Origin of the sequence: Vibrio iocasae (assembly GCF_042245395.1) — a bacterium.
GTDB classification, from domain to species: Bacteria; Pseudomonadota; Gammaproteobacteria; order Enterobacterales; family Vibrionaceae; genus Vibrio; species Vibrio iocasae.
Window position 1 is genome coordinate 3,283,235 of record NZ_CP145311.1, and the last position, 57,318, is coordinate 3,340,552.

Genomic DNA, 57,318 nt, shown 5'->3' on the forward strand with positions numbered 1-57,318 from the left:
ACCCGGCAATCAATGCCATTGCCTGCGCTATCGCTGGCGTAAGTTATGGGCAATATGGTTATCAGGACCAGCTTTTCAGAGAGCTACACCCTGAAACCTGCTCTGAGCCGTGGTTGTACCTTCATGCCAACAGGCACGATACCCCGCGCTTATTACCCACATTTGCCCGTGGTTTCGTGTTGTTCACTCAGTTAGGTGGAGCCGTGGTTATCCCTAAAGGCAGATTACTCACTGATCCTGCCGGTAATGAGTTCGAGACAGTCAAAGAGCAATACAGCGATTCCCCAGTTGAGGTAGTCGCCTTAGCTTCAGGTATCAGCAGTAACCTACCTGCTGGAGCAACATTAACGCTAAGTGAAGGCTTAAGCGGTGTAGACCCAAGCAATGTGCAATGCCAGGGCATTGATGGTGGAGCAGATATTGAAGAGCTTGAGCACTGGCGTGCAAGAGTCATTGTTGCCTTTGAGAAAAATGATCTCATTGGTAAGGCTGATGACTATGAAGTATGGGCCGTGTCTGCACACTCAGATGTGGATTTCGCCTGGGCGCTAGATAACACCCCGGAGCGCGGAATGGTAGAGGTCTATATTGGTGCCCGTGAAAACAATCCAACTCTTGGTGCTGAAGTTGTCTCTTTGGTTCAGGAAACGTTTGAAAATAACCGATTAGCCGGTTGTCACCCTAAAGCTCTGTTGCCCGAGCAGGCAGTACTGAGCATTGAGATTCAGGGTATAGAAGATCAGGCCGTTCGTGACGATGTGGTTACTGCCTTAGAAAATATGGTTAAAGCCAAAATGGGCAAGATAGACGATGAAACCGAGAAGCCTGAATCCATCACACCGACTGAAATCGTATTGGCTATCTCGGCAGTCACTAATAACTTCATCGTGAAAAGCCCAACGGTAGAGATAACCATTAACAGCAATCAAATTCATGTATTAGGAGAGGTAACGTGGACACCTCCGACTTAATCCCTGATTACACGCAAAGAGATTTTGAAGATGCAACCAGAGCCCTCTTACCTAAAGGGCAATACTGGCAGGGTCCAGACAATCAGGAGCTAACCAGCCTGATTGAAGGAATGGCAATTGATTTCAAAAAAACACATGACGAAGTTCAGTTGGCCTTACTGACAGAGTTCAGTGATAGCTTATTTGGCTGGAAGATACGTGACTATCAGACTCTGCTGAATGAAAGCGGCAGCACCGGCACTGTATACGATGATGTGAACAGCCCGAATTTAATCAAAATTGACCTGTTCTCTTACGACAATGACAGGGTATTTGCTGAGTTTGAAAAGAAACGGCTACCTCATACGGAATTCGCCTGGAATTATCCCTTTGATGCTAACACCGAGTTTAACCAGAGCACGGCCTTAGCTATTACACCGGAATTAAGTTCTGAACTTGAACTCACCGGAAACACACAATTCACATGCTCCACCGCCATTGCATGGCAACTAGAGATAGGAGAAAACACATGAGCGCATTACAGGCTATCCCTACCGAGCATGGGATAGATATTTTAAACAGCGAGCTAAAAGATACGGTTACCAAGTATCAGCTCATTGGCGCATTAACCCATGATGCGAACAGCGCAGACTTGTATTCATTTCATAATGCCCTGATTGAAACCAGTTATTTTGATGAGAACGGTGTTCTGACGTTTATTCTGAACCTGCCAATTGAAACGCATTTTGATGAGTACCTGCATAAAATCAATGTACTGGACAGCACTGATCAGATTGTTATCGAATGCGACACACCTAAGGTTGCTTTGGCTAAAGGTATTGGTGGCATGGTCACTCTGAAAGCAGCTATTTCTGGTCAGGCTGGTGAGGTTATTTTTAAGCACAGTGAGTATGTAACCAAGACAGAACTTGATGAATTGTACCTAACCAATATGGTTGGGCTTATTGGCGAGTTTCATCACCCCGGAAGTAAGCCTGGTTGGTTAGATTTAAAAGGCGGTGAGTTCTCGCGGATTACTGATAAGCCACTTTGGGATTATGCGCAGGAAACAGGGCAAGTAATATCTCAAGCGACAAAAGATGCCGACCCAATGGCTAACGCTATGAAGTTTGGTGATGGTGATGGTGCGACAACTTTTACCCTTCCCAACCATCATTTGGGACATTTTGTCCGTGGTACTGTTTCAGGAGAGAGTCACGGTCAAACATCCGAAGACTCAATTAGAGAACACCACCACGACTTAAAACTTAATCCAGGAATGAGTGCAGCAAACACTGATGGTGCAGGTGCAATATCATCTAACGAAGCGAGTATAGGTAGAAACACTGTATCGGACAGTAGTCATACATGGTTATATGGCAGTCAGAATTATCAAAAAATGCAGTTGGCTGGTTCTGAAACGAAGCCTAAAACAGCAAACCTTTCAATCAAAATTCATAGAGGCTGGATGTAATGAAAAAAGCGCATCACTTTCACCCTGAAACTTATATTTATGCCGGTACTAGTGAAGTTTATAAGGTGGCTGGCTATGAAGAGTTCATTTTGCCCCAGTTTGCCACCTGGTCAGAAGTACCTGAGTACGATGAGGGTACTGAACACTGCAAGTATGATTTAGATAAAAATTGCTGGATAGTGGAAGTTAAGCCTATTCAGGTAACGGCTTACCACAAACAAACGAGAGAGCCCAAAGAGTTTGATGATAAATCTCTCGTGACTGATGACTACACAATTGAAAAGCCCGAAACTGAATGGGATGAATGGATTACTGAAAACTGGGTAACAAATGAAAACAATAAGTACATTGCCGAATACAATCAAATCGATGACAACCGCAGAGAAGCATACTCTCAAATGGTTTCCCCACTAACTGAAGAAGCTTACATCAAGCGCTATATTATCGCCACGCCAGAAGCGATAGCAGAAGCTGAGCAACTTGAACAGCAAGCCTTAGCAGCCCGGGAAAAAATACAAACAGAAAACCCATGGCCTGAACCGCTAATTAACTAGTTGTCACCTCAACAAACCCAGCTTCTCTGCTGGGTTTTCTACATCCTCTATCTAGAATCCGCCCAAATATCCGTCACTTACTCCAAACGATACACTAAAGAAAATCAACAAACTGAGAGCATTATGTCAGTCAAATTTGTCTGTATCGTTTCGTCACCAGTTACGAATAAGGGGAACCGATGAGTATGGGTAAACCCAGCCTAATTACCAGTATCAGCGCTGCGCTGGCAGGGATGTCACTCAACGATATAGCTCAGCTCATTGCCTTTATTGTTGCGATCCTTTCCGGGTTAATGGCAATGCGTCATTACTGGGTGAGTACCCAACTGGCAATACTGCAGATTCAGGATATCGAAGAAAAGAAAGATGGGAATTGAGAAACCCGTGATCATTCTGGCGGGATTAACCGCTGCATATAAGGTGATGTAACTATGTTAAAAATCGCAACCCAATTACTTAAAAAGCACGAAGGCTTACGTCTGAAACCGTACCACTGTACAGCCAATAAACTCACTATCGGTTATGGCCGTAACATTGAGGACAACGGTATTTCTGAAGCAGAAGCGGAAGTGATGCTGCAGCATGATATCAATCGCACACTTGAGGAAGCTAAAACGCTGCCGTTCTTCAGCTCCCTGAATGAAACCCGTCAGGCCGTCATTGTCGATATGATGTTCAACCTTGGTTTCAACCGCTTCAAGAAATTTGAGCGAATGCTGATTGCCCTTGAACGCAACAACTACAATATGGCTGCTATCGAAATGCTTGATAGCCGTTGGGCGGTTCAGGTCGGTAAACGTGCCGATGAGCTCAGCCAGCTCATGCGCTCCGGTCAATACGAACACACTCACTAAGGGAGACACACATGTCATTTCTAACCGGTATTATCGGTAAAACCATCTGGGAAGTCCTCAAAGGTCTTTTCCTGCAAATCACCTGGAAGGTTATCTTAGAACGCTTCGCTACCCGCGCGGTTATCTGGGGCCTTGAAAAACTCAAAGGCCTTAGCACTAACGATGTTGTTGAGGGTACGGTAAGCGATATTATTCAGTCGCTCAAAGGCAAGAGGCTAAAAGAAGTAGAAAAACTGGAATAAGTATCAGGCTCCTGCGGGAGCCTGTTTTATTATGCTGCTGGCTCTAGGCTCTTATATTCATTCACTGTAATCACTTTCGTTCCCACGAACTCATTCAGCTCTTGCATAGCATCAATAAGCGGCAGAAGTTCATTCTTGTGAAACAGCCAATCAACTTTGTTCAGGTCAAGCGAAGTAATACTCTCACGGCGAACACTCATCAACTCAATAGGGACTCGGTGAAGGGCTAATACATCATTCATCGTCTGATTCTTCACGTCCTTGAACGAGTCTTTGGCTTCAACCTGACCAATCGGTTTTAACTCTGGTGCTTTGGTATCTTTGCCTTTGGCATTCACAAACATGTTTTTGAATGCCATTCCTTCTTTGGCCTGAAGCTTGGCTTTTATCTCTTCTTCCTGATTTTTAGTCATGCTCGGCTCATTCATATACAACAAATACCCAGCATGTTGCCCATTTCGGTAATACTGTCGGCGGAACAAAGTCGCATCGTCGTTGAGCCAGATGGAAGTGAGGCCACTAACATGGCCAGGTAAGCCATAAAGCTCTTGAGCAATATCATATTCAGCCAGGTGAAATATCTGGCCGGGTCTGAAATCTATCCGCCCATCATCGTCATAAGCTTTTGGCTTATAGGTGTACCCAAGGTCTTCACGCCTGCGCATATACAGAGCGGGTATGTGTTTAATCTGCACGACCATTCCAAGAAGGTTGCGCACTACCTGAAAGTAACCATTGCCAAAAGTCAGGTAATCCTGAATAAATCGCTTCAAGTCCCTGCGAGAAATTAAATCGCTCACCGTCACCGCATAAGCCAGGGTATTACGCTTAAACTCAATCGCACTGGAATGCATAGGGTTCACCCTAAGCGCTTTCGCTAACGTATCGAGTGCGACAGGTGGCTCATATAATCCATCAATTAAGGCAACCTCCAAATAGCTCAGGATGTCACTGTTCATCACACTGACCGGGTTAGAGAATTCAATATCAATCACTTTGCCTCACTTAGAAAATAGACACCGTTGCGCCATCTTCATCATTAATATCAATTGGCTCCCAACGCATTACATGCATTAAAGCCCAGGCAAGGTCAGCATGTGAGCCAACCTTACTGCGGTTAGAAATAAAGGTTACCTGGTTGCTTGCCTTGGTGGTGTGCTGGCGAATCATCAGGAACGAGTGAACAAGGTCGTCCCATTCACCATCAAACAACAGGCGACCATCGTTAATAATCTCTCTGGCCTTGTAGACCATCATTCGTTTCATTTCAGGTGAATAGTCGAGCTCAACCAGAGTTGGATAGAACTTACGAACAAGTTCAGCAACGGCCGAACCTACCCCGCTTACATCCATTGCCATATAAACCACGTTGTACTTTTCAGTTATGCCCTTAATCGCCTGAGCCTGATCTTCATAGCTGGAACCTTTAAGGCGTACCCGCTCAATCAACCGAAATACACCGCCTTTTCTTTTAGGTTTTAGAGCAACCACTAAGCCTGCATCGTCTGAGCCTTCACCCTGTCCGCCACCTCTTGGATCATAACCAACCAAAACCTCTGCATTGCCGACAGGCCGCGCTTTGTTGTGGTCAACATCCTTCCAGAGAGAGGTATCTGTTTTACAGGCCAGTAACGCCTTAAGTGCAAATACAGAAGCGGAATCATCCAGGAACACACAACGAAGAAGGTTATCGAATACCGTTTTATCCGGGTACTTTCGGTGCAACTTATCCATATTGAAGAAAGTCGCGCCTTTGTTAATAGCATCATCAATGGTGATGATCTGACGAAATATACCGTCCACACCCAGAGAGCCACCTTTAAGCGCCCCGTGGCTAATATCAATCTTGTGCTGTTTCTTACCCTGCCACTTTGGATACGCTTCATGGGCTACCGTTGATGGAGTAGAAAGATACGTGGTCCGGTATCGGTCATGAATAGACATGCCGCCTGCGTAATCGTCCAGCTCCCCGAACTTAGGTATCCAGAAAACCTCATCAAAATAAACATGGCCGTTAAAACCTTGTGAGGTTCGGGCATTGGTCGATAGGAAATATAGCGTTGCACCATTACTAAGTTGCAGCTCATCCTTACCTTTTAAATCAACATCACCAATCTCAAGGGCAAACCTTCGGATGTAGTTCTTAAATATCTCCGACTGCTTACGCGAAGCAGACAAGAATACCTGGTTATCTCCGTTAAGAACGGCATCTTCAAACGCTTCATAGGCGAAATAATAAGTTAAACCTATCTGGCGTGATTTCAGGTAAAAACGGAACTCGTTTAGCTCATCGTTGCACTTATGCGCGTGGATCTCTTTCTGATACTCAAAGAAGGTTTTCTCCCGGAACTCATCCAGCACTTCTTTAGTGATATGAGAGATATCGTTCTTAACCTTGTTGGGTCTTCTGCCCCGCTTCTTCTCACCACCTGAGCTGAAATTACCAGAGCGCTTATTGTCGGCTTCATCTCGCTTGCGCTTCTGCTCAAGCAGCATTTCCAGCTCTTTAAGCTGCTCCTCATGCTTGTGGTCAATCCACATCAGATAGGCTATTCGCTGGCGCAACATCAGCTCTACAGGCGCATCGTCCCGCATCGTTTTCCAGTCAAATTTTGAAATCCATTGCTGAATCGTGCGTGTAGCTACACCAACCTTCTCCGCAACTTCGGCAGGCTTGTATTGACGTAGATACAGCCCAAACGCTTGGGTCTGGGCTGGTGTGTAAATTGGCTGATTCAGCTCAGTAGCAACATTGGTATCCATGATTGCATAGTGCTACAGGTACCGTAATTACTCAGCTTGAGCGGATTCTATATCGGATATCTAGAAACAACATAAATACAAAAAGTTAAGGGCTTTGGTTAGATTGGAATCATCGAATTTAGGAGAAAAACGACATGTTTCAGTCAGAGCCAATTTGTATTTTGCAGGCAGGTAATACCGTTGATGGCCGCACTGTAGATCAGAAAATTATTGATGATATTGCGGAAACGTATAGCACTGATGTTTATACCGCTCGCATTAATGAAGACCACTACAAATACAGCTACAAATTCGGTTCAGTACTGTCAGTTGAAAAGCGGGATGACAAACTATTCGCAGTCCTAAAGCCAAACTCCTATCTACTAAACATGATTGAGCGTGGTCAGCTACTCCATACCTCTTGTGAGTTTATGGAAGATTTTGCAGGAACAGGCAAAGCATACCTTACTGGACTGGCCCTAACTGACGATCCTGCTTCACTGGCAACAACCCAAATTCATTTGTCAGCTAAAGGTGGCAACTCTGATAAAACCTATGCCACTACAGGCAACACCATCGAAGCCAAACACTTTTCAAGTCAGACCGAAGAGGGGAATAACGAAAGCTCTCTTCTTACCAAATTATTCAACCTGCTCAAAAGCGCCCCTGATGCCACTGATGAGCAACTATCAAAACAACAGGAAACCGAAGATATGAGTAAAGAAACTGAAGAACTACTCAAGAAAAGCATTGAGCAGAACCAGGAACTAAACAGCAACGTAAACAAGCTCATTGAAAAGCTTTCCGCTCAGGGCGAACCAGAAGAACAAGGCAAGCCAGAGCAGGAAGAAAATAAAGAAGTTACCGAGCTAAAAGGTCAGGTGGAAGAGCTGTCATCTCAACTGTCGGAAATGACAGAAAAATTCAGCAAGCTCACCGATGAGGAAGAGCGCAAACTGGCAGGTCAGGACGCTGACGAAGAAACGTATTTGTAAGCTCCTCCTCTGAACTTAAACCAAATTTGTACAGGTAAAAACATGCAAGAGAATACTAAAACCAAGCTAAGCCAATACGTTCAGGCAGTAGCAAAACAAAATGGTGTGAATGACGCAACTGAGAAGTTCAATGTCACACCAAACGGGACTCAGAAGATTATTGCGGCCATCCGGGAAAGCAACTGGTTCTTAAAGGAAATCAACATCATTTCCGTACAGAACCAAAAGGGTGAGTCTGTCGGCCTTGGTGTGACGGGTATGATTGCCAGTCGTACCGATACTTCAGGTGATGGGAAACGTACCCCTAAAGACTTTTCAAGCTTGGGTGCCATGCCTTACATGTGTGAGCAAACCAACTTTGATACGGCTATTCGCTACGCCAAACTTGATGCATGGGCACACCATAAAAACTTCAACGCTATCCTGAGTAAGAACAACCGAGAGCAGATTGACGCGAACAAAATCACTATCGGTTGGTACGGTGAAAGTGTCGCTGCAAACACCGATGCTCAAGCGAACCCGAACGGTGAAGACGTCAATAAGGGTTGGTATCAGGCTATGCGTGACCACAACTCTGAACGTCTGATCTCCGAAGTCGTTGAGGGTTCAAATGCAATCCGCATCGGTGAAGGTGGTGACGGCAGTGCAGGTAAAGAAGTAGGCGACTTCATCAACCTAGATCTGGCCGTTCTTGAAACCAAGAATCTAGTGCACGATGCATGTGAAAACGATGCGAACCTGATTGCCATCATTGGCTCTGATCTGCTTGCTTACGACAAAGCTAAATTCTATGAAGCGCATGGCAATACACCAAGCGAAAAAGGCAAGATTCAAGAGATGCAGGTAATTGGTACCTATGGCGGCTTGCCTGCTGTAAAAGTACCCGGTTTCCCGCCTACTGGCATTATGGTGACCAGTTACGACAACCTGTCTATCTACATTCAGGAAGGTTCCATTCGCCGTTCGACAGGTAAGAAGAACGATGAAAAAGACCAGATTGAAAACTTCGAATCTATGAACATGGCTTACGTCCTTGAAGAAAAGGGTAAAGCGGCAGCTATCGAGTTCAAGAATGTGAAGCTCTGGATTAAAGGTGCCTGGCACTAATAACTAACACCCCCCAATGCAGGCACTATCGCTTTATCAGCTAAGCCCAGGCTTTAACTGTTATTAGCGTTTTGATGCCTGCATTCCCTCAAAGGTGAAAGCATGGAATTTGTTGGTGATAAAAGTGATGTATTTGAATCAGAGCTACCGGCTACTGACAAATATCCCGCACTCAAAATTTCAGAGTTCCAGTCTCTGTTTAATTTCCTAAGCAATGAAGCAGAGCCGGGCATTCTGCAACAAGCAAAAGTCTCCCGTATCAAGGTGCATCAGGAGCTGAAAGAAACCATTTCCAGTTATCAGAACCTAACCGCCCTATCTCAGGATAAATATGGTGATGAGGAATCAGCAGCAGTGCTTTATACACAAGCCGTATTTGCACTGACAGCCAGTGAGCTCTTGGGCATTCAGATTAGTACCGATGCAACAGCAGAAGCGGCAGACAGGCAGGAAGCTCTGAGCGATAAAAAGCAGAGCTGTAGCGTGCAATATCGCCAAGCCGTAGATCTGCTTCTCAATGGTAAAGAAACCTATTGTTTTGAGGTGGTCTGATGAAGGCATTGCAAAGCATAACCGACCTGTTTAAAGCCCATGTTACCGAGGCTAAGAATTTCGATGTGTGGGCAGAAGATGGCGCAGTGTTCAGCGGACAAGGCCCTTTTGTTGATGGCTATGAACTGGAATACACCGCCATTGTGTTTATCCAGAATGAGAAGCTAGAGCCACATGTACTGTTTATGCACCTGCTTAACTGGCTCAACAACTATGACCCGGACAGATTAGAAAAAGGACTTGCTGATCCTACTTTCGCGGTAGAACTACTCGATAACGGTAAGTGTGATATCAAAATCAAGCTCGACCTGAGAGAAAGCTACTCGCTCATTGAAAATGAACAAGGTAACTGGAAGCAGAACGGCCAGCGTTACGAATGTGAAAGTGAGTTTGAAGCAGCAGCCGATGCCGAACAGCTTAATGAGCTGGTTTACTTTGTCGGCCATCAGGATGACTTGCCATGAGACTAGAAAGCCCTGAGCAGTTAACTCAAATGGTAGACAGCCTGATATTAACCGCAACGGAAAAATTTGATTTAAACCGCCGTATGGCAAACCGGGCAAGGCAGTTCTTCAGGCAACAAATCAGAACCCAGAGAGATATTGATAACAGTCCATATCAGCCAAGAAGAGCACGCAAAGCCACGATTATTTCGCGTGGGGTTAGAGGTAAGCATGGTGCAAAACACCAACGTCGGATGTTAGCCCTAAACACCGTTGATAACAAAAGCATGATGCAGGGCTTTTCTAAAGCACTACGCACTCATGTTGCAGAAGACAGTTTTGAAGTAGGTGTAAAAGGCATAGCAGGAAAAGTGGGCCGGGAGCATAACGAAGGCTCAGAGATTTCATTCACCACTCGCGTGAATGGTTTCTACAACAACAAAACAGGCAAGTGGGAAGGCGGGCTTCTTACCAAACGCAACTACCAGATGCCTAAACGAACTTTTATTGGCTGGACTCCAGCCCTTGAACGCGAGCTATTAGCCATGGCCGCAGAATACTTTGTCTTACAGGAAGCAGCTTAATGAAAACTATCAAAGTGAAACCGAAAAAAGGGCTGATGGTTCGGGATCCTGAAACCCGTGAGCCTTTGAAAAGTGCCGGAGAAGAAAAGCCACGTAACACCTACTGGCTTCGCCGGATTAAAGATGAATCCGTAGTAGAGGTGAAAGCCAGCTCTACTACACAAAAGAAGGATACTGAATAATGAGTATTAGCTTCTCAGAAGTCCCGAATAACGCCCGTGTACCGGGAGTCTATATTGAGATTGATAACAGCCTGGCAAACAGTGCCGAAGAGCAGCAAGTTGTGCTGATTGTTGGTAAAGCCGTTGCAGGTGCGACTGTTGCTGCAAATGTCGTTAAGCTCTGTATGGACGAAACCGTTGCGGCTGAGCACTTCTCTACTTCAGATGTTGTAGAAATGGTGGAGTTCTTCCGTAAGCAAGATGAAACCATGCCGATTTACGCTATCACTGTTGATGGTACTGATACCATGTCAGCTTTGGCAGCTCTGGGTGACAAGCAGTATCACCACATTATCTGCTCTCTGAATGATGAAACCACTATCCGTGATCTTGGCGAGTTTCTTGAGAAACGATATGACGCACTTAACCAGATTCCCGGACTAGCCTACATTCCTAAGCAAGGTACTCACGCTGAACTTGTGACCTTTGGCTCTAAGAGTAACTGTCCGCTTATTGGCTTTATGTCTGTCGATAAACTGGGTAATTCTGCTAATGAAGCCCTGTCTGATGCTCGCGCTGTAGCAGCATGGGCGGGACAAATTGCACCATCATTGGCTAATGACCCTTGCCGCCCTCTGCAAACACTAAAGCTCAGCGGTGTTTACTCCATTGCTGATAGCGAATTCGACTGGGCAGAACGAAACCTGTTGCTGCACGAAGGCATGGGAACTTATACCGTCACTTCCACCAAAGAGGTTCAGGTTGAACGTCCGGTAACGGCATACACAGAAAACGCTTCAGGTGTAGCGGATAACAGTTATCTGGACATGATGACCCCTGCAACAGCAATGTATTTCCGTGAGAAACAGCGTTCTCGCATCTTAAGCAAATACGGTCGTCATAAGGTGGCAAAAGACGGTACCCGATTCGCACCAGGTCAGGTAATTGTTACACCAAGTATGTTCAAGAGTGAACTACTGGCCCTGTACAGGGAGCTGGAATACAACGGCATTGTTCAGGACTTTGAAGGTTATAAGAAGTCGCTCATCGTTGAGCTAGACGACACCAACAAGCAACGCATTAATTATCAGGATTCCCCTCAGTTCGTGAACGGCTTGATCATTACTGCCGGTAAAATTCAATTTAGGAAGTAAGCTATGAGTACAACTATTACCAGCCGTGGTTTCCTTGATGCCGGCTCTCTTGGTCGCCTGCCTACCAAAGAAGGTGCAACCATTAACTTTGGCAACGCTAAACGTGAAGCGGTTATGGGTGATGAGGGAGTGATCGGTCACAGTGAAGTATTCGATACTGCTCCTTCTATCAAGGTAACTATTGCCCACGCGAAGACCACTGATGAAGAAGCACTGAGAGACTTTAGCGGGGAGAACCTGACATACCAGACCAACAGCGGGAAAACTTATACCCTTATGGATGCTTGGACAGTAGATCCGATAGAGCTGGCCGTTAAAGACGGACAAATTGAAGTGCTATTCAACGGTACTGAGCTCATCCCGCAGTAAGGAAAAACTATGCTATCCATACTACTAAAACGCAGAGCTCAGGAGCAGGCCAAGCAAAAAGTGGCAGAACGAGTCATCAAGCCTGAATTAATTCCAGTCGTAGAAGGCGGAACAACCGCCTCTACTCTGACAGATAAACCATGGGATGAAACTCAGAATGTCCTTAAGCAGGATTTAGCCTACCTGCGAACACTGGCGGGCTCTGAAGAAAAAGACCCATATAAACAGGAGCTGGTGAACAAGTATCAGCCTCTGGTTGCAAAACTGCTTACCACTCATAGCAACCTTGGCGGATTGGATGTGATCTGGTGGTTCTATCAGTGGCAGGTTGATTTAGGCAATCTGAACGAGGTTCACGACTGTTTCAGAGCTGCTATTGATATGGGGCTGGAAACTCCTAATAGCTGGAAATCGAACGGACAAACCGCCTTCTGCGATATCGTCTTTAAATATTCTCATACCGCCGACAAAGAAGGAAAAGAGTTCATTCGTGAATACCTTCAAAAAGCCGTACTGGATTTATTGGAAGGTAAGCTGGCAACCAACGCCCCGCTTAAAGTGAAAATGTTCCGTCTGGTCGGAGACTGGCACTATGAAAAAGGTGAAACGGAAAAAGCGTATATCCTCTTTGAACAGGTTATGGCACTGGACCCAAGCAAAGGCGGACGCAAAACCAAACTCAATGAACTAAAGGAAGAACTGGGCTATGGCGACAGCAATTAAGAATCAAGCAGAAACTAAAAAAGTAAAGTTGCCCGTTCCAATCGAGAAAGACGGTAACACGCTTGAAGAAGTTGAAATCAGTAAACCTCACTCTGGCCAGCTTCGCGGATTAAGCCTGATTGATGTCTGTGAGATGAAATTTGAAGCAGGGGAAAAACTGCTACCCCGAATTTCCTGTCTCAACGAACGCGACTTGCTTAACTGGGATCCATCTAACTGGGCTCCTGTATTAACAGAAATCGCCTCTTTTTTCGTGAATACGGAACGTTAATAGAGCGAGTTGAAGACTATTACGCAGACATTGCCACTGTATTTCATTGGCAACCCAGCGAGATAGACAAACTCAGCTATGATGACCTGTTACTGTTCCGGGAGTTGGCAAGAGAACGAAACGAACAAGAAGAGAGCGAATGAGCTCTCTTTTTTTGTATCCAGAGAGAAACCGATATGAAAATGAATTTATCAGTCGTGATGGGGATTGTGGATAAAGCTACCGCGCCACTTAAAGGCATGGCAAGTGAGTCTGACCATTACGCCAAAGCTATAAAAAAAGTACAAAAAGTTCAGGCTGATGATTCAGCCGCACTTGGTATGATCGACTCCTTTAAAGACTCCAAAAAAGCAATGGATAAAAACGCTTTAGCCATTGCAGCAACCAGTGAAAAACTGGAGGAGCTTAAAGCCAAAGCTTCTGCAGTTGAAAAACCAAGCGCAGCTCTTACAGAGAAAATTACCAAGCAACAGGAAAAGCTTAATAAGCTCACTGACCAACAAGAAGGCTACCGCTCTCACCTGGTCAAGTTGGGTAAGCAGCTCACCAAGTCTGGTGTGAAAATGCATGATCTGGACGGCGAAAGTGACCGGCTAAATAAGAGCTACAAGAAACATGGAAAAGAGATAACCAAACTCAGTAAGAAATACGGCATTCTTCAGAGTGCAATGAAGCCTATCAACAAGCTCAACCGCTCTATAAAAATGCCAACACTGGGAGGCGTTAAGAACACCGCTATGGCCGGGGCGGGTGTGCTCGGCTCTATGACTGGCTTTGGGTTGATTATTAGCGATACCGCCACACAGTTAGATGAAATGGCAAGCGCGGCCAATGATGTCAAAATGCCAATTAGTGAACTTCAGGCCATCCGGCTTCAGGCTAAACTCGCCGGGGCAGAATCGGAAGATATGGACGCTGCTATAAAAGAGATGATGCTCCGTTGGGGGGAGATGAAAACTCTGCAAAGCGGAACCATGAACGACTACTTTAAAGATACAGGTAATCGTCAGGCCTATCAGGACTTAATGAACGCTAAGGATGTCTCTGAAGCATATCAGGTGCTGCTTAGAGAAATTGCCAATGAAACCGATGTAGCTAAGCAGAACTTTATGGCTGATGAGTTCTTTGGTGGTGACAGTGAAAAGATGTTAGCTGCTCTGCGATCTGGTGTTGACGGCTACAACAAGGCTAAACAGATTTTAAATGACAGTGGTGGTCCTGTTAGTGAAGAGTCTTCAAAGAACGCTCAGATGTTCGCGTCATCCCTGAAGAAACTGAGCGCTATCGTTGACTCACTGAAAATAAGTGCCCTGACACCCATCATGGCAGAGCTCTCTTTCATCATGGAAGACCTCGCCCTAAACATGAAGAACATGGATTGGCGGGAAGGAGCAATAGCAAAGCTGAGAGATATTGTTTCTGGCACCTTCAACGCCTTTAAATTCTTTGGTAATGCCATTCTATTTGTGGCCGAAAATTTCAAAGGTATCGTCGCTGCAGTAGCTATCTTTAAGGTGGCTTTGATTGGACTTAATGCCGTTATCATGGCAAACCCCATCGGGATGATAGTCGCCGCTATTGGAGCAGCAATTATTGCTATTACTTATCTGGTAGATAAGTTTATTGGGCTTGATAAAGTGATTGCATGGGTAGGTGAAAAAATTGGCTGGCTTTGGGATAAATTTAAGCGGCTGATCAACAAACTCCCGGATGCGCTTATTCCAGATGGTTGGAAAATTGAAACAGACGAAGCCGGTAATGAAGTCGATAATCTGGCTAATAAACTAAATAGCATTAAAGATAAGAATGCTAAGCTGGGTATTACCACCGACGAAACCAATAACCAGACTGAACGCACCCGGACAGAACAAAGCTACTATGCATATCAATCTGGCGGATTAAGCTCTCAGAAGCTATCTAATCCATACCAGCCACTAACTAATCAAACCATAAAGAGTAAGTCTGAAGTAGCTCTTACAATTAAATCAGAAAAGCCTGTAAGCGTAGATAAGGCCAAAAGCGAGAAAGGTACTGATCTGAATCTGGATGTGGGGGATTTAAGCTTTAGCTACTAAATAAAAGGGCTAGTAACTTCAAATTACTAGCCCTTAACAATCTCTCGGGTCGCCTATGGTTCGCCTCATATCTTTAAACCCCTTGTAAAACCTCAAAAATCAGTCCAATCGAGCATAGGCGCAACGCTGAAGCGGGAGCTTGCAAAGCCACTCTTTGTTCCAAATTTTTCTTTCGAGGTGTCAGTGTTAAGAGTATCGCTATTTAGCATGACTGGATCCAACTAGTTACTATTCGGGTTTATTTGCCTAGCAAAAGAGCGCAGATTCTACATCAACTAAAGACAATGCCCAAGTAGGTATGTATACCCTTCTTCGAAGATACAGTTTCAACAAAATCTGATTAAATCGTCATCAAGTTTAACACCTTGATATTATTACACTAAAGCAAACAGACTTAATCAGGATTACAAGAGCTTAATTCCGAAACATCAAAAGAAAATCCTACTACTCGTGCTACTCTTATATAAATGCGAGAAACATATGAAGCCTATATCTGCTCTATTTACTTGATTCAGCATAGGCTTTTAGCTTAGTGTATGCGAGGATCCCGCATTTAATAGGGATATTACGATTACCGTCTTTTTATGGTGAGCACATTGGACAATACATTAATTGAACAAGTATCTGAGATATGCGAGACGAGAGGCGTACGCTTTACTCCTCAAAGACGACGCGTATTTGAGCTAATCTGTTCAAACTCTAGTGCATCTAGTGCTTATGATTTATTAGAGCAGTTAAAAGAAAGTGAACCACAAGCAAAGCCTCCTACTGTATACAGAGCTTTAGACTTTTTAATGGAGCAAGGATTTATACATAAAGTAGAATCCGAGAACAGTTTTATCTCTTGTTGCTCATGTGGCTCAAACAAACACCATTCTCAACTGCTTATTTGTGACCAATGTGGTAACGTCATAGAACTTCTAGATGATAATCTGGTAGCCTTGTTAGCTAGTAATGCTAAAAAACATGGCTTTAACATCACGAATAATGTCATAGAGACTCATGGCACATGCAGTAAGTGCCAATCAGACATAGAAAAACAAGATAGATAGAGTGATATGCGCGCTGAATTTGTAAACCCGTTTTTAGCTTCTTTAATGAACGTATTGAAAACAATGGCTTCATTAGAGCTAAAACCACAGAAACCAAGAGTTAAGAAAGATGAAATCGCCCGAGGTGATGTATCCGGCCTGATTGGTATGGTTGGTGATCAAACCCGTGGCTCAATGTCCATTACCTTCGATGAAGGCCTTGCATTAGAGATTATGCAAAACATGCTAGGTGAAAGGCCAAATGGTCTTAATGAAGAAGTAACTGATATGGTTGGTGAAATCACTAACATGGTTACTGGTGGCGCCAAACGTATTCTTTCAGACAGTGGTTTTGAATTTGATATGGCTACACCAATCGTTGTTTCCGGTAAAGGACACACGATTCGTCATAAGTGTGAAGGTGCCATTATTATCATGCCTTTTACCTCTGAATGGGGTAACGCATTTATCGAAATCTGTTTCGAATAACAGAATTAATAGCATTAAAAAAAGCTGATGCATGATAAGTGCATCAGCTTTTTTATTGCAATCTGAAAACTCAGCAGAGCTATACACCCTGCTGATAGCTTTATTTAAGCTTTGAATGTCTTAAATGCGTTGATCAGACCATTAGTAGAACTATCGTGAGTATCTACAGGAGACTCATCCGCTAGTTCAGGAAGGATCTGGTTAGCTAACTGCTTACCAAGTTCAACACCCCACTGATCGAATGAGAAGATGTTCCAGATAACGCCCTGAACAAAGATCTTGTGCTCATACATTGCAATCAATGCACCAAGCGTTGCAGGCGTTACCTGCTTAACAAGAATCGAGTTAGTTGGACGGTTGCCTTCGAACACTTTAAACGGAACCAAATCTTTTACTTCTTCAGCAGATTTACCTGCTGCTGTAAATTCTGCTTCAACTTGCTCTTTTGTTTTACCAAACGCAAGCGCTTCAGTCTGAGCAAAGAAGTTAGACATTAGCTTCTGGTGATGATCGCCTACCTTGTTGTGGCTGATTGCAGGAGCAATAAAGTCACATGGGATCATCTTAGTACCCTGGTGAATTAGCTGGTAGAACGCATGCTGACCGTTAGTTCCAGGCTCACCCCAGATGATTGGGCCAGTTTGGTAGTCTACTGCGTTGCCTTCACGGTCGGTGTACTTACCGTTCGACTCCATGTTGCCCTGCTGGAAGTATGCCGCAAAGCGGTGCATGTACTGGTCATATGGAAGGATCGCTTCAGACTCAGCACCGTGGAAGTTGTTGTACCAGATACCAATAAGAGCAAGGATAACCGGAACGTTACTTTCAAACGGAGTTTCAGTGAAGTGCTTATCCATATCGTGAGCACCAGATAGAAGCTCGATATAGTTGTCGTAGCCAATGCTTAGTGCAATGGAAAGACCAATAGCAGACCATAGTGAGTAACGACCACCAACCCAGTTCCAGAACTCAAACATGTTCTCTGTGTCGATACCAAACTCAGAAACAGCTTCACCATTAGTAGAAAGTGCAGCGAAGTGCTTAGCAACATGCGCTTCATCAGAAGCTGCTTCAAGAAACCAATCACGAGCAGTGTGCGCGTTAGTCATAGTTTCCTGAGTAGTGAAAGTCTTAGAAGCAACAAGGAAAAGCGTTGTTTCTGGATCAACTTTCTTCAGTGTTTCCGCGATGTGGGTACCATCAACGTTCGACACAAAGTGCATGTTCAGGCGAGTTTTGTATGGTGCAAGTGCTTCTGTCACCATGTATGGGCCAAGGTCTGAGCCACCGATACCGATGTTAACTACATCAGTAATTTCTTTACCTGTGTAACCTTTCCACTCACCAGAAACAACACGGTCAGTGAATGATTTCATTTTCTCAAGTACAGCGTTCACTGCTGGCATTACATCTTCGCCATCAACAAGCACAGGTGTGTTGCTACGATTACGAAGTGCTGTGTGAAGAACAGCACGACCTTCAGTCTGGTTGATGCTTTCACCGCTGAACATTGCTTCGATCGCTGCCTTTAGCTCAGTTTCATCTGCTAGCGCGAAAAGCTTTTCCATTGTTTCCTGGTTGATAAGGTTCTTTGAGTAGTCGACAAGAATGTCTGAACCAAACTTTGCAGAAAACTTATCAAAGCGGTTTTCGTCCTGAGCAAACAGCGCTTTAAGTTCCATATCCTGAGCTGACTCAAAGTGAGCAGTCAGTTCTTTCCAAGCTTTGGTTTGAGTTGGATTGACGTTTTTCAACATGGTGTTCATCCCGATATGACAGTAGATTTAATTCAGTCCAATGCAGTAACGACTCCACATTGGCCGAAGACTTAAAATTAGTTGGTTGTACCCATCCGGTGGTAATACCCTTATTATAATTTTGGGCGTGCTGATGGATTATCAACACGCCCGAAGCAAGATTATCTCTTAACTCATATATATAGATTTTGAGTTATATCAGAGAACACTTGGTTAAAATACCCTCTGATATGACTTCTGCACACGGTGCGGGACAAAAATCCCTGACGACAATACCGTCTTACGTACCTTTTGCCAACAACTACTGCGAGTAATTATCATGTGGACACAAAAATCCATTACCTTAAAAAATAGAAGCCGTGGTTTTCATCTGATAACGGATGAAATTCAGAAACAACTCCCTGAAATAAGAGAATTGTCTGTTGGCCTGGTTCATATATTTATCCAGCATACCTCTGCCAGCCTGACTATCAATGAAAATGCAGATCCCACCGTGCGCTCTGATTTAGAAAGCCACTTTAATCAGTCAGCACCTGAGCGAGCCCCTTACTATCAGCATACTTATGAGGGGGATGATGACATGCCCGCTCATATCAAAGCCTCTACAATAGGTAACAGCGTTACAGTTCCTGTTAGTAACGGTAGATTAGCTTTAGGAACATGGCAAGGTATCTACTTAGGAGAGCATCGCGACTATGGTGGTTCAAGAAATATCGTCGTAACGATACAGGGTGAATAACCGTAGCTGACATTGGCTAAAAGGGTTGGTTGACCATTACCCTGAACATGCTTTCTTCTTGCCCCCAGGCCATTTCGGTTCTTACGACTATACCTTCAACCTGAAAACGGATAGCTCCACCTGCGCTCCACCGCATGTCTGTGTGCAGTGTTTTCAGGTTGTATTCATCGGCGACTCGGCCTACATCGAGAAAACCCACCCACTGCCACCAGGGAACATCATAGAAATTGAACACTGGCCATTCCCCTAATGGCTGCCAATCTGGCATTACACGATACTCGGTACTGTAATGAATAGCAGAACGTCCATGAAAACGACCTGAACCATAACTTCGAAGACGATACAAGCCACCTAACATCACTCGCTCATACTCGGGTGGCCTGTGGCACTCCTGACTGTTACAATCTCCCCAGTTTGGAGTATCTGCTGTATAAAAGCTAAATGCTAAAACCTGTTTATCAAAGACATCATCAAGTTTACCAATGTCCCAATAATGGCTATTCTCGAACTCTAGCTTAGTCCACCCACTATCAGCTTTATACTCAGGTGAGTACGTCATGTTCAACCTTGTTCTTGAACCCTTTGTGGGGTTACGAACATCATTACGGTTGTCCCAGTCAAGCTCAAATGAAACTCCCCACGATTCTTCTGGCTCATCGTAATTAATACTCAGATCCCGAGATGAATAAAATGGCTGTAGCTCAAAGGTCGTGACGCCACTTTCAAAAGGCGTTTTACCAGTAATGATTCTTGAGGATTGAAGTGCCGCATCAGCACCAGAGTTTTTGGCATTGCCAATCGGCAGGACATACCTGAAAGATAAACGATAGTTCGACTCTCTACCATCCGTTATGGTTGTTTGATTTGCACTAGATGCGTTGCCGCCTTGTTCACCCAGAAAATAGTCGAACTCTACAAACTTGGCGCTGTAGCCGTCAGCACCTAATAACCAGCTATCTCCCAACTGATAGTTCACTCCAGAAAAGTAACTCAGGTGACTACCTTTGTCAGAGTAAAGACCAATCCCCAGAATACCAGCCTGAGGTTGCCCTACACCTTTCACCAGACCTGCAGCACCTAAGGTAAACCCCATACTGTCAGAGGTGTAGAAAAACGGAACGAAGGCGGTCTCATGATCCCAAGATGGCCACCCGTCAGCAAAGCTATTGAAACTTAGAAAGGCAATTAAAGAGGAAATTAAATAGAAAAACTTATTACGAAGTTTCTCAGTCGGTTGGCACATACGCGAGTTCTACCCTGGATGTCAGTCTGGTGACTAGTTCGTAGCCGATAGTGCCAACGTGTTTCGCTACTTCTTCGACAGGTAGCTCATTGCCCCAAAAAATAGCCTCATCACCAACTTTATCCTGGGCCTCAGGTCCCAAGTCTACCGTTAACATGTCCATTGATACTCGACCAGCAACCGGAACTCTTCGCCCGTTAATCCAAACTGGGGTTCCATGTGGTGCTGTCCGTGGGTACCCATCACCATATCCAATGGCTATGACGGCAACTGTTGTGTCTCTTTCCGTAGTCCATGCAGCGCCATACCCAACAGACTCACCTCTTTTCACTCGTTTAACCGAAATGATCTTCGACTTCAGAGTCATAACAGGTTTAAAGCCAAGTTCTTTGGCATTAACCGAATCAAATGGAGAAATACCATACAGAATGATTCCTGGTCGGTTCCACTCCATATGGCTTTCAGACCACTTCAAAATCCCTGCAGATGCCGCAATGGAACGTTCACCTTCAAGCCCTTCTATAGTATTCAGGAAGCACTTTATCTGAGAACTGGTAAACGGACTATCTAACTCATCTGCACAAGCAAAGTGGCTTATGTAGTTGATGGGCTTTTGAATTTTGCTGCTGTTCGATATTCGTTCCAGATACAAAGGCAGTGACTCGGGATCAATGCCTAATCGGTGCATACCGGTATCTATTTTTAGCCAAACTTTCAGTGGACTCTGTAGGTCTGATTGTTCAATAGCATCCAGTTGCTCTAGGTTATAAACAACCGTTTCGAGGTTATATTTGCTCAGAACCGGAAGTTCACTGGCTGAGTAGAATCCTTCCAGTAATAAAATCGGCTTTTCAATGCCACTTTCACGCAGCTTTACTGCTTCTTCTACTCTGGCGACACCAAAAGCATCAGCCCCTTCAAAGTTGCGAGCAACCTGTGTTACTCCATGGCCATACGCATTTGCTTTTATAACGGCTAGTACACGACTTTTAGGTGCTTTTGACTTAATAAGAGCTAAGTTGTGCTGTAAAGCTTTCTGATCGATAAAAGCCGTAGCCGCTTTCAGTTGACTCATATTTCAGTAGCTCCCTTACTCATCATCGAAAGCAGGGCCTGCGTAGTTATCAAATCGAGAGAACTGCCCCTGGAATGTAAGACGAACAGAACCGATAGGGCCGTTACGCTGCTTACCTATAATGATTTCTGCAATGCCTTTCAGTGAACTATCCGGGTTATATACTTCATCGCGATAGATGAACATGATCAAGTCGGCATCCTGCTCAATAGAGCCCGATTCACGAAGGTCGGAGTTAACTGGTCGTTTATCCGCTCGTTGCTCCAGGGAACGGTTAAGCTGAGATAGCGCAACAACAGGGACATTCAGCTCTTTTGCCAATGCTTTAAGAGAACGAGAAATTTCCGCGATTTCCAATGTACGATTGTCTGAAAGAGCCGGTACACGCATTAGCTGAAGGTAGTCCACCATAATCATGCTCAAGCCGCCATGTTCACGGGCAATCCTTCTGGCACGAGAACGAAGTTCGGTAGGAGTCAGACCAGAACTATCATCAATAAACATGTTTTTCTTTTCCATGAGAATACCCATGGTGGCAGAAATACGCGCCCAATCTTCATCATCTAACTGACCAGTACGGATTTTTGTCTGATCAACGCGAGAAAGTGAAGCAAGCATACGCATCATGATCTGTTCTGAGGGCATCTCTAGTGAGAAGATCAATACAGGTTTATCCTGATCCATTGCCGCATTTTCACAGAGGTTCATCGCAAATGTGGTTTTACCCATCGATGGACGGGCTGCAACAATTACCAGGTCAGAGCCCTGAAGACCCGCAGTCTTCTTATTTAGGTCTGTGAACCCTGTATTTACCCCTGTAACACCATCCTGTGGTGTTTTATACAGGATTTCGATACGCTCAAGCGTCTTTTCCAGAATGCTATCTACATTCTGTGGACCTTCATTTTCGGTGGTACGCTCTTCTGCTATGGCGAACACCTTGCTCTCTGCCATATCGAGCAGGTCTTCAGAAGTACGCCCCTGTGGGTCGTAGCCAGCATCCGCTATCTCATTGGCAACACCAATGAGGTTTCTCACCAAAGCACGTTCTGCAACGATATCGGCATAAGCATTAATGTTCGCTGCGCTTGGAGTGTTCTTTACCAGGTCAGCTAAGTAAGCAAAGCCACCAACATCTTCAAGCTCTTCACGAAGCTCAAGGTGCTCAGATAAGGTAATAAGGTCGAGAGGCTTGCTCTCTTCGAGAATCGCTTTCACAGCTTCGAAAACAATACGGTGCGGTCGGCTATAAAAGTCTGTGCTCAACACTTTTTCAGCTACAGTGTCCCAGCGCTCATTGTCCAGAAGCAGGCCACCTATAACGGATTGTTCGGCTTCCAGAGAATGCGGGGGAACTTTAATAGCATCTACTTGTGCATCTGCATTGTTGATATTTCGGACTTCAGCCATGACGACTCTCATTGAATTTGTGCATAACCCGTTATTATACCCAAGTCGCCTCAATATGCATGTTCAAGAACAATTTATTACCTGCTCTACAAACAAAGCTTTGACGTGAATAGATCAACAATTAACATATCTTTGACGAATAAAAGTATTTCATACTTAATATACGACTATGTTTTTAATCACATAGAGGTTCTTGTGCCCATTAGATTGTTGTTGCTTGCCATTCTGATTAGTCCATTCACATACGCGGAAGATACAGCAACAGAAGATAAAGAGGCTAAATCACCACTCGCGACAGAAGTCGAGTTCGGATACCAATCTCACTCAGGTAACTCAGATACGCAATCATTGAATGCCCGAGGAGATGTTGAGTACGTGTCTGGCAGGCATCGATACTCTGGTGAGCTAAAGCTATATAAGCTAGATAAAGATGGGGTAGAAGACAAAAGACAAGCGACCTATCAGGCGCAGACCGACTACAAGTTAGGTTCAAATGTCTATCTTTACGGAAACTTTAGAGGCGTAGATTCGAAATATAGCGCCTACTTTAAAGATTACACTTTATCAGGTGGTCTTGGTTATCAAACCTCATTCTCCAGTGACTTTATTATGGAAGTTGAAGTGGGTCCTGGTTACCGATACCAGGAGCCAAACCTTGATGAGCTTGACGATGACGATATTATCTTTCCAAATGTTGTTAAAGAACCTATCGCCCGAGGAAGTGTGAATATTAACTGGCAGGTATTAGACTCACTCGCATTGTCCGGAGAACTAACCGTGACAGGGGGAAGCAGCAATACAAACCTGGATTCGAATATCAGTGCAATTAACAATATTACTGACGATATAGCATTAAAGGTGTCGCACTCCCGCCAATACCACGACAGAGTTCCTGAAGGATTGAGCAATACCGACTCAATATTCACCGTAAACTTGTTGTTCCTGTTCTAGCGTTCTCATCAAGAAGTTCAGGCATAAAAAAACACCAGCCGAAGCTGGTGTTTTTAAATCGTCTTTGATACTGAAATTACTCAGCAGCAACAACCTGTAGGTTGATAGTAGCAAATACTTCAGAGTGAAGCTGGATGCTAATTTCGAACTCACCAGTTGTACGTAGAGCACCTTCAGGAAGGCGAACTTCGCTCTTAACAACTTCAACGCCAGCAGCAGTAACTGCGTCAGCGATGTCACGAGTACCGATAGAACCAAATAGTTTGCCTTCGTCACCAGCTTTAGAAGCGATAACAACAGCTTCAAGAGCGTTAACTTTCTCAGCGCGAGCTTCAGCAGCAGATAGTTGCTCAGCAACTTTAGCTTCTAGTTCAGCACGACGAGCTTCGAACATTTCAACGTTAGCTTTAGTAGCCATTACTGCCTTATTCTGAGGGATAAGGAAGTTACGAGCGTAACCAGATTTAACGTTAACTGTATCGCCAAGACCACCTAGGTTACCGATTTTATCAAGTAGAATAACTTGCATTGTTTAATCCTCTTTCTTAATAAAACGACCGATTACTGATGCTTATCAGTGTACGGTAGTAGTGCTAGGTAACGAGCACGCTTGATAGCGCGAGCTAGTTGACGCTGGTACTTAGCGCTTGTACCAGTGATACGGCTAGGTACGATTTTACCAGCTTCAGTGATGTAGTTTTTAAGAGTTGCTACGTCTTTGTAGTCAATCTCTTGTACGCCTTCTGCAGTGAAACGGCAGAATTTACGACGACGGAAGAAACGAGCCATGGGCTATCTCCTGATCTTAAATTTAAGTAAATTACTAAAAGTCTGAGTGAAAATTACTCAGCTGCTGCTTCTGGCTTAGCTTCTGTACGCTCTTCGCGACGAGGAGCACGCTCTGCACGCTCTTCTTTTTGCTTAAGCATGATAGATTGCTCAGTGATAGCAGATTTAGTACGCATGATCATGTTACGTAGAACTGCATCGTTGAAACGGAAAGCAGTTTCTAGTTCATCGATTACAGCCTGGTCAGCTTCAACGTTCATTAGAACGTAGTGAGCTTTGTGAAGCTTGTTGATTGGGTAAGCCATTTGACGACGACCCCAGTCTTCTAGACGGTGGATAGTACCGCCAGCTTCAGTGATAGAACCAGTGTAACGCTCGATCATGCCAGCAACTTGCTCGCTTTGATCAGGGTGCACCATGAATACGATTTCGTAATGACGCATTGGTTGCTCCTTACGGATTATTAGCTTCCACGTTTGGCCCGGTCGTCCAGAGGAAGCAAGGAACTAATAAAAAGTGACCGAGAATTAAGGACGGCAAATTGTATAGAAATGAGGCAGCAGGTGCAAGGAGTATTTTGCACCTGCTTTTTTTGACACTCATCTGACGCTTAAAAGTCAGATGGCACTGTGTTTTTATAGGCTGCGTTGTCTTACCGCTTCAAACAGACAAATACCCGAAGCAACAGATACGTTCAGGCTAGAAACAGTTCCTGCCATTGGAATCTTGATTAGGTCATCACAGGTTTCACGTGTCAGACGGCGCATACCATCGCCTTCTGCACCCATTACGATTGCAAGAGGACCTGTCAGTTTCGCCTGATATATGTCGTGAGTAGCTTCACCAGCAGTCCCTACAAACCAGACGCCTTGTTCCTGCAATGCACGCATTGTACGGGCTAGATTGGTAACACGTACCAGAGGAACAGTTTCAGCAGCGCCACATGCTACTTTGCTTACAGTGGCCGTTAGTGGTGCAGACTTGTCTTTAGGAACAATCACAGCAGCTACGCCAGCGGCATCTGCATTACGTAAACACGCTCCCAAGTTATGTGGATCAGTGACACCATCAAGAACAAGGAATAGTGGTTGAACATGCTGAGCTACAATCGCGTCAAGGTCATGTTCATTAAGCTGTTTAGCTGGTTTTACCTTGGCAATAATTCCCTGGTGATTCGCTCCCTTAGCTTTGTCATCCAGAGCCTTACGTCCCATTTGCTGAATAGATACACCACACTGCTGAAGATCATTCAGGATTGGCATAAGGCGATCATCCTGACGACCTTTTAATACAAATGCTTCAATGAATCGTGCAGGATCTCTTTCCAACACTGCTTTAACGGCGTGAATGCCATAAATAAATTCGTTGCTCATGATTTCTCTTTATTTGCTCTTTCGCTTACCGCGAGCCTTATTTACTTTCGTACGCGACTTCTTCTTACGCGCTTTCTCGGCTTTTGTCTTCTTACGTGCAGGGTTGCTTCCTGATTCCTCGGTTGTACCATCCGGTCTTTTGGTTGGCTCAATCATGGCTTTGGCTTTCGCCTTTACACCACGCTTTCGAGACTTAACCGCTTCTTTTTTGCCAGCAGCCGCTTTTTTTTCAGCCTGAGCCGCACGCCTCTTAGCCGTTTTTCCTTTGCCGCGTAGCTTACGATTTGTTTCGATCAATTCAAAGTCAATTTGACGGTCATCTAGGTTAACTGAAAGTACTTTCACTTTAACCTGATCACCTAATCGATAGATATGACCAAAACTCTCACCTATAAGTCTTTGACCTATTGGATCAAATTGGTAGTAATCATTTGCTAGTGTAGAAATGTGTACCAGGCCATCAATATGCAGCTCAGTCAACCTTACGAAGAAACCAAATCCAGTTACATTGGCAATAACCCCGTCCAATTCTTCACCGACATGATCCTGCATGTACTCACACTTGAGCCAGTCAGACACTTCTCGCGTCGCATCATCCGCTCGTCGCTCAGTCATGGAACACTGCTCACCGTAGAAATCCATATCATCGAATGAATAGTGATATCCACCTGTTGGTGTCCAGCGATCTTTATGTGTACCGTGTTGCTTAGCTATCAGGTACTTAATTGCCCTATGCAGCAAAAGATCCGGATAACGACGAATTGGTGAAGTGAAGTGTGCATAGCGTTTCAATGCCAGACCAAAGTGACCTGCATTGTCCGCGTTGTAGACTGCCTGCTTCATAGAGCGCAACAACATGATTTGGATAAGTTCTTTATCTGGTCGTTCGCCTATCGCCTTCATAAGATCAGCGTAATCTGTTGGGGCTGGCTCTAATCCACCAGTCAAATTAAGTCCAAGCTCACCAAGAAAGTCTCTGAATCCTGATAAGCGTTCTTCGCCCGGAGATTCATGGATACGATACAACGCAGGCTCTTTCAGCTTTTCAACAAAAGAAGCGGAAGCGATGTTCGCCAAAATCATGCACTCTTCTATTAACTTGTGAGCATCGTTACGAATCAATGGCTCGATACGGTCGATCTTTCTCTCTGCATTGAAGATAAACTTGGTTTCAACGGTTTCAAACTCAATTGCACCGCGCTTATCACGAGAGCCTTTAAGTACCTTGTACATCCTATGTAGTTCTTCGAGATGCGGTGCCAGCGCTCCATATCGCTCACGAAGCTCTTCATCCCCATTCAAAATGGCATCCACTTTGTTGTAAGTCAGACGTGCATGAGAGTTCATTACCGCTTCATAATGCTTGTATCCAGAGAGCTTACCAGAGGCCGAAACCGTCATTTCACAAACCATGCAGAGGCGGTCGACTTGTGGGTTTAGCGAGCAGAGGCCATTAGAAAGAACTTCTGGTAGCATAGGTACAACCTGAGATGGGAAGTAAACAGAGTTACCACGATTAATCGCTTCTTTATCTAAGGCGGTGTCAGGGCGTACATAGTAGCTCACATCTGCAATAGCTACCCACAAGCGCCACCCTCCACTAGGCTTAGCTTCACAATACACAGCATCATCGAAATCACGAGCATCTTCACCATCAATGGTAACTAGCGGGAGATCTCGAAGGTCAACCCGGCCTGTTTTCGCCTCTTCTGGTACCTCTTCTTCGAGATCTTGAATCTGTTTTTCAACCTCTAATGGCCAGTCCTGTGGTATTTGGTGGGTTCGGATTGCTATTTGAGTCTCCATACCCGGGGCCATGTTTTCCCCCAGCACTTCAACAACTTTCCCCATCATTCCCCGTGTACGACTTGCTCTGTCTGTTATTTCGACCACAACAACATTACCCATACGGGCACCAATTCGGTGCTCTTCGGGAATCAGAATATCCTGACTAATGCGTGAGTCATCAGGAACCACGTAGCAAAAGCCTTGCTCCATAAAGAAACGACCAACTATCTGAGTTTTTCTCTCTTCCAGCACTCGAACAAGCCTGCCCTCTTTGCGGCCTCGTTTATCAGTGCCAGCAGGTTGAACAAGAACGTAATCGCCATGCAAGATGGTTCTCATCTGATGGTGAGGAAGTAACAGATCATTATCTTTGCCGACGGAACCTTCAGGTCTTACCCAGCCATGCCCATCTTTATGACCAATCACATAACCTTTGACCAGCTCAAGCTTATCGGGCAACGCGTAACACTGCCTGCGAGTAAATACTAACTGTCCATCTCTTTCCATTGCCCTTAAACGACGGCGCAGCCCCTCATACTGCTCTTCACCAGAAAGGCCAAGGACTTCAAACAGATCATTTCTGTTCATCGGTACGTTAGCCTCGGTTAAAAACTCAATGATAAATTCCCGGCTTGGAATTGGGTTTTCATAATTGCGAGATTCTCGATCAGCAAACTTGTCTTGTGTGATCTTTTCGGACATAGCTAAACCTGCTTGTGCAAGGAAGGATATGCTTTAAGTATATAGAACTAAATGATTAAGCTACAGAAATAAAACACCCCGCAGTTGCGGGGTATAACGAATAGTTTGCAGGTATGGGTATTAAACTCAGGCTTGTTACCAGAAAACTTCCCTGCGTTTCGCTCGGGCAATAATATTCTCTGGCATTCTTTGCTCCAAGCCATCACGGAGAACTTTAATCCTTCTATGCATGCGCTTATCCGCAGTCACTGAGTTGTATAGCCAACGGTAGGCGTCTTCATAATCTAACGGACTTCCATAATCTCTTAGCAGAAGCTCTGCCAGATGGACTCTCGCGTTAAGGTTGCCCATTTGAGCCGCTTCACGAAGGTAAGGTATTGCACGCTCTTTGTCTTGCTGAACTAATGTACCACGCGAGTAATAGCTACCGAGCTTTTCCAGAGCAGCTGGCAGGCCTTGGTGAGCCGCATTTTCGATATAGTAAAGCCCAAGCTCTACATCTTGCTCAACGCACACTCCCCAGGAGAGCATATCGCCATACAGGTATTCGTAAGCAGGCAGGTTAATACGCGTCGCACGAGCAACGATATCTTCCACAATCTGACATTTATCTGCTTTAACTCTTTCGAGGTGCTTATTCTTGTTGATTAGGGTTATCAACTCAGCTTCGGAGTATATCGGCACTGGTTCACCAACATCCTCAGCTGCGAATGAGAATGGTGACGCCAGCACGAATAACAACGAAGCTGCTATCGATTTCAGCTTCATACCTGCACTCTTTATTCATACCGTGCTTTGTTATCGACAGTCCCCGTCGGAACTTTAGTCAAATTTTCACTCTCAACAGCCCCTATTCTGCCAGAACAGCAGAGAAAGATCTTTGTTGAAATTGAGATCATCAGATAAAAAAATAGCCGGCCATAAGCCAGCTATCTTAACATTTTGATTCACACTCAATTATGAATTGAATGGGTGAACCTTAATAATCGTTTCGTTACGATCCGGGCCAGTTGAAATAATATCTACTGGTACACCTGTTAGCTCTTCAATGCGCTTGATATAGTCAAGGGCATTTTGAGGTAGATCGTCAATAGACTGAGCACCGAATGTGTTTTCTGACCAGCCAGGAAGTGTTTCATAGATTGGCGTCGCTTTTTCGAACTCGTCTGCTGCCATTGGAGATACTTCCATTACAGAACCATCTTCCATCTTGTAACCAGTACAGATTTTTAGCTCTTCTAGGCCATCAAGAACATCCAGCTTAGTCAGGCAGAAACCAGAGATTGAGTTAATCTGAACAGCACGGCGCATCGCAACTGCATCAAACCAACCAGTACGACGTAAACGACCCGTTGTCGCACCAAACTCATGACCAACTTCACCCAGGTGTTTACCTACAGGGTCTTGCTTATCAAGGCCATCGTATAGTTCCGTTGGGAAAGGACCAGAACCAACACGAGTACAGTAAGCTTTCGCAATACCAAGAATGTAACCAATGTGGCGAGGACCGAAACCAGAACCTGCCGCAACACCACCAGCGGTTGTGTTAGAAGAGGTTACGTACGGGTATGTACCGTGGTCGATATCAAGAAGAGTACCTTGAGCACCTTCGAACATGATTTTGTCACCGCGCTTGCGTGCTGAATCAAGTTCATCAGTTACATCAATAACCATTGAAGTCAGAAGATCTGCATAGCCCATTGCTTGCTCAAGAACTTCTTCGTAACTAACTGGTTCTGCTTTGTAGAAGTGCTGTAGCTGGAAGTTATGGAAGTCCATTACTTGTTTTAGCTTTGTAGCAAATGCTTCTTTGTCGAATAGATCACCAACACGAAGACCGCGACGAGCCACTTTATCTTCGTAACATGGACCAATACCACGACCAGTTGTACCAATCGCTTTTTTGCCAAGAGCAGCTTCACGCGCCTGATCCAGAGCAACATGGTATGGAAGAATTAGCGGACAGGCTTCAGAAATGAATAGACGCTCACGAACTGGAATTCCACGTTCTTCCAGAGGTTTCATCTCTTTGATTAGAGCATCCGGAGAAAGAACAACACCGTTACCGATAATACATTTCACATTATCGCGTAGGATACCGGATGGAATTAAGTGAAGAACGGTTTTTTCACCGTCAATGACTAGAGTATGACCTGCATTGTGTCCACCTTGATAGCGAACTGTGTACTTTGCATCTTCCGTTAAAAGGTCAACGATTTTCCCTTTACCTTCATCACCCCACTGGGTGCCAAGAACGACTACGTTATTTCCCATCTTTCCAAGTCTGATTGCTAGTTAAAAATGGATTCTAGCACCTTACTTTGATTCTTGCAGTCATTTTTTAAGCATAAAAATGTCATAATTGAGAAAAGATATGATACTGAATATTACCGTTAATCATATGAATAATAGGAAGTCTTAGCGTACTATTCGCAAGTACTTTGATAATGTTAATTTTTTTAGAAGGTTGGTGATGAATAGCTCTCTTTTAATCGCATTAGGTTTAGTTTTGGTAGTAGAAGGGATCGGACCACTCATTGCACCTAATGGCTGGAGAAAAATGGTCGCACAGCTCAGTCAGCAATCCAACAACGATTTAAGAAGAGTTGGTGGTTGCTTAGTGGTTGCCGGGGCTGTGATAGCTTATATGGCTTCCTAAGCTTGCATAAAAAAGGCTCCACACTGGGAGCCTCTTGTATATTGTCAGTACGACTTAGTTAGCTGTCGCTGAACCGTTCGACTGATTCATATACTTGAAGAAGTCGCTCTTCGGATCCAGAACCAGAATATCGCTCTTCTCACTGAATGAACGCTCATACGCCCTTAATGAACGCAGGAAGCTGAAGAACTCAGGATCTTTGTTGTAAGCATCTGAGTAGATTGCTGCAGCTTTCGCGTCTGCGTCACCTCGTGTTACACGAGCTGTTTTATCCGCTTCTGCAAGGACAGTTGCCACTTCAAGCTCTGCCTGAGCTCGGATAACTTCTGCTTTCTCTCTACCTTGTGAACGGTGCTTACGAGCTACAGTTTCACGCTCTGCACGCATACGCTTGTAGATAGACTCACTGATTTCATCTGGCAGGTTGATTTTCTTCATACGGAAGTCAACTACGCGAACACCAAGGTCATTCATAGCACTCTCACGAGTATCATTCAGTACCTCAGCCATAATCACGTCACGCTGGCCTTCAATTTCAAGCGCTTCAAGGCTTGCTTCAGGAATTACTTCACCGTTTTCAGGGTCAACCACAGGATCAATCTGGCCACTACGTGGACCGGATACAATCTGCTTGATTTCACGCGAACCAATTTCAGAACGAAGGACGTCAGTAACTTTACGCTCAAGTAGTGCCTGAGCAGTCAGAGTATCACCACCACCTGTTGCCAGATAGTACTGACCGAAGTCTTCGATACGCCACTTAACGTATGAATCGATGATAACGTCTTTTTTCTCAGACGTTACGAAACGGTCAGCACGACCATCCATTGTCTGGATAAGTGCGTTAAGCGTTTTAACTCGATCAAACAGCGGCATCTTGAAGTGAAGACCCGGCTCATAGATTCGAGAGACATCATTGTTATCTTTCAGTACTCGACCAAATCGAATAACAATACCGCGCTCACCCTCTGGAATCACAAACAGTGACATCAGCATTAGTGCAAGGGCAACGACAAGAACAGGGATCATTAACTTACGCATTCTTAGTATCTCCCTTGACGTGTAGTTGAACGAGACGGCGTTGTAGTTGTTTGAGTGTCAGTGCGCTGAGACTCAAGTTCAATTTCATCATAAGCAGATGTTGTTTTCGCCTTACGTTTAGTCGCAGTTTCACCGCTTGACTGACCTAGCTTATCAATTGGAAGGTACAACAGATTACCGCTTGATTCAGAATCAATCAGAACCTTAGAAGTACTTGTGTATACTTCTTCCATTGTATCCAGGTACAAACGATCACGAGTTACGTCCGGAGCAGCCTGATATTCAGGAAGCAGTTTTTCAAACTGAGCTACCTGACCAAGCGCTTCGTTAACGGTACGCTCTGTATAACCCTGTGCTTCTTTCTTCAGACGTTCTGCACGACCGGTCGCTTTAGGAAGGATTTCGTTCTTATAAGCTTCTGCTTCACGAATGAAACGCTCCTCATCCTCTCGAGCTGCGATAGCATCATCGAAAGCATCTTTAACTTGCTCTGGTGGACGTGCTGACTGGAAGTTAACGTCAACAATGATAAGGCCCATATCGTAGTTATCGATAATACGGTTCAGCGTTTCCTGCGTACTCTGACGAATCTGCTGACGACCACTTGTCAGGATAGCATCCATCAGAGAGTCACCGATTACCGCGCGAAGTGCTGAATCAGTCGCCTGACGTAGACTGTCATCTGCATTAGTAACACGGAACAGATATTTGTATGGGTCAGATACACGGTATTGAACACCCATTTCTACCGTTACCACGTTTTCATCTTTCGTAAGCATTGTGCCTGAAGCACGCAATGCACGAATTGCCTGAACGTTAACAGGAGTTACTTCATCGATAAAGCGAGGACGCCAGTTCAGACCTGGGTCAACAATACGGTCGTACTTGCCGAGTCTAAGTACTACCCCTCTTTCCGCTTCACCTATGGTATAGAAACCTGAGAATACCCAAATCGCGATCGCTACGATGGCAATCAGACCGAAGCCAATTGCACCACCGCCGCCACCACCGACAGAGGGGATTCCACCTTTCTTACCAAACTTTCCACCCAGTTTTTGACTCAGTTTATTAAAAACCTCATCTAAGTCTGGCGGTCCTTGATCACGGCCACCTTTTCCACCGCGATCATTATTACCCCACGGGTCATTATCGCGGCCATTATTATTGCCGTTGTTATTACCAGGCTCATTCCACGCCATCAGAAAGCTCCATCATTTTATATGACGTTATACTGTAGCAGCCCTTTAGTGAACGATAAAGTCACCCAAAGCTGCCCCTTCTCTTTTTTCAAGTCTAGACCAATCTACCTGCTGCATTCGGATATCGATCAATAAGTTACCATCTGTATCATATTCTTCGCCCTGAATCGACTTCATCTCGAAAAATGTGCTACGCAGTCGCCCCTGAAATTGTGGCGGAATGCGAAGACGGTACTGAACCATCTGACTGGCTAACCTCTCAGTCAATGCTTCAAACAGTAAATCTATACCCTGACCTTCCATTGCTGAAACCCAGACGGTACGAGGAATACCCTCATCGTCTCGTTCAATACGAGGTTTCTGACCATCCATATTGTCGATTTTATTCATCACCACTAATGAAGGAATTTCATTAGCTTCAATCTCTTCCAGTACGATATCTACCGCTTCGATATTGTCTCGAAAACGATCATCACTGGCATCGACAACATGTAACAGAATGTCAGCTTCCTGAGTTTCCTGTAGCGTTGCTTTAAACGCGGCAACTAGATCATGTGGCAGGTGACGGATAAACCCTACTGTATCAGCTAAGATAGCAGGGCCGACATCAGCCAACTCTATTTTACGCAAAGTTGGATCTAGGGTAGCAAAAAGCTGATCGGCAGCATAAACACCAGCTTCAGTAATACGGTTGAACAACGTAGATTTACCAGCGTTGGTGTAGCCGACAAGTGAGATAGTTGGAATTTCAGCTCGGTTACGAGCTCGTCTTCCCTGCTCACGCTGTTTTGCTACTTTCTCCAAGCGACGCAAAATTGCTTTAATACGATCACGCAATAAACGTCTATCAGTTTCTAACTGAGTTTCACCCGGCCCACGTAAACCGATACCACCTTTCTGCCTCTCTAAGTGAGTCCAACCGCGAATCAATCGGGTGGATAAGTGGCGGAGCTGTGCAAGCTCGACTTGCAACTTACCCTCATGGGTTCGTGCTCGCTGAGCAAAAATATCAAGAATCAAACCTGTTCGGTCTAAAACACGACACTTACACAGTTTTTCTAAGTTTCGTTCCTGGGCAGGAGAGAGGGAGTGATTAAAAATCACTATATCAGCATCAGCAAGCTGCACGGCTTGTGCAATTTCTTCTGCCTTACCCTCTCCAACATAATATTTAGGGTGTGGAGCCTGTCGGCTACCGGTAATCACCTGTAGCGTATTGACTTCCGAAGAAGAAACCAGCATTTCAAACTCGCTGAGATCTTCCCACTCACCCTCTTGCGTGAAGTTGATATGAACAAGAATAGCCTGTTCACCGGCTTCATAACGGTCAAACAAGCAATCAACTCCTTACTAACAAATTCGTTATTTTAATATTAATCTTCCGATTTCTCTTGTGGGCGATCCGATTGAGGACGCTCTGAGTTACTGTGATGTGTTACTGCACGAGCAGGAACAACAGTAGAAATCGCATGCTTATAAACCATCTGGTTTACAGTGTTTTTCAAAAGGATCACAAACTGATCAAATGACTCGATCTGACCCTGCAGCTTGATACCGTTTACCAGGTAAATTGAAACAGGCACACGTTCGCGACGTAGCGCATTTAGAAATGGGTCTTGTAGAGATTGCCCCTTAGCCATTTTATTTTCCTTATTTGTTTGTAGTTGTAGTTATTTAGCTATTAGTTGCATGGCAATTTGTAAAGCTGCTTTTGCATTGAGCTAAATGAATCAAAATAAGCGCACTTAATAAGCTATAGCACACTTTTACGCAAAAACGATCACATTATACACAGCAAAGTTAATTCGATTCTATTGCATTCGACATTAACTTTAGAGCGTCTTCAATGTTCTCGCTATCTAACCAAGTTAAATTATCCCAGCTGCGTAACCAGGTAATTTGTCGCTTGGCCAATTGGCGGGTTGCACAGACGCCACGGAATACCGCTTCGTCCAAAGAACAATTCCCGTCCAAATAGTCCCACATCTGTCGATAACCCACACATCGTATTGATGGAAGATCCGGGTGAAGATCCTTTCTGGCATAGAGTGCCTTCATTTCATCTTCAAAACCAGACTGGATCATCTTATCAAACCTGAGTTCGATTCGACGATGGAGTTCTGCCCTTTCCTTAGGCGCAATTGCGAACTGTTTAACTCGATAAGGAATAGGTTCTCCTTGAGTTTTTGTCAGCTCAGTTAGAGTTTTACCTGAAATTCGATAAACTTCCAATGCCCGAGACAATCTTTGTGGATCATTCGGGTGAATTCTTTCTGCTGATACGGGATCAAGATCTCTTAACTGATCATGAAGTGCCCCCCATCCTTTTGCCTCTGCTTCCTCTTCAATCTGTTTCCTGATTTCAGGATTTGCAGCAGGCAATGGCGAAAGCCCTTCTAGTAGAGCCTTGTAATACAACATAGTTCCGCCAACCAATAGAGGAATTTTTCCGTCTGCTACTATTTCAGCCATTTCTTTCAGGGCGTCACGACGAAAATCCGCAGCGGAGTACGCTTCTGCCGGATCTAAAATGTCTATCAGCTTATGAGGTGCTAGCTTTAACTCTTCTTCATCCGGCTTCGCTGTACCTATATCCATTCCTTTGTAAATCAGCGCTGAATCAACACTAATTATCTCTACCGGATACTTCTGGCGGAGTTTGATTGCTAAATCTGTCTTGCCCGAAGCGGTTGGGCCCATTAAAAACAGAGCCAAAGGTAATTCTTTATTCATTAAACTTTGCTACCGTGGCGGTGAAATCAACTGGCTGTACAAACTGCCGATCATTTAATGGCAGTCCAGCTTCCCATAGCTGCTCTAATTCAGCTATTAACTGGATGCCCTCAGACAAAGTGTAGTCACTTTTTATCTGTGTAATCTGTTGTGTCAGCCAATAAGCCAGAGTCTGTTCATCCAGCTCATTTATGTTCTGAGCCGCGTAAGATAACAGATCCGGTAGCAACTGTTGTAGATTTTGTTGTCTTAACGGTTGCGGTACTGCCATCGCCATTATGCTATTGTGGTTCTTGGCTTTAATTTCAATACCAAACTTCTTCAAAAGCACCTGAGCACTTTCCAGTGCAGCTACTAACTCTTTCTCTAATTTCACCGACAAAGGCACTAATAATGGCTGAGGCTTCAGAGAACCACTATTAGTCTGAAGTTGCCCTAAGCTCCTATACCACTCAGCTTTCGCAAGAGAAACTAAGGCCGCTCCGTTAGATGAACTCATCATCAAATAACGCTGGTTCACAACTGAAATCGCTTTGTTCAGCTTGTCTATCGGTAGATCATTTAAAGTAGCTAAATTTTTACCGGATGCCTCATTTTCTACCTGTTTTGCCTCAAGTGGTTTTACATCCGGTGTTTTTAACAGCTCCTGATAAGCTCGGACTTCACCCTTTCTAGATGAAGCTTCCACCTCTCTCTTGCCACCTTTGCTGGAAGATTGACGATAAGAAGAACCAGAATCCACCCATGAGTTATTTGTAACAGATTGTGAATGAGATTCTTTATCTGTTGTTCTTTCTTCTTTTTTGTAATGGTTTTGTCCTGGATAAGCCGGTGTCTTAGCTATCGCTTCCATTACCTGATCTGGAACTCGGGTTTCCGCCACTTCGAAAGTGTCAGTATCTTGAGTAGGTGTTTCGTATGCCGCTTCTGAGCGTTGAGGAGAGTCTATATAGTTACTCTGAGCCAGTGCATCCGCTAGAGCCTGATAGATAAAATCATGAACTAATCTAGCCTGATGGAAACGAACTTCGTGCTTAGCCGGATGGACATTAACGTCAACCTGATGAGGATCGAGCTCGATAAATAGAACATAAGCAGCAAACTGCTCTGGTTTCAGTGTTGTTTCATAGCTCTGACGGATAGCATGATTGATAAGCTTGTCTCTCATCATACGCCCGTTTACATAGCAATATTGCAGGTCACTTTGCTGTCTAGCCCCTTCTGGAGTTGTAATCCAGCCACTTAACTTAAGGCCGTTATGTACAAGTTCTATCTTCAACATATTACGGACAAAAGCGGAACCACAAACAGACGCCAATCGCTTTTCTGCCTGAATTTCAGTTTTAGCGGCTCGGTATTGACGTACCGACTTACCGTTATGACGCAAATTAATGGTGACATCGAAACGACTCAGAGCGATCTTCTTCAGAAGTTCATCAATATGGGAAAACTCTGTTTTCTCAGTTCTTAAGAACTTTCGTCTGGCCGGTGTATTGAAGAAGAGATCCAGCACTTCAACGGTCGTTCCTACCGGGTGTGCCGAAGGTTGCAGCTTCACAGCCATATCCCGGCCTTCACTGTAAGCAGACCAGGCTTCTTCCTGAGTTGCGGTACGCGAAGTCAGTGTCAAACGAGCCACTGAGCTGATACTCGCCAAAGCCTCACCCCGAAAACCAAGACTTAAAATGGCTTCCAGATCATCAAGCGTATGGATTTTGGAGGTAGCGTGACGACTTAATGCTAAGCCAAGCTCATCTTTTACAATGCCTTTACCGTTATCCCGTACACGAATAAGCTTAGCGCCACCTTTCTCGATATCGATATCGATTCTGGTAGCGCCAGAGTCCAGACTATTTTCAACAAGCTCTTTAACAACCGATGCAGGACGCTCAACAACCTCTCCTGCTGCGATCTGGTTTGCCAGACGTGCTGGCAATATTTTTATTGTCACTGATTATTCTTTTTAAAGTTAGATAAACAGCCTATCGGTATGGAATAACCAGTTTCTGACCGATTGCCAGTTCATCGGATCTCAATTTATTTGCAGTTCGGATGCTACTAACAGTAACACCATAGCGTTTAGCAATCTTACTAAGGAACTCACCACGTTGCACCACATGAACTCTTGGTGAGCGGTCCTTAAGCTTAACCGTTATCTTGAGTTTTTGACCAACCCATAACGTATCGCGTTTTAATTTGTTCTGTCTCCGAATGCTTTCTACAGATACTTTGTACCTGGAAGCAATCTTTCCTAGATATTCTCCAGATTTAACGACATGGGTAATAACTTCAGTTTCAACCGGATTTTTAGGCTGTGTTACAACGATAGGTTTGCTACCTGGAATAGTCAGTACCTGACCTATAGCCAGACTGGTACTCTTCAAGTTGTTAGTACTTATGATCGACTTAGTCGAAACACCATATTTTTTAGCAATGACAGAAAGTGACTCCCCGCGAGATACTTTGTGCTTTTTGAGAGTTCTACGCTGAGCAAATTTGGTACCCTCTGGCGGATTCTCTTCAAAATACTGAACAAGAGACTTAGTCAAAGCTTGTGCTAACTTGTTCTGGTGAGAGCGTTGGAATAACAATCTCTCTTCCGTCGGGTTAGAAATAAACCCTGTTTCAACTAGAACAGAAGGAATATCCGGTGATTTTAATACAGCAAGACTGGCATTGACCGGTTTCTTTTTATGCAAGCGAGTGACTTTCCCCATCTCAGCCAACATCTTAACGGCAACCTTATACCCTTCCTTTTGAGAGTTAGCGAACTGAAGATCTAGTAAGGTCTGACTTACGTTTTTGTCGTCTGCATTCTTAGCAAGCACATCACCTGCGCCCCCTAAAAGCTCGGATTGAGCTTCATGATTCTCGACCCAACGTGCTATTTCAGTATTCGCTCTACGAGTATTAAGTACGAATACCGAACCTCCTCGAGGTTGTGGAGAAGTAAAAGCATCCGCGTGAATGGAGACCAACATATGCGCTTTCTTCTTACGAGCAATCTCAGAGCGTTTATTCAGATTAACGAAGTAATCTCCATTACGAGTAAGAACCGCCTTCATACCATCAATTCTGTTGATCTGATCTGCTAACTTTCTCGATATCGCTAACGTCGCATGCTTTTCGTATTTTTTAGTTGGTCCGACTGAACCAGGGTCTTCACCGCCGTGGCCAGCATCGATGGCAATAACAATATCCGCATTTCCATAAAGCTGAGATGCATCGCGGCTCGCTTTAGGTTTGCCAGAACTACTGGATGTTGTTGCAGGAGCAGTGCTCTTTGAGGAGTGAGGCATGTCCACCACCAGGCGGTGCCCGTACTGTCCTCCTGGTGTGGGGCTTAGCTTAAATAGCTTGGGAGTAACTTTCGTTTTTAGTTCAAAAACCAGACGAAATGTGCCTTTCTGCGGAGGCGAGCTCTTACGAATCTTTTTTAGGACTTTGCTATCTGAAACTGTCATTGGCAGCTTAGCATCAAGAGATGTCTTTTTCAGATCAACAACGATTCGGTATGGGCTGGTCAGTGTAAAGTAGCTGTACTCAACCTCTGACTTTAAATCTATGACTACGCGTGTTTCATCCGGTGATGGCCAAACACGGACTCCTTCCAGCACATTTGCGAATGCACTGGTAGAAAACAACGATAATAATAAAATGAGCGGATAAAAAAGAGCTCTGACTTGCTTATAAATCAACTCAACTCCAAACGACTAAGCAAATTCTTACCATACTCGCTATTTGCGACTAAGCGAGCTTCTCTTTGCTCGCCAACATAGCGAATTTCTATATCAAGATCCGCTGCTGGCAGTAGACCTTCTCCTTTCTCCGGCCACTCTACTAAACAGATTGCATCTGGCGTAAAGTAGTCACGGATTCCCATAAACTCCAGCTCTTCCGGATCAGCAAGTCGATACAGGTCAAAGTGATAGACCTGCCAGTCAGCAAGCTGATATGGCTCCACCAGTGTATATGTCGGGCTTTTCACATTCCCGGAATGACCCAGAGCTTTAACAAAACCACGACTAAAGGTCGTTTTACCCGCTCCCAGATCACCATGCAAATAAATCGTCGTCTGCTGCGAACAAATGCCAGCTAAAGACGTTCCAAGCGCTACTGTTGAAGCTTCGTTTTCTAGAGAAAATAGTTTTGTATTCATTTCAGTCATTACTTTTTCGACTATATAAAAATCTGCAAAAGTCGCATAGTAAACTGTGTCTGTTTTGAGATACAAGACTTCAGGGGCAATGAATTTTGATATTCAGGAATGCGAAAGGTATTAAATCAAACAAAAACAGTAAGTTGTCAGAAAGAGATAAATTTTCTTATTTAACTTTTATACTTACCTGTATCAGATGTCTTTTCCCGCTACAGCCAAAGGTTTACAATCGCGCTCCGATTTAAGAAGAGCTGAATTTATGAACTACGATCAACTTGCACAAAAGATTAAACAATGGGGAAGTGAGCTTGGCTTCCAGCAAGTTGGTATCAGCGATATTGACCTGTCGGAACACGAAAAACCTCTGCAAGAATGGTTGGATCGAGGCTTTCACGGTGAAATGGAGTGGATGTCCAGACACGGAATGATGCGCGCCAGACCTGATGAGCTGCTACCGGGGACCATGAGAGTAATCAGTGCAAGGATGGATTACTTGCCACCAGAAGCAGGGTTTGCATCTAATTTGAAAGACAAGAACCAAGCTTATATCAGCCGATATGCTCTTGGCCGTGACTACCATAAGCTTGTACGGAATCAATTAAAAAAGCTGGCACAAAAAATTAAAAATGAAGTCTCTTCTCTTGGTGCTCGCCCATTTGTTGATTCAGCCCCAATCCTTGAACGCCCATTGGCGCAAAAAGCGGGGTTAGGTTGGGTGGGCAAACACTCACTCATACTCAATCAACAAGCAGGTTCTTGGTTCTTTCTAGGAGAGTTACTGGTCGATCTACCACTACCTACCGATACTCCTTCTGAAGATGAATGCGGGAAATGTACAGCATGTATTACTTCCTGTCCTACAGGTGCGATTGTCAGCGAAGGTGTTGTGGATTCACGTAAATGTATCTCTTACCTCACCATCGAATACGATGGCGTTATTCCTGAAGAATTCAGAAAACAGATGGGCAACCGTATATATGGCTGTGATGATTGTCAGTTAGTGTGCCCCTGGAATCGGCATTCTAACATTACAGAGCGTCAGGATTTTCACAGAAGAGAAGCGTTTCAAGATGCCGACCTAATAAAGCTCTGGGCATGGAGTGAAGATGAGTTCCTAAAAAATATGGAAGGTTCTGCGATTCGTCGAATTGGTTATGTTCAGTGGCTAAGAAACCTATCAATTGCTATAGGTAACGCACCCTACTCGCAAAAATACATTGATGCACTTAAAGGCAAAACTGGCTTAAGTGAAGTACTGGATGAACATATCCGGTGGGCACTCGAACAGCAGCTAGAACAACTTCCTGGACGAAATAATAAAACCGAACGTCTTATTCGTATAATTGAGAAAGGTTTACCCAGAGATGCATAGATTTTTGGCATATCTACACACGATTAACGTACAGTGTTTGATATAGCTCCCAAATTTTTAATGTGGACAAAAAAATATTCCTGTCAAAATTCTAACGTTCTTAAGAAAGTTAAACACATCACGTAGAAATGATGAAGATCAAAAAACAACGACTTAATGATCTTTTTTATTTACTTAAAAAACTGAAAAACGAAAGAGCACCACACTAAAAATCAAGCACTTAGCTGTATTCAGGTTACTTTTGATTATTTAACAATGAGAAAGGATCTTACTTAAATAGCTCATCTGATCGCTGACAAATAGAAATATACACTAAGTTATCCACAGAAACGACTGTGTGGATAAGTCTGTTGAATAATATTCTAGAAATGTACTGAGCTACCACTCTATATATGATTGAGCGGTGGAAAAATTGTCAGCTAACAGTGCAATCAGCACATCGAAGCCTTCATTGCTGAAAAAACCTATTCAGCTCAGAACGATATATTTTGTGGGATTATGCTTCACAGCATGAAAAGAGCGGATGACCATGTCTGGTCAGTTCTACCGTTATAAAAACTGATAACTGTAGAAGGAGAATTTGGAGCGACACACGAGGTTCGAACTCGTGACCTCAACCTTGGCAAGGTTGCGCTCTACCAACTGAGCTAGTGTCGCATATCTCATAAAGAGAATTGGTTGCGGGGGCCGGATTTGAACCGACGACCTTCGGGTTATGAGCCCGACGAGCTACCAAGCTGCTCCACCCCGCGTCCGTATTGTGTCACCGTTAAGTACGATGAGAACTGTAATTTGGAGCGACACACGAGGTTCGAACTCGTGACCTCAACCTTGGCAAGGTTGCGCTCTACCAACTGAGCTAGTGTCGCATTTGGTTGCGGGGGCCGGATTTGAACCGACGACCTTCGGGTTATGAGCCCGACGAGCTACCAAGCTGCTCCACCCCGCGTCCGTATTGTGTCACCGTTAAGTACGATGAAAACTGTAATTTGGAGCGACACACGAGGTTCGAACTCGTGACCTCAACCTTGGCAAGGTTGCGCTCTACCAACTGAGCTAGTGTCGCTTTAAACGTCTTTCGTCGTTTAGGGCTGCGAATTATAAGAGCATTTTTTTGTGATGCAAGTCTTTCTATCGAAAAAATTGATTTTTTTTACAGTTTGATGAAAAAAACGCCAAACAGCGCAAATAAGCCCCTGATTTTTATATTTAAGGGCTTAGGTGCATAGAAAACTTAAATAGAAAATATGTTCTCGCGGTAGTACTTAAGTTCAGCAATCGATTCCCGAATATCATCCAAAGCTAGATGACTACCTGATTTAGAAAAACCGTCCAATACTTCCGGCTTCCAACGGCGGGTCAGTTCTTTTAGTGTACTCACATCCAAATAGCGATAATGGAAGTACTCTTCCAGCTCAGGCATATGTTTGTATAGAAAACGTCTGTCTTGTCCAATGCTGTTACCGCAAATCGGTGATTTACCTTTAGGTACCCACTTTTCAAGAAACTCTACTGTCTGACGAATTGCTTCTTGCTCATCAACATTACTTTCCTGTACGCGTTTTACCAAGCCACTTCCGGTATGCGTGGTTGTGCACCACTCATCCATTTTATCCAGCTCTTCCTTTGGTTGATGAATAGCGAGTACCGGACCTTCAGCCAGAATATTGAGTTCACTGTCGGTCACTATCGTCGCTATTTCAATGATCTTGTGTATTTCGGGATCTAATCCCGTCATCTCAAGATCGACCCAAATTAAGTTTTGATCGCTGAATGACATAGATGAGTTGCCTATTTTGCCTTTAAAAGAGTTATGATACCCGTCCTAGCAGTAAACAACCATAGCAAAGTGCCTGCGGGCATACAGGAATAACGTGGCGAAAAAGAAAAAGCTTACAAAGGGTCAGGTGCGACGAGTACGCAGCAACCAGAAGAAACGACTGAAACAAGAAGAAACGGTTCAGTGGGATGAAAACATGCTGGGCTCAGCAAAAACAGGGCTGGTTATCACTCGTTTCGGACAACATGCTGACATCGAAGACACCGACAGTGGCGAAATCCACCGATGTAACCTGCGCCGAGGCATAGAAAGCCTGGTATCCGGAGACAAAGTTATCTGGAAGCCGGGGCTTGAGTCTATGGCTGGTATTTCTGGTGTTGTGGAAGCTGTTGAGCCACGTGTTTCTATGCTGACACGTCCAGACTATTACGACGGCCTAAAGCCTGTTGCAGCAAACGTAGACCAGATGGTTATCGTATCTTCTGTTCTTCCTGAGCTATCGCTAAACATTATCGACCGGTATCTTGTCGCTTCTGAGACTTTGCACATTGCCCCATTGATCGTGTTAAACAAGACTGACCTTATTCCTGAAGGTCAGTTAGAAGACTATCAAAAGCAGCTGAGTGTCTATGAGTCTATCGGCTACAAAGTGTTGTTTGTTAGTAAAGAAACAGGAGAAGGTATCGACCAACTCCAAGCGGAACTCAAAGATCGAATTAACATCTTTGTAGGTCAGTCTGGTGTTGGTAAATCCAGTCTGGTTAACGCGCTGCTCCCAGAAGTTAACGCAGAAGAAGGCCTTGTTTCAGAAAACTCTGGACTTGGGCAACACACAACAACAGCGGCTCGCTTGTATCATTTCCCTAAAGGCGGTGACTTGATTGATTCACCAGGAGTGCGAGAGTTTGGTTTGTGGCATCTGGAACCAGATGAAGTGACTGAAGCCTTTGTTGAGTTTCGTCCACATCTAGGCGGTTGTAAGTTCCGAGATTGTAAACATCTGGACGATCCAGGCTGCGCCCTAAGAGAAGAGATGGAAAATGGCTCGATAGATAAAACTCGTTTTGATAACTACCACAGAATCATCGAAAGCATGAGTGAGAACAAGGCGAATAGACAGTATTCCCGGAGCAAAAAAGCTGACTTGTAGCCATATTAGGAATGACAAATTGTTTCGCGAGTGTACAAACTTTTTGATATTGAGTAACATTCGCGCGGCATAGCACAATGGATATTGGTAATAAGTAGATATGACACTTATAGAAAAAGTAAAAATCTGGTTTCAGCTTTGGGGCCCAAAGCACACTATTACAAGGCTGGCTGGCCTGCTAGCGGAAGCAAAACTAGGAAGTTTTACTACTGCGATTATTCGCCTGTTTATCAAGCAATACAAAATAAACATGGATGAAGCTCTTCATTCTAACCCTGCTTACTTCAAATCTTTTAACGACTTTTTCGTTCGTGAGCTTCAAGAGAATGCAAGACCAATTGAAGAAGGTGAACAGACAATCGTTCACCCTGCAGATGCTCGTGTAAGTCAGTTTGGTCCAATCCAAAATGGCCGACTGATTCAGGCTAAGAAACATGATTTCTCTGCACAGGAGTTGTTGGGTGGTGATTACGAGCTGTATAAAGAGTTCGAAGATGGTGAGTTTGCGACACTCTATCTTTCCCCAAGTGATTACCATAGAGTTCACATGCCTTGTGACGGCACGCTTCGTCAGATGATTTACGTTCCGGGCGAGCTTTATTCAGTAAACCCTCTTACAACAGAACACGTACCAGGTCTTTTTGCTAAGAATGAACGTGTTGTGTGCATCTTCGATACAGAGTTTGGTCCAATGGCACATATTCTGGTTGGTGCAACGATTGTTGGCAGTATCGAAGTTGTCTGGTCTGGCACCATCACACCACCTCGCGGAAATACGGTTTATCGCTGGGACTACCCAAGCGAAGGCAATAAGGCTGTTGTTCTGAAAAAAGGTGACGAGATGGGACGCTTTAAGCTCGGTTCAACCGTCATCAATATGTTTGCTAAAGGCAAGGTTACCTTTGATAAAAGCATGGCAAACGGTGAAAAAACCGTACTGGGTAGACCTTACGCTCACCTAAAACAGGACTCAGATAACGAAAGCGCTGAGTAGAAGATTCTGTAATCTCCCCAAGCCGACATTTATTGTCGGCTTTTTTGTGTGCTTTAAAGCAAAATTTGACCAAAAACAAACCATTTCAACAATTTTATCTTTCGATTGCGAAAACTAAATCCTGATCTAAGTAACCGATTTTTACTTACTTTAAGCTAACTTACAGTTAATTTTAAATTTACGTCCGAATAGTTGCAGCTATTTCGGAGACAAGGTTGAGCTAAAGATGAAGAAGAAAAAAATAGATACAGGGATCCTGATAAGGCTATTTATCTGCTTTGCAATCCCCACCTTAGTCCTATTCCTTCCGATTGATCTAATACCAATAGATGATCTCACTGTAGTCCAGCACAGATTGCTTGCGATATTCCTGCTTGCAGCCCTACTCTGGGTACTTGAACCAGTTCCGGTGTTTGCAACCTCGATACTGATTATTTCTCTGGAACTGATCATGATATCTAACAAAGGCTTGCATCTATTCAGATCGCCTCCGGAAGGGCATAACTTTGGTGAGATGATGAATTACACGGATATATTCAGTGCTTTTTCTTCACCAATTATCATTCTGTTTATGGGGGGGTTTGCTCTTGCTATCGCCGCGTCTAAATATGAGCTAGATAACAACCTTGCCAGAGTGCTTTTGAAACCATTTGGCACCCAACCAAAGTTCATTATGCTTGGCCTGATGCTGATAACGGCAGTCTTCTCGATGTTCATGTCGAATACTGCAACAACGGTAATGATGCTTGCCTTACTTGGCCCTATTGTTGCTTCAGCACCAAAAGGAGACTTAGGTATCAAAGCGCTTGTACTCTGTATTCCAATAGCAGCGAATACTGGCGGTATTGCAACTCCAATAGGTACGCCACCAAACGCCATTGCTCTGCAGTATCTGACTGGTGAGAACAGTATAGACTTCCTAACCTGGATGATGATGGGTTTACCCTTTGTCATTGTTCAGCTCACCCTTGCATGGTTCCTGCTTCAGAAACTATTCCCGTCATCTCAGGAGAGCATGGTACTCAGACTTGATGGTAAGTTTAAGAAAAGCTGGAGAGCCATCGTTGTTTACGTAACCTTTGCAGCGACGATTCTGTTATGGATGACAACTAAGGTTCATGGAATGAACACTTACGTTGTTTCTATCATTCCTCTGGCTGTGTTCACGCTTACTGGCATTATGGGTAAAGACGAACTTAAGCTCATCAACTGGGATGTGTTATGGCTGGTTGCCGGTGGTATCGCAATTGGTATTGGTCTGGATAAAACTGGACTCGCCTCAGCACTGGCACACGCTATCGACTATGAGTCTCTATCTCCGGTAGCAGTTGTTATCACCATGTCTCTTGTCTGTTGGGTGATGGCGAACTTTATGTCGAACACTGCAACAGCTAACTTGTTGATGCCAATTGCCGCAGCTATTGGTGCATCTATGGAAAGTCTATCGGTTATCGGTGGCCTTCAGGGACTGATGGTTGTCGTCGCCTTCTCTGCATCACTTGGTATGATTCTACCGGTATCTACACCGCCTAACTCATTGGCCTACTCTACCGGCCTTATTGAAAGTAAAGATATGGCGAAGACGGGCATTATCATCGGTGTTGTCGGCTTGCTTATTGTTTATACCGCAGCATTGATCATCACTTAATCATCTGTTTTTCTAAGGCAAGAACGCCTCAATATCACTCAAGATATGGAGGCGTTCTTTTGTAGCTCTCCTTTAATAAATAGTGCATAGTTATTCCACTCTTTAAAAATATCACTTTACCGTTATGTCATTTGAGTGGCTTGCTCTTGCTGCTGCCTTTTTATGGGCAATATCCAGTATCATCTCTGTTACACCTGCCCGTCATTTAGGCTCTTTCTCCTATAGTCGCTGGAGAATGGGTTGCACTGCCGTCATCTTATCTACAATGGCGCTTATCAGTGGTGGCTGGTTTACGGTAGAGTTCTCCCATATATCTCCTATGGTCGCTTCTGGCCTGATAGGTATTTTTATTGGTGATACAGCCTTATTTGCCTGTATGAATCGCATGGGACCAAGACAAGCAGGACTGCTATTCTCTTGCCACGCAGTATTCTCTACTATTCTGGGATATTTCCTGTTTAGTGAAACTATGAGTGGAGCCGAATTAATCGGCTCTGCTTTAGTGTTCTCTGGTGTCCTGACGGCAATCTTTTTTGGAAAAAGAAAAGCAGACCAGCATGACTGGGAAGAGGTAAAGGGAAATGTCTGGGTAGGTATTGCGCTCGGTTTACTGGCAGCGTTGTGTCAGGCTTTAGGCGGAATAATCGCGAAGCCCGTTATGCAAACCTCCGTTGATCCTATTGCAGCTTCTGCTATTAGAATGATAGCGGCATTTGTTGCTCACTCTCTGTTCAGAATGACAGGGGCAAAGCTAGCCAAGCCAATAAAACCTATGACACTAAGAGTATTTGGCATCACCTTTATCAATGGCTTTCTGGCAATGGCCGTTGGTATGACACTTATCCTGTATGCATTGAGAGACGGCAACGTTGGTATGGTCGCCCTGCTCTCTTCAACGACACCCATTATGGTGCTGCCAATATTATGGTTGATTACCAGACAAAGGCCTAATCGCTTTGCCTGGTTTGGTGCAGTTATCGCTGTGTTGGGAACCGGGATACTGGTCTCTTAAGCTCTGGGGAAGGAAAAAGCGGTCACTTGATCAATATGGTCACAATCGAGTGCCAGCATGATCAATCGGTCGATACCAAGAGCAACGCCTGCACATGCAGGAAGTCCTGCTTTAAGTGCATCGATAAGGTTATAGTCGATGGGCTGCATTTCTAGTCCAGACTTGTTCCTATATTGGTTGTCTTCAACAAATCGGGCTAACTGTTCGGCAGAATCATCCAGCTCGTGAAAGCCATTCGCTAACTCAATTCCTTTGTAGTAAACCTCGAAGCGGTCTGCCACCCGAGGATCGTCTTGATTGATTTTAGCTAATGCTGCCTGCGACGCCGGAAAATCGTAAACAAAAGCTGGAGCATGCTGTCCGATATGAGGCTCAACTCCAACGCTAAACAACAGTTGAAGTAAGGTATCTCTATCCTCTTCTTTTTCGGCAATATCTCGCAAACCCAACTCATATGCAGCCTCTTTTAGCTCATCCATGGGCGCTTCCAGAGGGCACACTTCAAGTACACTTAAAAATGCCTGCTGATAGGTAGTTTTCACCGCTTTACCACACCCTAGAATAAGCTGTAATAGCTCATCCATTTCTTCCATTAAGTCATGGTGATTAAACCCTACCCGATACCACTCCAGCATAGTAAATTCAGGGTTGTGGTGACGACCATTTTCTTCGTTTCTGAATGACTTACAGATCTGGTAGATGGAGCCGCTACCTGCTGCCAAAAGTCTTTTCATGTGAAACTCAGGGCTGGTCATAAGGTAGAGATTTTGACCGTCCGCATAACCCGGACCAACAAAGTCGGTTTTGAAAGTATGCAAATGGATATCTGTAACTGTGGCGTGACTCATTGCAGGCGTATCTACTTCAAGAACATCTTTTCCACTAAAAAACTGTCTGATTTTTGAAATCAGCTCAGCTCTTTTTTTCAGTTGTAAGATTGTTGCATTTGGTTGCCAATTTTGTGTGCTGTCATTCATATAACTACTTGGTGATATTAAATAATCCTGAGCTAATTTTACGATCTGGTGATACTAATCACAAATTCAGTTTTAAAGCATAAAAACCACATTTCTATGACAAAAAAACCAATGTCATCAATGTTTTCATGACATCGCTACCGTAAACTGGAGCGAGGTGAAACATTTATTATAAATCTTGAGCATGCACTTGGGGATGCACACTTTAGTGTCATCCCTTGTTAGTTGCAAAATACACTGGAGGATAACTGTGAAAACCATAACCACAGATATCGCAGTCATCGGCGCTGGCGGCGCTGGTCTTCGTACTGCAATCGCAGCGGCTGAAGCCAACCCTGACTTAGAAGTCGCCCTGATTTCGAAAGTCTACCCTATGCGTTCACACACCGTGGCCGCAGAAGGCGGGTCAGCTGCGGTCATCAAAGATGAGGACAGCCTGGATAACCACTTCAACGATACCGTTGGCGGTGGCGACTGGCTGTGTGAGCAGAATGTCGTGGAGTATTTCGTGGAGAATGCGACCCGCGAAATGATTCAGATGGAACAATGGGGCTGCCCATGGAGCCGTAAAGAGAACGGGGACGTGAACGTGCGCCGTTTCGGTGGCATGAAGGTAGAGCGTACCTGGTTTGCTGCGGATAAGACCGGCTTCCACATGCTGCACACCCTGTTCCAGACCTCGATTAAGTACGATTCCATCAAACGCTTTGATGAATACTTCGTGGTTGACCTTCTGGTTGAAGATGACGAAGTACAAGGTCTGGTGGCGATTCACATGTCCGAAGGTGAACTGGTGACCATTAAGGCTAAGTCAGTAGTATTGGCGACGGGTGGTGCGGGTCGTGTGTACAACACCAACACCAATGGTGGCATCGTGACCGGTGATGGTATGGCGATGGCCTATCGTCATGGCGTGCCACTGCGTGATATGGAGTTTGTTCAGTATCACCCAACGGGCCTGCCGGGTACGGGCATCCTGATGACCGAAGGCTGTCGTGGTGAAGGCGGTATCATCGTCAACAAGAATGGCTACCGTTACCTTCAGGATTACGGCATGGGACCGGAAACCCCGGTTGGCGAGCCAAAGAACAAATACATGGAGCTGGGCCCTCGTGACAAAGTGTCTCAAGCGTTCTGGCATGAGCAGCAAAAAGGCAACACCATTGAGCACCCACTCGGTGATGTGGTGCACCTGGACCTGACACACTTAGGTGAAGAGTACCTGCAAGAGCGTCTGCCGTTTATCTGTGAGCTGGCCAAAGCGTACGTTAACGTCGACCCGGCAAAAGAGCCAATCCCAATTCGTCCAACGGTGCACTACACCATGGGCGGTATTGAGTGTGACCCGAACTGTGAGACCAAGATTAAAGGTCTGTTTGCCGTGGGTGAATGTGCCTCTTCTGGTCTGCACGGTGCCAACCGTCTGGGCTCAAACTCTCTGGCGGAGTTTGTGGTGTTTGGCCGCGTAGCGGGTGAGAACGCCGTGAAACGCGCAGAAGAGTTCAAAGGCTGGAATGACGCGTCGATTGAGAAGCAAGTGAAAGCGGTGGAAGCACGCATTGCCGCACTGCTTGAGCAAGAAGGCGATGAGAACTGGGCAGAAATCCGCACTGAAATGGGTAAAACCATGGAATCGGGCTGTGGTATCTACCGCCGTGAAGACCTGCTGGAAGAGACCATCAACAAACTGGCTGAGCTTAAGAAGCGTTATAAGAACATTGGCATCAAAGACAAAGGCAAGGTGTTTAACACTGACCTTCTGTACGCCATTGAAGTGGGCTACGGTCTGGAAGTGGCGGAAGCGATGGCGCACTCAGCGATTCTTCGTCGTGAATCCCGTGGCGCACACCAGCGTTTGGATGAAGGCTGCACTGAGCGTGATGATAAGGACTTCCTGAAACACTCTCTGGCGCACTTCAATGAAGATGCGGCGCCATCGATTGATTACAGCGATGTCATCATCACTAAGTCTCAGCCTAAAGCGCGTCTGTATGGTGCAGCAGCAGAAGAAGCGGCAGCCAAAGAAGCCGCTGAAGCCGCGGCCAAAGCAGGTGAATCAGAGGAGCAGAAATAATGGCGAACCGAGTACAGAAAATCGACATTCTGCGTTATGACCCTGAGAAAGACGCAGAGCCGTATACCCAGACCTTTGAAGTGCCGTTTGATGAGACCATGTCTCTTCTGGATGCACTGGGTTACATCAAAGATAACTTAGATAAAAACCTGTCGTTCCGCTGGTCTTGCCGTATGGCGATTTGTGGCTCTTGCGGCATGATGGTGAACAACTATCCAAAACTGGCGTGTAAGACTTTCTTACGTGACTACCCGGATGGCATGCTGATTGAGCCACTGGCGAACTTCCCGATTGAAAAAGACTTAGTCGTGGACATGACGCCATTCATTGAGCGCTTAGAAGCCCTGAAGCCTTACATCTTAGGCAATGACCGTACACCAGAAGATGGGCCAAACAACCAGACCCCTGAGCAGTTGGCAAAATACAAGCAGTTCTCTGCGTGTATCAACTGTGGCCTGTGTTACGCCGCGTGTCCTCAGTTTGGTCTGAACCCTGAGTTCTTAGGTCCTGCGGCCATTACTCTTGCGCACCGCTACAACTTAGATAGCCGTGACAATGGTAAAGAAGAGCGTATGGAGCTGCTTAACGGTGAAAACGGCGTTTGGGGTTGTACCTTCGTGGGCTTCTGCTCGGAAGTGTGTCCGAAGAACGTCGACCCGGCTGCAGCTGTTAACCAGGGCAAGATAGAATCTTCGAAAGACTTTATGATTGCGATGCTGAAACCACAGGAGGCGTAAAACATGAGTAACCGTAAACCTTATGTTCGTGAAATGAAAGCCACCTGGTGGCAGAAGAGCAAGTTCTACCGTATGTACATGTTGCGTGAAGCAACGGTACTGCCTTTGATTTTCTTCACTTTGTTCCTGACCTGGGGGCTGGGCAGCTTAGTGAAGGGCCCTGAGTCATGGGAAGCGTGGCTGACCTTCATGGGTAACCCATTGGTGATTTTTATCAACATCCTGGCGCTGCTGGGCAGCTTGTTCCACGCTCAGACCTTCTTTGGCATGATGCCTCAGGTGATGCCGATTCGCATCAAGGGTAAGTTGCTGGATAAGAAGCTGATTGTACTTTCACAGTGGGGCGCTGTAGCGGCGATTTCCCTGATTGTTCTCATCATCGTATAAGGAGTCGATTGTGGTAGATAAACATCCAAAACGTTCAGACGAGCCGGTATGGTGGGGACTGTTCGGTGCCGGTGGCACCTGGTTTGCAATGATCACCCCTGTGACCGTACTGGTTCTGGGTATCCTTGCACCATTAGGTGTTATTGATGCAGAAGCAATGAGCTATGAGCGCGTAGCCGACTTTGCCACCAGCTTTATTGGTGCTCTGTTTGTTATCGGTACGCTGGCGCTGCCTATGTGGCATGCAATGCACCGTCTGCACCACGGTATGCACGATCTTAAGCTGCATATTGGTACCGCGGGTAAAATAGCTTGCTACTTTGTTGCTGGCTTTATCACTGTTCTGGCAGTTGTATTTGTCTATATGATCTAAAATACCTGAAAACAGAAACTAAAAAGGCTGACAATGTGTCAGCCTTTTTTAATGGTTCGCGAATAGAGAGATTACTTCACACGACCAACGTATTCAGCAGAGCGAGTATCTACTTTGATGACTTCGCCAATCTGGATGAATAGAGGAACACGAACAACTGCACCAGTTGCCAGAGTTGCAGGCTTACCACCAGTACCCTGAGTATCACCTTTAAGGCCTGGATCAGTTTCTGTAACTTCAAGCTCAACAAAGTTTGGTGGAGTAACTGTAATTGGGTTACCGTTCCAAAGAGTGATCATACAAGTGTTGTTTTCTACCAACCACTTAGCATTGTCACCAACCGCTTTTGCATCAGCAGCGATTTGTTCGAATGTTTCTGCGTTCATAAAGTGGTAGAATTCGCCGTCTGTGTATAGATAATCTAGGTCGATATCCATTACGTCAGCAACTTCACAAGTTTCGCCAGACTTAAATGTTTTCTCTAGCACCTTACCAGAAAGTAGTTTACGAATTTTAACGCGGTTGAACGCCTGACCTTTACCCGGCTTTACGTATTCGTTTTCAAGAATTACGCAAGGCTCGTTATCAAGCATTAGTTTAAGGCCGCCTTTGAATTCATTAGTGCTAACTGTAGCCATTGTTTCCTCTTATCGTATTTTTCGAGTCAAATTTAATGTCGCATATCATAACCCGAAAATCAGTTTCTGTTGAGCAAAACTGGATCAATGAACTGGCGAATGGGATCTCAGATCCTATTGTTTTGCTTAAATTGCTTCATATTCCAGAATCTGAGTGGCCGAAAAACAGTGAGGGTGAGATATGCTTCGATGCAAAAAGACAGTTTGCACAAAGGGTTCCTCACTCTTTTGTCTCTCGTATGAAGCGAGGCGATATCAATGATCCACTGCTTACTCAGGTTCTTCCTGTCACTGAGGAGCTTGACGTCCACCCTGGATACTCTTCAGATCCTCTGGAAGAGCAAGATAATGAACAACCTGGATTACTTCATAAATATAAAAATAGAGCACTGTTGATATTAAAAGGCGGATGCGCTGTTAACTGTCGGTACTGTTTCCGAAGACACTTTCCTTATAGTGATAACAAAGGTTCAAAAGCAGTTTGGCAACAAAGCCTTGAATATATCGCTAAGCACGATGAGCTAAATGAGGTCATTCTCTCCGGTGGTGACCCGCTAATGGCAAAAGATCACGAGCTGAAGTGGTTATTTAAACAAATCAGCGATATCCCACATATTAAGAGGCTGAGAATTCATTCCCGTCTGCCCGTTGTTATTCCTTCAAGAATCACTGATGATCTGTGTCATCTGATTCGGACGACACGATTACAGGTTGTTTTTGTCTCTCATATCAACCATCCAAACGAGATTGATGACACTTTAAAAGTAGCGTTCGCCAAACTTAAATTTGCCGGTACAACTCTATTGAATCAGGGTGTCCTTCTGAAAGGGGTCAATAACTCTATACCTACACAAGTGGAGCTTAACGAGTGCTTATTTGATGCTGGAATCCAACCTTACTACCTCCATGTTCTGGATAAAGTACAGGGTGCGGCCCATTTCTTTGTTAGTGATGAGGAAGCAAAAACAATAATGCGGGGAGTCATGGAACAAACCTCTGGTTACCTTGTTCCTAAGCTAACCAGAGAGATTGGGGGCAGACCTAGTAAAACGCCTTTGGATCTTGGATTAGAATAAGCAGTAAGTTACCACCCCCGGACACTGACTGAACGAGTGTCCGGGAGTATTTAAAGTACTTAATTATCTGTACTCTCAAAAATCTTATCTGCAGAAGCCGCTACAAACCCCGGATATAAGGCACCATCAGCCATCGGATAGCGCTTAGCAAACTCATAAAAGCCACCGGGGATAACAAACTCGCCATCACTAAACTGTACAGGAACCTTATCTGCCATAGTTGATGACTGTTCAAGCAGTACGTCTGGTGAGCCTTTAACTTCGCCACCTGACTCATTGATACGGAAACCTGAATCGCGCAGGTGGTCATTTACCGCTTTCACTTCATCAAACTCATTAAGCTGATTAACGCTTACAGTAAAGTGGTTAGCTCCATACCCATGGGCAGATAACCACGCTGCATACTCACTCTCTTTTGCCAGTAACTCATACTCTTGATGGCTTATTTCCCATAGTCGGCCTCCTGAGAGGAAGTCACTTGAATTCAGTTTTTCAGCATCTAGCTGCCCGACTAAACGGTTAACTATGGCACCTAACTCGGGAGAACATAGACCAACCTCAAGTTGGCTAATAAAAACCTTTGGTTGTTTCGGGTTAGGGTGTTCAAAGTGTTTTGCCGTTAGATTCTTACTTTCAAACACGTAATCGCCACACTCTTTATAACCTAAATCGAGAAATGGTTTAGCCAGAGTCTGAATACCTAAAGGCTCTACTCCGAAAGTTCTCAACGCGATATGATCATTGATAAGAGGTTCATTCTCTTCAAGTAAAGAATGAACCTTCTCTGCTGAAGGGCAAAGGCGGGCGATGTAGTCCTGCCATAGTGACTGGAATAGTAAATCTGGTGACATAGTTCCTCCTTGGACACACCATTTTCATTCCTGAACTGGCCGTTCACCTAGCTAGGAATCTACCAATAACTCTCGTTCCCACGCTCCCCGTGGTAATGCAGACCAGAGCCAATAAAACCAAACAATTTCGACATTAATAAAGCTCTTTTAGTCAGATATGCATTCCCACGGGGACCGTGGGAACGAGCATAAGCGCTGTATCTGTGTGGGTATGGTGGAGCAAACATACAAGGACATGGATGCCCTTGTTTAAGCGTTCAGGGATGACTTGAGCGGTTTGCGGAACCATACCCGTATAGATACAGTTAACGTTACAACTTAACTCCAGGACTCAATGTATCAGGCAGAAGAGTCTCACTACCTTCCATTGAAGCCATTGGGTATGCACAGTAGTCTGCTGCGTAGTAAGCGCTTGGGCGTAAGTTTCCGGATGCACCCGGGCCACCAAATGGTGCATCACCACTAGCACCGGTAAGCTGGCGGTTACGGTTTACGATGCCTGCACGGATATGCTCAACAAAATAATCCCACTCGCTGTTTTCGGTAGACACTAAGCCTGCTGACAAACCAAAGCGTGTATCATTGGCCATATCAACTGCGTTTTCTAAACCTTTGTAACGAACAATCTGCAGTAGCGGGCCAAAGTACTCTTCATCTGGAAGTTCAGCGACCTTGGTAACATCAATCAATCCAGGTGTAACGAAAGCTGCCTTTGTGTGTTTCGCTTCAACCAAAGACTCTGCGCCCATAGTCAAAAGGTTAGCCTGAGCGTTAAGGATGACTTCTGCTGCCTGAGCTGAGATTTGTGGCCCCATAAACGGCTGAGGATCGGCAAACGGCTCATCAACAACTATGTTGTTGGTTGCTTGTACAAGCTTCTCTATCAGCACGTCACCTTTTTCACCTTCAGGTACGTAGAGCCTTCTGGCACAGGTACAACGCTGACCTGCACTGATAAATGCAGATTGCACAATTGTGTAAACCGTCGCATCCACTTCACCATAATTTTCTGAGATAACCATAGGGTTATTACCCCCCATCTCCAGAGCCAACATTTTGTCTGGCTGGCCCGCAAACTGACGGTGAAGAATATGTCCGGTATTTGCGCTCCCGGTAAACAGTAGGCCATCAATGCCTTTAGATTCAGCAAGAGCAACACCTGTCTCTTTTGCACCCTGAACCATATTAATCACACCTTCAGGTAAGCCTGCTTTCTGCCATAGCTTCATGACGAACTCAGCGGTAGCAGGAGTTTGCTCAGATGGTTTGTACACGATTGTATTACCCGCCAGCAAAGCTGGAACCATATGTCCGTTTGGAAGATGAGCCGGGAAGTTATATGGGCCAAACACCGCCATGACACCAAGTGGTCTGTGACGCAATACAATCTGATTACCTGCTGCTTCACGCTGCTTTTCGCCGGTTCTTTCATGATAGGCACGAATAGAAATAGCAATTTTTCCTGCAACCGCACCCGCTTCCGTTTTGGTTTCCCAAAATGGTTTACCGGTTTCTTTTGCAATGATCTCTGCAATACCTTCGCTGTTTGCTTTCACTTCTTCAGCAAACGCCAGTACGACTTTTTCACGCTCTTCGTAACTCAGCTTTTTCCATTCAAGGTACGCTTTACGTGCTGTTTTTACTGCTTGCTCAACCTGAGCTGGAGTAGCACTATCGCCAGTCCAGATAACTTCATCATTATAAGGACTTGATGAAGTCATAACCTCACCCTGCCCCGCAACCCATTGACCTGAAATCCATTGAGTCATACTTGTATCCTTATCTTAAATCGCCAGCATGCGAACGTTATCGCCATTGCCTATCTCGAGGGCTTTCGCAGTCTCCTCGCTTAAAATCACGT

At 44.8% G+C, this 57,318-nt stretch carries 61 protein-coding genes and 5 tRNA genes (2 of these 66 only partly in view); 34 read left to right on the top strand and 32 right to left on the bottom strand.

All coding sequences use genetic code 11. The features are described 5' to 3' along the window. The 7 genes from SNR28_RS24835 to SNR28_RS24865 all read left to right on the top strand — a co-directional run. Positions 1-971 carry the 3' portion of a baseplate J/gp47 family protein gene (locus tag SNR28_RS24835; protein WP_375751586.1) on the top strand. The gene continues 76 nt to the left of window position 1, outside the view, so 971 of the gene's 1,047 nt are visible here — the last part of the coding sequence; its start codon lies beyond the left edge, outside the window; the stop codon is at positions 969-971. Then, positions 953-1,483 (top strand): hypothetical protein, encoded by a 531-nt coding sequence (locus SNR28_RS24840; protein WP_375751587.1) that lies wholly within the window; start codon positions 953-955, stop codon positions 1,481-1,483. Before SNR28_RS24835 ends, SNR28_RS24840 begins: the two co-directional genes overlap by 19 nt. Next, positions 1,480-2,424, top strand: a complete 945-nt coding sequence (locus SNR28_RS24845; protein WP_375751588.1) for a hypothetical protein — start codon at positions 1,480-1,482, stop codon at positions 2,422-2,424. Before SNR28_RS24840 ends, SNR28_RS24845 begins: the two co-directional genes overlap by 4 nt. Further along, positions 2,424-2,978, top strand: a complete 555-nt coding sequence (locus tag SNR28_RS24850; protein WP_375751589.1) for a hypothetical protein — start codon at positions 2,424-2,426, stop codon at positions 2,976-2,978. Before SNR28_RS24845 ends, SNR28_RS24850 begins: the two co-directional genes overlap by 1 nt. A 185-nt stretch (positions 2,979-3,163) precedes the next feature. Then, entirely contained in the window at positions 3,164-3,355 is a 192-nt protein-coding gene (locus SNR28_RS24855; RefSeq protein WP_375751590.1) for a hypothetical protein, read from the top strand. 54 nt (positions 3,356-3,409) lie between these two features. Next, positions 3,410-3,832, top strand: coding sequence for a glycoside hydrolase family protein (locus SNR28_RS24860; protein ID WP_375751592.1), 423 nt, complete (start codon positions 3,410-3,412; stop codon positions 3,830-3,832). An 11-nt stretch (positions 3,833-3,843) separates the two neighbouring features. Continuing rightward, on the top strand, positions 3,844-4,074 hold the full coding sequence (locus tag SNR28_RS24865) for a hypothetical protein (RefSeq protein ID WP_375751593.1): 231 nt from the start codon (positions 3,844-3,846) through the stop codon (positions 4,072-4,074). Between the two features lie 29 nt (positions 4,075-4,103). Here SNR28_RS24865 and SNR28_RS24870 read toward each other — a convergent pair whose 3' ends face one another. After that, on the bottom strand, positions 4,104-5,069 hold the full coding sequence (locus SNR28_RS24870) for a phage portal protein (RefSeq protein ID WP_375751595.1): 966 nt from the start codon (positions 5,067-5,069) through the stop codon (positions 4,104-4,106). Between the two features lie 10 nt (positions 5,070-5,079). After that, positions 5,080-6,837 carry a terminase large subunit domain-containing protein gene (locus SNR28_RS24875; protein ID WP_375751597.1) on the bottom strand — a complete coding sequence of 586 codons (1,758 nt, stop codon included), beginning with the start codon at positions 6,835-6,837 and terminating at the stop codon, positions 5,080-5,082. Positions 6,838-6,971: 134 nt separating this feature from the next. Between SNR28_RS24875 and SNR28_RS24880 the strand changes: the two genes are divergently transcribed. The 14 genes from SNR28_RS24880 to SNR28_RS24945 all read left to right on the top strand — a co-directional run bounded on the left by SNR28_RS24880 (position 6,972) and on the right by SNR28_RS24945 (position 16,770). Beyond that, the gene (locus SNR28_RS24880) at positions 6,972-7,811 is read left to right on the top strand and encodes a GPO family capsid scaffolding protein (protein WP_375751598.1); all 840 of its coding nucleotides are present in this window, start codon (positions 6,972-6,974) and stop codon (positions 7,809-7,811) included. A 42-nt stretch (positions 7,812-7,853) separates the two neighbouring features. Continuing rightward, a complete protein-coding gene (locus SNR28_RS24885) occupies positions 7,854-8,918 on the top strand; it encodes a phage major capsid protein, P2 family (RefSeq protein WP_375751599.1) in 1,065 nt (354 codons plus the stop codon). 102 nt (positions 8,919-9,020) lie between these two features. After that, positions 9,021-9,470 carry a head completion/stabilization protein gene (locus tag SNR28_RS24890; protein ID WP_375751600.1) on the top strand — a complete coding sequence of 150 codons (450 nt, stop codon included), beginning with the start codon at positions 9,021-9,023 and terminating at the stop codon, positions 9,468-9,470. Beyond that, positions 9,470-9,934, top strand: coding sequence for a phage tail protein (locus SNR28_RS24895; protein ID WP_375751601.1), 465 nt, complete (start codon positions 9,470-9,472; stop codon positions 9,932-9,934). Before SNR28_RS24890 ends, SNR28_RS24895 begins: the two co-directional genes overlap by 1 nt. Next, entirely contained in the window at positions 9,931-10,497 is a 567-nt protein-coding gene (locus tag SNR28_RS24900) for a phage virion morphogenesis protein (RefSeq protein WP_375751603.1), read from the top strand. The genes SNR28_RS24895 and SNR28_RS24900 overlap by 4 nt, the downstream gene beginning before the upstream one ends. Further along, positions 10,497-10,679 (top strand): DUF2635 domain-containing protein, encoded by a 183-nt coding sequence (locus SNR28_RS24905; protein ID WP_375751605.1) that lies wholly within the window; start codon positions 10,497-10,499, stop codon positions 10,677-10,679. The genes SNR28_RS24900 and SNR28_RS24905 overlap by 1 nt, the downstream gene beginning before the upstream one ends. Continuing rightward, a complete protein-coding gene (locus tag SNR28_RS24910; RefSeq protein ID WP_375751607.1) occupies positions 10,679-11,812 on the top strand; it encodes a phage tail sheath subtilisin-like domain-containing protein in 1,134 nt (377 codons plus the stop codon). The genes SNR28_RS24905 and SNR28_RS24910 overlap by 1 nt, the downstream gene beginning before the upstream one ends. Before the next feature lie 3 nt (positions 11,813-11,815). Then, on the top strand, positions 11,816-12,181 hold the full coding sequence (locus SNR28_RS24915) for a phage tail tube protein (protein WP_375751608.1): 366 nt from the start codon (positions 11,816-11,818) through the stop codon (positions 12,179-12,181). 9 nt (positions 12,182-12,190) lie between these two features. Then, positions 12,191-12,904, top strand: a complete 714-nt coding sequence (gene gpM / locus SNR28_RS24920) for a phage terminase small subunit (RefSeq protein WP_375751610.1) — start codon at positions 12,191-12,193, stop codon at positions 12,902-12,904. Continuing rightward, positions 12,888-13,175, top strand: coding sequence for a phage tail assembly protein (locus SNR28_RS24925; protein WP_375751612.1), 288 nt, complete (start codon positions 12,888-12,890; stop codon positions 13,173-13,175). Before gpM ends, SNR28_RS24925 begins: the two co-directional genes overlap by 17 nt. 29 nt (positions 13,176-13,204) lie before the next feature. Further along, entirely contained in the window at positions 13,205-13,318 is a 114-nt protein-coding gene (locus SNR28_RS24930; RefSeq protein ID WP_375754171.1) for a GpE family phage tail protein, read from the top strand. Positions 13,319-13,351: 33 nt separating this feature from the next. Continuing rightward, a complete protein-coding gene (locus SNR28_RS24935; protein ID WP_375751613.1) occupies positions 13,352-15,250 on the top strand; it encodes a hypothetical protein in 1,899 nt (632 codons plus the stop codon). A 584-nt stretch (positions 15,251-15,834) separates the two neighbouring features. Then, a complete protein-coding gene (gene zur, locus SNR28_RS24940) occupies positions 15,835-16,302 on the top strand; it encodes a zinc uptake transcriptional repressor Zur (RefSeq protein ID WP_375751614.1) in 468 nt (155 codons plus the stop codon). A gap of 6 nt (positions 16,303-16,308) precedes the next feature. Further along, entirely contained in the window at positions 16,309-16,770 is a 462-nt protein-coding gene (locus tag SNR28_RS24945; protein WP_275130419.1) for a chemotaxis protein CheX, read from the top strand. A gap of 104 nt (positions 16,771-16,874) precedes the next feature. On the opposite strand, the gene pgi is transcribed toward SNR28_RS24945, so the two are convergent. Beyond that, on the bottom strand, positions 16,875-18,527 hold the full coding sequence (pgi, locus tag SNR28_RS24950; protein ID WP_375751616.1) for a glucose-6-phosphate isomerase: 1,653 nt from the start codon (positions 18,525-18,527) through the stop codon (positions 16,875-16,877). 319 nt (positions 18,528-18,846) lie between these two features. Between pgi and SNR28_RS24955 the strand changes: the two genes are divergently transcribed. Further along, the gene (locus SNR28_RS24955) at positions 18,847-19,266 is read left to right on the top strand and encodes a secondary thiamine-phosphate synthase enzyme YjbQ (protein ID WP_375751618.1); all 420 of its coding nucleotides are present in this window, start codon (positions 18,847-18,849) and stop codon (positions 19,264-19,266) included. Between the two features lie 16 nt (positions 19,267-19,282). On the opposite strand, the gene SNR28_RS24960 is transcribed toward SNR28_RS24955, so the two are convergent. Genes SNR28_RS24960 through SNR28_RS24970 form a run of 3 tightly spaced genes read right to left on the bottom strand, consistent with a single transcriptional unit; the run spans position 19,283 to position 22,994 of the window. Further along, complete coding sequence (locus tag SNR28_RS24960; protein WP_375751619.1) at positions 19,283-20,509, bottom strand: BamA/TamA family outer membrane protein; 1,227 nt, start codon at positions 20,507-20,509, stop codon at positions 19,283-19,285. After that, positions 20,493-21,575, bottom strand: a complete 1,083-nt coding sequence (gene alr / locus SNR28_RS24965) for an alanine racemase (RefSeq protein ID WP_375754172.1) — start codon at positions 21,573-21,575, stop codon at positions 20,493-20,495. The genes SNR28_RS24960 and alr overlap by 17 nt, the downstream gene beginning before the upstream one ends. A 24-nt stretch (positions 21,576-21,599) precedes the next feature. Next, entirely contained in the window at positions 21,600-22,994 is a 1,395-nt protein-coding gene (locus SNR28_RS24970) for a replicative DNA helicase (RefSeq protein ID WP_375751621.1), read from the bottom strand. Positions 22,995-23,219: 225 nt separating this feature from the next. Between SNR28_RS24970 and SNR28_RS24975 the strand changes: the two genes are divergently transcribed. Next, positions 23,220-23,945 carry a DUF481 domain-containing protein gene (locus tag SNR28_RS24975; RefSeq protein WP_375754173.1) on the top strand — a complete coding sequence of 242 codons (726 nt, stop codon included), beginning with the start codon at positions 23,220-23,222 and terminating at the stop codon, positions 23,943-23,945. Between the two features lie 76 nt (positions 23,946-24,021). On the opposite strand, the gene rplI is transcribed toward SNR28_RS24975, so the two are convergent. The 7 genes from rplI to SNR28_RS25010 all read right to left on the bottom strand — a co-directional run bounded on the left by rplI (position 24,022) and on the right by SNR28_RS25010 (position 30,871). Then, on the bottom strand, positions 24,022-24,474 hold the full coding sequence (gene rplI / locus SNR28_RS24980) for a 50S ribosomal protein L9 (protein WP_375751623.1): 453 nt from the start codon (positions 24,472-24,474) through the stop codon (positions 24,022-24,024). 32 nt (positions 24,475-24,506) lie between these two features. After that, positions 24,507-24,734, bottom strand: a complete 228-nt coding sequence (rpsR, locus tag SNR28_RS24985) for a 30S ribosomal protein S18 (RefSeq protein WP_000090471.1) — start codon at positions 24,732-24,734, stop codon at positions 24,507-24,509. A gap of 53 nt (positions 24,735-24,787) precedes the next feature. Continuing rightward, on the bottom strand, positions 24,788-25,177 hold the full coding sequence (rpsF, locus tag SNR28_RS24990; RefSeq protein ID WP_252028429.1) for a 30S ribosomal protein S6: 390 nt from the start codon (positions 25,175-25,177) through the stop codon (positions 24,788-24,790). A 192-nt stretch (positions 25,178-25,369) separates the two neighbouring features. Beyond that, positions 25,370-26,107 carry a 23S rRNA (guanosine(2251)-2'-O)-methyltransferase RlmB gene (rlmB, locus tag SNR28_RS24995; protein WP_375751627.1) on the bottom strand — a complete coding sequence of 246 codons (738 nt, stop codon included), beginning with the start codon at positions 26,105-26,107 and terminating at the stop codon, positions 25,370-25,372. 9 nt (positions 26,108-26,116) lie between these two features. Beyond that, positions 26,117-28,597, bottom strand: a complete 2,481-nt coding sequence (gene rnr, locus SNR28_RS25000) for a ribonuclease R (RefSeq protein WP_375751628.1) — start codon at positions 28,595-28,597, stop codon at positions 26,117-26,119. A 135-nt stretch (positions 28,598-28,732) separates the two neighbouring features. After that, a complete protein-coding gene (locus SNR28_RS25005; RefSeq protein WP_375751629.1) occupies positions 28,733-29,365 on the bottom strand; it encodes a tetratricopeptide repeat protein in 633 nt (210 codons plus the stop codon). Between the two features lie 189 nt (positions 29,366-29,554). Next, a complete protein-coding gene (locus tag SNR28_RS25010; RefSeq protein ID WP_375751630.1) occupies positions 29,555-30,871 on the bottom strand; it encodes an adenylosuccinate synthase in 1,317 nt (438 codons plus the stop codon). A gap of 199 nt (positions 30,872-31,070) precedes the next feature. Between SNR28_RS25010 and SNR28_RS25015 the strand changes: the two genes are divergently transcribed. Beyond that, the gene (locus SNR28_RS25015) at positions 31,071-31,256 is read left to right on the top strand and encodes a DUF2065 domain-containing protein (RefSeq protein WP_375751632.1); all 186 of its coding nucleotides are present in this window, start codon (positions 31,071-31,073) and stop codon (positions 31,254-31,256) included. 54 nt (positions 31,257-31,310) lie between these two features. Here SNR28_RS25015 and hflC read toward each other — a convergent pair whose 3' ends face one another. From hflC to tsaE, 8 genes are all read right to left on the bottom strand, one after another. Then, the gene (gene hflC, locus SNR28_RS25020) at positions 31,311-32,297 is read right to left on the bottom strand and encodes a protease modulator HflC (protein WP_375751633.1); all 987 of its coding nucleotides are present in this window, start codon (positions 32,295-32,297) and stop codon (positions 31,311-31,313) included. Positions 32,298-32,299: 2 nt separating this feature from the next. Further along, on the bottom strand, positions 32,300-33,496 hold the full coding sequence (hflK, locus tag SNR28_RS25025; protein ID WP_375751634.1) for an FtsH protease activity modulator HflK: 1,197 nt from the start codon (positions 33,494-33,496) through the stop codon (positions 32,300-32,302). Positions 33,497-33,541: 45 nt separating this feature from the next. After that, positions 33,542-34,831 (bottom strand): ribosome rescue GTPase HflX, encoded by a 1,290-nt coding sequence (gene hflX / locus SNR28_RS25030; protein WP_375751635.1) that lies wholly within the window; start codon positions 34,829-34,831, stop codon positions 33,542-33,544. 38 nt (positions 34,832-34,869) lie between these two features. Next, complete coding sequence (gene hfq / locus SNR28_RS25035) at positions 34,870-35,136, bottom strand: RNA chaperone Hfq (RefSeq protein ID WP_277821452.1); 267 nt, start codon at positions 35,134-35,136, stop codon at positions 34,870-34,872. A gap of 160 nt (positions 35,137-35,296) precedes the next feature. Then, positions 35,297-36,229 (bottom strand): tRNA (adenosine(37)-N6)-dimethylallyltransferase MiaA, encoded by a 933-nt coding sequence (gene miaA, locus SNR28_RS25040; RefSeq protein ID WP_375751637.1) that lies wholly within the window; start codon positions 36,227-36,229, stop codon positions 35,297-35,299. Continuing rightward, positions 36,222-38,180: a DNA mismatch repair endonuclease MutL gene (mutL, locus tag SNR28_RS25045; protein WP_375751639.1), complete on the bottom strand. Its 1,959-nt coding sequence runs from the start codon at positions 38,178-38,180 to the stop codon at positions 36,222-36,224. The genes miaA and mutL overlap by 8 nt, the downstream gene beginning before the upstream one ends. Before the next feature lie 31 nt (positions 38,181-38,211). Next, positions 38,212-39,888: an N-acetylmuramoyl-L-alanine amidase gene (locus SNR28_RS25050; RefSeq protein ID WP_375754174.1), complete on the bottom strand. Its 1,677-nt coding sequence runs from the start codon at positions 39,886-39,888 to the stop codon at positions 38,212-38,214. 35 nt (positions 39,889-39,923) lie between these two features. Next, complete coding sequence (gene tsaE / locus SNR28_RS25055; RefSeq protein WP_375751641.1) at positions 39,924-40,388, bottom strand: tRNA (adenosine(37)-N6)-threonylcarbamoyltransferase complex ATPase subunit type 1 TsaE; 465 nt, start codon at positions 40,386-40,388, stop codon at positions 39,924-39,926. Positions 40,389-40,647: 259 nt separating this feature from the next. Between tsaE and queG the strand changes: the two genes are divergently transcribed. Then, positions 40,648-41,760: a tRNA epoxyqueuosine(34) reductase QueG gene (gene queG, locus SNR28_RS25060; protein WP_375751643.1), complete on the top strand. Its 1,113-nt coding sequence runs from the start codon at positions 40,648-40,650 to the stop codon at positions 41,758-41,760. A 581-nt stretch (positions 41,761-42,341) separates the two neighbouring features. Here queG and SNR28_RS25065 read toward each other — a convergent pair. From SNR28_RS25065 to orn, 6 genes are all read right to left on the bottom strand, one after another. Beyond that, positions 42,342-42,417 (bottom strand) — tRNA-Gly (locus SNR28_RS25065). 18 nt (positions 42,418-42,435) lie between these two features. Continuing rightward, positions 42,436-42,512: transfer RNA gene (locus SNR28_RS25070), tRNA-Met, on the bottom strand. 41 nt (positions 42,513-42,553) lie between these two features. After that, positions 42,554-42,629, bottom strand: a tRNA-Gly gene (locus SNR28_RS25075). 3 nt (positions 42,630-42,632) lie between these two features. Then, positions 42,633-42,709: transfer RNA gene (locus SNR28_RS25080), tRNA-Met, on the bottom strand. Positions 42,710-42,750: 41 nt separating this feature from the next. Further along, positions 42,751-42,826 (bottom strand) — tRNA-Gly (locus tag SNR28_RS25085). Between the two features lie 168 nt (positions 42,827-42,994). Further along, complete coding sequence (orn, locus tag SNR28_RS25090) at positions 42,995-43,540, bottom strand: oligoribonuclease (protein WP_375751644.1); 546 nt, start codon at positions 43,538-43,540, stop codon at positions 42,995-42,997. A gap of 94 nt (positions 43,541-43,634) precedes the next feature. Here orn and rsgA point away from each other — a divergent pair, with 94 nt between their 5' ends. The 4 genes from rsgA to SNR28_RS25110 all read left to right on the top strand — a co-directional run bounded on the left by rsgA (position 43,635) and on the right by SNR28_RS25110 (position 48,344). Then, positions 43,635-44,690 (top strand): small ribosomal subunit biogenesis GTPase RsgA, encoded by a 1,056-nt coding sequence (rsgA, locus tag SNR28_RS25095; RefSeq protein ID WP_375751646.1) that lies wholly within the window; start codon positions 43,635-43,637, stop codon positions 44,688-44,690. A 100-nt stretch (positions 44,691-44,790) separates the two neighbouring features. Then, on the top strand, positions 44,791-45,684 hold the full coding sequence (asd, locus tag SNR28_RS25100) for an archaetidylserine decarboxylase (protein ID WP_375751647.1): 894 nt from the start codon (positions 44,791-44,793) through the stop codon (positions 45,682-45,684). Between the two features lie 226 nt (positions 45,685-45,910). Next, positions 45,911-47,332, top strand: coding sequence for an SLC13 family permease (locus SNR28_RS25105; RefSeq protein WP_375751648.1), 1,422 nt, complete (start codon positions 45,911-45,913; stop codon positions 47,330-47,332). Positions 47,333-47,456: 124 nt separating this feature from the next. Then, positions 47,457-48,344 carry a DMT family transporter gene (locus SNR28_RS25110; protein WP_375751649.1) on the top strand — a complete coding sequence of 296 codons (888 nt, stop codon included), beginning with the start codon at positions 47,457-47,459 and terminating at the stop codon, positions 48,342-48,344. Here the strand turns inward: SNR28_RS25110 and epmA are convergent. Beyond that, positions 48,341-49,321: an elongation factor P--(R)-beta-lysine ligase gene (epmA, locus tag SNR28_RS25115; protein ID WP_375751651.1), complete on the bottom strand. Its 981-nt coding sequence runs from the start codon at positions 49,319-49,321 to the stop codon at positions 48,341-48,343. The genes SNR28_RS25110 and epmA overlap by 4 nt on opposite strands. A 250-nt stretch (positions 49,322-49,571) precedes the next feature. On the opposite strand from epmA, the gene frdA reads away from it, so the two are divergent. Genes frdA through frdD form a run of 4 tightly spaced genes read left to right on the top strand, consistent with a single transcriptional unit; the run spans position 49,572 to position 52,892 of the window. After that, positions 49,572-51,395 (top strand): fumarate reductase (quinol) flavoprotein subunit, encoded by a 1,824-nt coding sequence (gene frdA, locus SNR28_RS25120; RefSeq protein ID WP_375748743.1) that lies wholly within the window; start codon positions 49,572-49,574, stop codon positions 51,393-51,395. Continuing rightward, positions 51,392-52,132 (top strand): succinate dehydrogenase/fumarate reductase iron-sulfur subunit, encoded by a 741-nt coding sequence (locus tag SNR28_RS25125; RefSeq protein ID WP_375749919.1) that lies wholly within the window; start codon positions 51,392-51,394, stop codon positions 52,130-52,132. Before frdA ends, SNR28_RS25125 begins: the two co-directional genes overlap by 4 nt. Positions 52,133-52,135: 3 nt before the next feature. Further along, positions 52,136-52,519 (top strand): fumarate reductase subunit FrdC, encoded by a 384-nt coding sequence (frdC, locus tag SNR28_RS25130; protein WP_375751653.1) that lies wholly within the window; start codon positions 52,136-52,138, stop codon positions 52,517-52,519. A gap of 10 nt (positions 52,520-52,529) precedes the next feature. Beyond that, positions 52,530-52,892 carry a fumarate reductase subunit FrdD gene (frdD, locus tag SNR28_RS25135; RefSeq protein WP_375751654.1) on the top strand — a complete coding sequence of 121 codons (363 nt, stop codon included), beginning with the start codon at positions 52,530-52,532 and terminating at the stop codon, positions 52,890-52,892. Positions 52,893-52,963: 71 nt separating this feature from the next. On the opposite strand, the gene efp is transcribed toward frdD, so the two are convergent. Further along, the gene (efp, locus tag SNR28_RS25140) at positions 52,964-53,530 is read right to left on the bottom strand and encodes an elongation factor P (RefSeq protein WP_375751656.1); all 567 of its coding nucleotides are present in this window, start codon (positions 53,528-53,530) and stop codon (positions 52,964-52,966) included. Between the two features lie 35 nt (positions 53,531-53,565). On the opposite strand from efp, the gene epmB reads away from it, so the two are divergent. Continuing rightward, positions 53,566-54,606 (top strand): EF-P beta-lysylation protein EpmB, encoded by a 1,041-nt coding sequence (epmB, locus tag SNR28_RS25145; RefSeq protein ID WP_375751657.1) that lies wholly within the window; start codon positions 53,566-53,568, stop codon positions 54,604-54,606. Between the two features lie 59 nt (positions 54,607-54,665). Here epmB and SNR28_RS25150 read toward each other — a convergent pair whose 3' ends face one another. From SNR28_RS25150 to astA, 3 genes are all read right to left on the bottom strand, one after another. Beyond that, on the bottom strand, positions 54,666-55,457 hold the full coding sequence (locus SNR28_RS25150) for a DUF1338 domain-containing protein (RefSeq protein ID WP_375751659.1): 792 nt from the start codon (positions 55,455-55,457) through the stop codon (positions 54,666-54,668). A 311-nt stretch (positions 55,458-55,768) separates the two neighbouring features. Beyond that, positions 55,769-57,226, bottom strand: a complete 1,458-nt coding sequence (gene astD / locus SNR28_RS25155; RefSeq protein WP_375751661.1) for a succinylglutamate-semialdehyde dehydrogenase — start codon at positions 57,224-57,226, stop codon at positions 55,769-55,771. A gap of 15 nt (positions 57,227-57,241) precedes the next feature. Beyond that, positions 57,242-57,318: the 3' end of an arginine N-succinyltransferase gene (gene astA, locus SNR28_RS25160; protein WP_375751663.1), read on the bottom strand. It continues 943 nt past the right edge of the window; 77 of the gene's 1,020 nt are visible here — the last part of the coding sequence; its start codon lies beyond the right edge, outside the window; it ends in the stop codon at positions 57,242-57,244.

Coding starts and splice junctions, on each gene's coding strand:
- SNR28_RS24845 (WP_375751588.1), top strand. CDS start 1,480: ATGAGCGCATTACAGGCTATCCCTACCGAGCATGGGATAGATATTTTA.
- SNR28_RS24850 (WP_375751589.1), top strand. CDS start 2,424: ATGAAAAAAGCGCATCACTTTCACCCTGAAACTTATATTTATGCCGGT.
- SNR28_RS24855 (WP_375751590.1), top strand. CDS start 3,164: ATGGGTAAACCCAGCCTAATTACCAGTATCAGCGCTGCGCTGGCAGGG.
- SNR28_RS24860 (WP_375751592.1), top strand. CDS start 3,410: ATGTTAAAAATCGCAACCCAATTACTTAAAAAGCACGAAGGCTTACGT.
- SNR28_RS24865 (WP_375751593.1), top strand. CDS start 3,844: ATGTCATTTCTAACCGGTATTATCGGTAAAACCATCTGGGAAGTCCTC.
- SNR28_RS24875 (WP_375751597.1), bottom strand. CDS start 6,837: ATGGATACCAATGTTGCTACTGAGCTGAATCAGCCAATTTACACACCA.
- SNR28_RS24880 (WP_375751598.1), top strand. CDS start 6,972: ATGTTTCAGTCAGAGCCAATTTGTATTTTGCAGGCAGGTAATACCGTT.
- SNR28_RS24885 (WP_375751599.1), top strand. CDS start 7,854: ATGCAAGAGAATACTAAAACCAAGCTAAGCCAATACGTTCAGGCAGTA.
- SNR28_RS24890 (WP_375751600.1), top strand. CDS start 9,021: ATGGAATTTGTTGGTGATAAAAGTGATGTATTTGAATCAGAGCTACCG.
- SNR28_RS24895 (WP_375751601.1), top strand. CDS start 9,470: ATGAAGGCATTGCAAAGCATAACCGACCTGTTTAAAGCCCATGTTACC.
- SNR28_RS24900 (WP_375751603.1), top strand. CDS start 9,931: ATGAGACTAGAAAGCCCTGAGCAGTTAACTCAAATGGTAGACAGCCTG.
- SNR28_RS24905 (WP_375751605.1), top strand. CDS start 10,497: ATGAAAACTATCAAAGTGAAACCGAAAAAAGGGCTGATGGTTCGGGAT.
- SNR28_RS24910 (WP_375751607.1), top strand. CDS start 10,679: ATGAGTATTAGCTTCTCAGAAGTCCCGAATAACGCCCGTGTACCGGGA.
- SNR28_RS24915 (WP_375751608.1), top strand. CDS start 11,816: ATGAGTACAACTATTACCAGCCGTGGTTTCCTTGATGCCGGCTCTCTT.
- gpM (WP_375751610.1), top strand. CDS start 12,191: ATGCTATCCATACTACTAAAACGCAGAGCTCAGGAGCAGGCCAAGCAA.
- SNR28_RS24925 (WP_375751612.1), top strand. CDS start 12,888: ATGGCGACAGCAATTAAGAATCAAGCAGAAACTAAAAAAGTAAAGTTG.
- SNR28_RS24935 (WP_375751613.1), top strand. CDS start 13,352: ATGAAAATGAATTTATCAGTCGTGATGGGGATTGTGGATAAAGCTACC.
- zur (WP_375751614.1), top strand. CDS start 15,835: ATGGTGAGCACATTGGACAATACATTAATTGAACAAGTATCTGAGATA.
- SNR28_RS24945 (WP_275130419.1), top strand. CDS start 16,309: ATGCGCGCTGAATTTGTAAACCCGTTTTTAGCTTCTTTAATGAACGTA.
- pgi (WP_375751616.1), bottom strand. CDS start 18,527: ATGTTGAAAAACGTCAATCCAACTCAAACCAAAGCTTGGAAAGAACTG.
- SNR28_RS24955 (WP_375751618.1), top strand. CDS start 18,847: ATGTGGACACAAAAATCCATTACCTTAAAAAATAGAAGCCGTGGTTTT.
- SNR28_RS24960 (WP_375751619.1), bottom strand. CDS start 20,509: ATGTGCCAACCGACTGAGAAACTTCGTAATAAGTTTTTCTATTTAATT.
- SNR28_RS24970 (WP_375751621.1), bottom strand. CDS start 22,994: ATGGCTGAAGTCCGAAATATCAACAATGCAGATGCACAAGTAGATGCT.
- rplI (WP_375751623.1), bottom strand. CDS start 24,474: ATGCAAGTTATTCTACTTGATAAAATCGGTAACCTAGGTGGTCTTGGC.
- rpsR (WP_000090471.1), bottom strand. CDS start 24,734: ATGGCTCGTTTCTTCCGTCGTCGTAAATTCTGCCGTTTCACTGCAGAA.
- rpsF (WP_252028429.1), bottom strand. CDS start 25,177: ATGCGTCATTACGAAATCGTATTCATGGTGCACCCTGATCAAAGCGAG.
- rlmB (WP_375751627.1), bottom strand. CDS start 26,107: ATGAGCAACGAATTTATTTATGGCATTCACGCCGTTAAAGCAGTGTTG.
- rnr (WP_375751628.1), bottom strand. CDS start 28,597: ATGTCCGAAAAGATCACACAAGACAAGTTTGCTGATCGAGAATCTCGC.
- SNR28_RS25005 (WP_375751629.1), bottom strand. CDS start 29,365: ATGAAGCTGAAATCGATAGCAGCTTCGTTGTTATTCGTGCTGGCGTCA.
- SNR28_RS25010 (WP_375751630.1), bottom strand. CDS start 30,871: ATGGGAAATAACGTAGTCGTTCTTGGCACCCAGTGGGGTGATGAAGGT.
- SNR28_RS25015 (WP_375751632.1), top strand. CDS start 31,071: ATGAATAGCTCTCTTTTAATCGCATTAGGTTTAGTTTTGGTAGTAGAA.
- hflC (WP_375751633.1), bottom strand. CDS start 32,297: ATGCGTAAGTTAATGATCCCTGTTCTTGTCGTTGCCCTTGCACTAATG.
- hflK (WP_375751634.1), bottom strand. CDS start 33,496: ATGGCGTGGAATGAGCCTGGTAATAACAACGGCAATAATAATGGCCGC.
- hfq (WP_277821452.1), bottom strand. CDS start 35,136: ATGGCTAAGGGGCAATCTCTACAAGACCCATTTCTAAATGCGCTACGT.
- miaA (WP_375751637.1), bottom strand. CDS start 36,229: ATGAATAAAGAATTACCTTTGGCTCTGTTTTTAATGGGCCCAACCGCT.
- tsaE (WP_375751641.1), bottom strand. CDS start 40,388: ATGAATACAAAACTATTTTCTCTAGAAAACGAAGCTTCAACAGTAGCG.
- queG (WP_375751643.1), top strand. CDS start 40,648: ATGAACTACGATCAACTTGCACAAAAGATTAAACAATGGGGAAGTGAG.
- orn (WP_375751644.1), bottom strand. CDS start 43,540: ATGTCATTCAGCGATCAAAACTTAATTTGGGTCGATCTTGAGATGACG.
- asd (WP_375751647.1), top strand. CDS start 44,791: ATGACACTTATAGAAAAAGTAAAAATCTGGTTTCAGCTTTGGGGCCCA.
- SNR28_RS25105 (WP_375751648.1), top strand. CDS start 45,911: ATGAAGAAGAAAAAAATAGATACAGGGATCCTGATAAGGCTATTTATC.
- SNR28_RS25110 (WP_375751649.1), top strand. CDS start 47,457: ATGTCATTTGAGTGGCTTGCTCTTGCTGCTGCCTTTTTATGGGCAATA.
- epmA (WP_375751651.1), bottom strand. CDS start 49,321: ATGAATGACAGCACACAAAATTGGCAACCAAATGCAACAATCTTACAA.
- frdC (WP_375751653.1), top strand. CDS start 52,136: ATGAGTAACCGTAAACCTTATGTTCGTGAAATGAAAGCCACCTGGTGG.
- efp (WP_375751656.1), bottom strand. CDS start 53,530: ATGGCTACAGTTAGCACTAATGAATTCAAAGGCGGCCTTAAACTAATG.
- epmB (WP_375751657.1), top strand. CDS start 53,566: ATGTCGCATATCATAACCCGAAAATCAGTTTCTGTTGAGCAAAACTGG.
- SNR28_RS25150 (WP_375751659.1), bottom strand. CDS start 55,457: ATGTCACCAGATTTACTATTCCAGTCACTATGGCAGGACTACATCGCC.
- astD (WP_375751661.1), bottom strand. CDS start 57,226: ATGACTCAATGGATTTCAGGTCAATGGGTTGCGGGGCAGGGTGAGGTT.